Source organism: Fictibacillus sp. BK138 (genome assembly GCF_004216955.1).
Classification (GTDB): domain Bacteria; phylum Bacillota; class Bacilli; order Bacillales; family Fictibacillaceae; genus Fictibacillus.
The window spans coordinates 57,672-115,342 of sequence record NZ_SGXL01000001.1 but is presented as its reverse complement, the minus strand read 5'-3'; the positions used below and the strand labels follow the sequence as shown (position 1 = coordinate 115,342).

At 39.5% G+C, this 57,671-nt stretch carries 57 protein-coding genes, 2 pseudogenes and 2 riboswitches (2 of these 61 cut by a window edge); of the genes and pseudogenes, 27 read left to right on the top strand and 32 right to left on the bottom strand.

Features of this window, described 5'->3' with window-relative positions; genetic code table 11:
• The 5 genes from EV282_RS00580 to EV282_RS20545 form a co-directional block, all read right to left on the bottom strand.
• Positions 1 to 629, bottom strand: partial view of an aminoimidazole riboside kinase gene (locus EV282_RS00580; RefSeq protein WP_130292857.1) — the 5' portion only. It extends 325 nt beyond the left edge of the window; only the first 629 of its 954 coding nucleotides appear in the window; it begins with the start codon at positions 627 to 629; its stop codon lies off the left edge, out of view.
• Between the two features lie 321 nt (positions 630 to 950).
• The gene (locus tag EV282_RS00575; RefSeq protein WP_130292855.1) at positions 951 to 1,448 is read right to left on the bottom strand and encodes a PTS sugar transporter subunit IIA; all 498 of its coding nucleotides are present in this window, start codon (positions 1,446 to 1,448) and stop codon (positions 951 to 953) included.
• A gap of 220 nt (positions 1,449 to 1,668) precedes the next feature.
• Entirely contained in the window at positions 1,669 to 4,038 is a 2,370-nt protein-coding gene (locus EV282_RS00570; protein WP_130292854.1) for a M14 family zinc carboxypeptidase, read from the bottom strand.
• Positions 4,039 to 4,269: 231 nt separating this feature from the next.
• Positions 4,270 to 4,899, bottom strand: a complete 630-nt coding sequence (locus EV282_RS20550) for a DUF2254 family protein (RefSeq protein ID WP_278043748.1) — start codon at positions 4,897 to 4,899, stop codon at positions 4,270 to 4,272.
• A gap of 14 nt (positions 4,900 to 4,913) precedes the next feature.
• Complete coding sequence (locus EV282_RS20545) at positions 4,914 to 5,567, bottom strand: DUF2254 family protein (RefSeq protein ID WP_130292850.1); 654 nt, start codon at positions 5,565 to 5,567, stop codon at positions 4,914 to 4,916.
• Between the two features lie 127 nt (positions 5,568 to 5,694).
• Here EV282_RS20545 and EV282_RS00555 point away from each other — a divergent pair, with 127 nt between their 5' ends.
• The 4 genes from EV282_RS00555 to EV282_RS00540 all read left to right on the top strand — a co-directional run bounded on the left by EV282_RS00555 (position 5,695) and on the right by EV282_RS00540 (position 11,349).
• Positions 5,695 to 6,738 (top strand): aldo/keto reductase, encoded by a 1,044-nt coding sequence (locus EV282_RS00555; RefSeq protein ID WP_130292849.1) that lies wholly within the window; start codon positions 5,695 to 5,697, stop codon positions 6,736 to 6,738.
• A 405-nt stretch (positions 6,739 to 7,143) separates the two neighbouring features.
• Positions 7,144 to 8,808: a PTS transporter subunit IIBC gene (locus EV282_RS00550; protein ID WP_130292847.1), complete on the top strand. Its 1,665-nt coding sequence runs from the start codon at positions 7,144 to 7,146 to the stop codon at positions 8,806 to 8,808.
• 3 nt (positions 8,809 to 8,811) lie between these two features.
• Positions 8,812 to 9,615 carry an endonuclease/exonuclease/phosphatase family protein gene (locus EV282_RS00545; RefSeq protein WP_130292846.1) on the top strand — a complete coding sequence of 268 codons (804 nt, stop codon included), beginning with the start codon at positions 8,812 to 8,814 and terminating at the stop codon, positions 9,613 to 9,615.
• Between the two features lie 69 nt (positions 9,616 to 9,684).
• Positions 9,685 to 11,349 carry a glycoside hydrolase family 13 protein gene (locus EV282_RS00540; RefSeq protein ID WP_130292844.1) on the top strand — a complete coding sequence of 555 codons (1,665 nt, stop codon included), beginning with the start codon at positions 9,685 to 9,687 and terminating at the stop codon, positions 11,347 to 11,349.
• A gap of 41 nt (positions 11,350 to 11,390) precedes the next feature.
• On the opposite strand, the gene EV282_RS00535 is transcribed toward EV282_RS00540, so the two are convergent.
• The 3 genes from EV282_RS00535 to EV282_RS00525 all read right to left on the bottom strand — a co-directional run bounded on the left by EV282_RS00535 (position 11,391) and on the right by EV282_RS00525 (position 14,019).
• On the bottom strand, positions 11,391 to 11,711 hold the full coding sequence (locus EV282_RS00535; RefSeq protein WP_130292842.1) for a hypothetical protein: 321 nt from the start codon (positions 11,709 to 11,711) through the stop codon (positions 11,391 to 11,393).
• A gap of 337 nt (positions 11,712 to 12,048) precedes the next feature.
• Positions 12,049 to 12,846: an aminoglycoside adenylyltransferase domain-containing protein gene (locus EV282_RS00530; protein ID WP_165389309.1), complete on the bottom strand. Its 798-nt coding sequence runs from the start codon at positions 12,844 to 12,846 to the stop codon at positions 12,049 to 12,051.
• A gap of 69 nt (positions 12,847 to 12,915) precedes the next feature.
• Positions 12,916 to 14,019 carry a fatty acid desaturase family protein gene (locus tag EV282_RS00525; RefSeq protein ID WP_130292838.1) on the bottom strand — a complete coding sequence of 368 codons (1,104 nt, stop codon included), beginning with the start codon at positions 14,017 to 14,019 and terminating at the stop codon, positions 12,916 to 12,918.
• 317 nt (positions 14,020 to 14,336) lie between these two features.
• Between EV282_RS00525 and EV282_RS00520 the strand changes: the two genes are divergently transcribed.
• The 3 genes from EV282_RS00520 to EV282_RS00510 are packed head-to-tail and all read left to right on the top strand — an operon-like array spanning position 14,337 to position 15,759.
• Positions 14,337 to 14,768, top strand: coding sequence for a MarR family winged helix-turn-helix transcriptional regulator (locus tag EV282_RS00520; protein WP_130292837.1), 432 nt, complete (start codon positions 14,337 to 14,339; stop codon positions 14,766 to 14,768).
• Positions 14,769 to 14,814: 46 nt separating this feature from the next.
• Positions 14,815 to 15,450 (top strand): nitroreductase family protein, encoded by a 636-nt coding sequence (locus tag EV282_RS00515; RefSeq protein ID WP_130292836.1) that lies wholly within the window; start codon positions 14,815 to 14,817, stop codon positions 15,448 to 15,450.
• A 12-nt stretch (positions 15,451 to 15,462) separates the two neighbouring features.
• The gene (locus EV282_RS00510; protein WP_130292834.1) at positions 15,463 to 15,759 is read left to right on the top strand and encodes a putative quinol monooxygenase; all 297 of its coding nucleotides are present in this window, start codon (positions 15,463 to 15,465) and stop codon (positions 15,757 to 15,759) included.
• A 38-nt stretch (positions 15,760 to 15,797) separates the two neighbouring features.
• On the opposite strand, the gene EV282_RS00505 is transcribed toward EV282_RS00510, so the two are convergent.
• A complete protein-coding gene (locus EV282_RS00505) occupies positions 15,798 to 16,913 on the bottom strand; it encodes a DEAD/DEAH box helicase (RefSeq protein WP_130292833.1) in 1,116 nt (371 codons plus the stop codon).
• Positions 16,913 to 17,722, bottom strand: coding sequence for a pyrroline-5-carboxylate reductase (gene proC / locus EV282_RS00500; protein ID WP_130292831.1), 810 nt, complete (start codon positions 17,720 to 17,722; stop codon positions 16,913 to 16,915). The genes EV282_RS00505 and proC overlap by 1 nt, the downstream gene beginning before the upstream one ends.
• Positions 17,723 to 17,838: 116 nt before the next feature.
• On the opposite strand from proC, the gene EV282_RS00495 reads away from it, so the two are divergent.
• From EV282_RS00495 to ade, 6 genes are all read left to right on the top strand, one after another.
• Positions 17,839 to 18,306: a hypothetical protein gene (locus EV282_RS00495; protein ID WP_130292830.1), complete on the top strand. Its 468-nt coding sequence runs from the start codon at positions 17,839 to 17,841 to the stop codon at positions 18,304 to 18,306.
• A 19-nt stretch (positions 18,307 to 18,325) separates the two neighbouring features.
• On the top strand, positions 18,326 to 19,720 hold the full coding sequence (locus tag EV282_RS00490; RefSeq protein WP_130292828.1) for a dipeptidase: 1,395 nt from the start codon (positions 18,326 to 18,328) through the stop codon (positions 19,718 to 19,720).
• 312 nt (positions 19,721 to 20,032) lie between these two features.
• A complete protein-coding gene (locus EV282_RS00485; protein ID WP_130292827.1) occupies positions 20,033 to 20,527 on the top strand; it encodes a hypothetical protein in 495 nt (164 codons plus the stop codon).
• A 17-nt stretch (positions 20,528 to 20,544) separates the two neighbouring features.
• Positions 20,545 to 20,721 (top strand): hypothetical protein, encoded by a 177-nt coding sequence (locus EV282_RS20050; protein ID WP_165389308.1) that lies wholly within the window; start codon positions 20,545 to 20,547, stop codon positions 20,719 to 20,721.
• Entirely contained in the window at positions 20,718 to 20,915 is a 198-nt protein-coding gene (locus EV282_RS00480) for a YwbE family protein (protein ID WP_130292825.1), read from the top strand. The genes EV282_RS20050 and EV282_RS00480 overlap by 4 nt, the downstream gene beginning before the upstream one ends.
• 208 nt (positions 20,916 to 21,123) lie before the next feature.
• On the top strand, positions 21,124 to 22,860 hold the full coding sequence (ade, locus tag EV282_RS00475; protein WP_130292824.1) for an adenine deaminase: 1,737 nt from the start codon (positions 21,124 to 21,126) through the stop codon (positions 22,858 to 22,860).
• A gap of 8 nt (positions 22,861 to 22,868) precedes the next feature.
• On the opposite strand, the gene EV282_RS00470 is transcribed toward ade, so the two are convergent.
• The 5 genes from EV282_RS00470 to EV282_RS00450 form a co-directional block, all read right to left on the bottom strand.
• Positions 22,869 to 23,498, bottom strand: a complete 630-nt coding sequence (locus EV282_RS00470; protein WP_130292823.1) for a response regulator — start codon at positions 23,496 to 23,498, stop codon at positions 22,869 to 22,871.
• Complete coding sequence (locus tag EV282_RS00465) at positions 23,495 to 24,535, bottom strand: sensor histidine kinase (protein ID WP_130292821.1); 1,041 nt, start codon at positions 24,533 to 24,535, stop codon at positions 23,495 to 23,497. Before EV282_RS00465 ends, EV282_RS00470 begins: the two co-directional genes overlap by 4 nt.
• Positions 24,532 to 25,263 (bottom strand): cell wall-active antibiotics response protein LiaF, encoded by a 732-nt coding sequence (liaF, locus tag EV282_RS00460; RefSeq protein ID WP_130292819.1) that lies wholly within the window; start codon positions 25,261 to 25,263, stop codon positions 24,532 to 24,534. Before liaF ends, EV282_RS00465 begins: the two co-directional genes overlap by 4 nt.
• 91 nt (positions 25,264 to 25,354) lie before the next feature.
• A complete protein-coding gene (locus EV282_RS00455; RefSeq protein ID WP_130292817.1) occupies positions 25,355 to 25,999 on the bottom strand; it encodes a PspA/IM30 family protein in 645 nt (214 codons plus the stop codon).
• A 28-nt stretch (positions 26,000 to 26,027) separates the two neighbouring features.
• Positions 26,028 to 26,375 carry a flagellar basal body rod protein gene (locus EV282_RS00450; protein ID WP_130292815.1) on the bottom strand — a complete coding sequence of 116 codons (348 nt, stop codon included), beginning with the start codon at positions 26,373 to 26,375 and terminating at the stop codon, positions 26,028 to 26,030.
• Positions 26,376 to 26,634: 259 nt separating this feature from the next.
• Here EV282_RS00450 and EV282_RS00445 point away from each other — a divergent pair, with 259 nt between their 5' ends.
• Entirely contained in the window at positions 26,635 to 26,982 is a 348-nt protein-coding gene (locus EV282_RS00445; RefSeq protein ID WP_130292813.1) for a VOC family protein, read from the top strand.
• Positions 26,983 to 27,110: 128 nt separating this feature from the next.
• On the opposite strand, the gene EV282_RS00440 is transcribed toward EV282_RS00445, so the two are convergent.
• A complete protein-coding gene (locus EV282_RS00440) occupies positions 27,111 to 27,590 on the bottom strand; it encodes an NUDIX hydrolase (protein WP_130292811.1) in 480 nt (159 codons plus the stop codon).
• Between the two features lie 111 nt (positions 27,591 to 27,701).
• Here EV282_RS00440 and EV282_RS00435 point away from each other — a divergent pair.
• Positions 27,702 to 28,176, top strand: a pseudogene (locus EV282_RS00435) (glutathione peroxidase).
• Positions 28,177 to 28,431: 255 nt separating this feature from the next.
• Here EV282_RS00435 and EV282_RS00430 read toward each other — a convergent pair.
• Together EV282_RS00430 and EV282_RS00425 are read right to left on the bottom strand one after the other, a co-directional pair.
• Entirely contained in the window at positions 28,432 to 29,802 is a 1,371-nt protein-coding gene (locus EV282_RS00430; protein ID WP_130292807.1) for a YjiH family protein, read from the bottom strand.
• A gap of 147 nt (positions 29,803 to 29,949) precedes the next feature.
• Positions 29,950 to 30,645: a pseudouridine synthase gene (locus tag EV282_RS00425; RefSeq protein ID WP_130292805.1), complete on the bottom strand. Its 696-nt coding sequence runs from the start codon at positions 30,643 to 30,645 to the stop codon at positions 29,950 to 29,952.
• A 215-nt stretch (positions 30,646 to 30,860) separates the two neighbouring features.
• On the opposite strand from EV282_RS00425, the gene EV282_RS00420 reads away from it, so the two are divergent.
• The 3 genes from EV282_RS00420 (at position 30,861) to EV282_RS00410 (ending at position 33,735) form a co-directional block, all read left to right on the top strand.
• Entirely contained in the window at positions 30,861 to 32,012 is a 1,152-nt protein-coding gene (locus tag EV282_RS00420; RefSeq protein ID WP_130292803.1) for a GNAT family N-acetyltransferase, read from the top strand.
• Between the two features lie 139 nt (positions 32,013 to 32,151).
• A complete protein-coding gene (locus EV282_RS00415; protein WP_130292802.1) occupies positions 32,152 to 32,325 on the top strand; it encodes a YozQ family protein in 174 nt (57 codons plus the stop codon).
• A gap of 141 nt (positions 32,326 to 32,466) precedes the next feature.
• Positions 32,467 to 33,735, top strand: coding sequence for an S-adenosylmethionine decarboxylase related protein (locus tag EV282_RS00410; RefSeq protein WP_130292800.1), 1,269 nt, complete (start codon positions 32,467 to 32,469; stop codon positions 33,733 to 33,735).
• A gap of 42 nt (positions 33,736 to 33,777) precedes the next feature.
• Here EV282_RS00410 and EV282_RS00405 read toward each other — a convergent pair whose 3' ends face one another.
• The 4 genes from EV282_RS00405 to EV282_RS00390 all read right to left on the bottom strand — a co-directional run bounded on the left by EV282_RS00405 (position 33,778) and on the right by EV282_RS00390 (position 38,495).
• Positions 33,778 to 34,431: a glycosyltransferase gene (locus tag EV282_RS00405; RefSeq protein ID WP_130292799.1), complete on the bottom strand. Its 654-nt coding sequence runs from the start codon at positions 34,429 to 34,431 to the stop codon at positions 33,778 to 33,780.
• A gap of 114 nt (positions 34,432 to 34,545) precedes the next feature.
• A complete protein-coding gene (locus tag EV282_RS00400; RefSeq protein WP_130292797.1) occupies positions 34,546 to 36,591 on the bottom strand; it encodes a catalase in 2,046 nt (681 codons plus the stop codon).
• Positions 36,592 to 36,709: 118 nt separating this feature from the next.
• Positions 36,710 to 37,297: a hypothetical protein gene (locus EV282_RS00395; protein WP_130292795.1), complete on the bottom strand. Its 588-nt coding sequence runs from the start codon at positions 37,295 to 37,297 to the stop codon at positions 36,710 to 36,712.
• A 13-nt stretch (positions 37,298 to 37,310) separates the two neighbouring features.
• Positions 37,311 to 38,495, bottom strand: coding sequence for a ParM/StbA family protein (locus EV282_RS00390; RefSeq protein WP_130292793.1), 1,185 nt, complete (start codon positions 38,493 to 38,495; stop codon positions 37,311 to 37,313).
• Positions 38,496 to 38,862: 367 nt separating this feature from the next.
• Here EV282_RS00390 and EV282_RS00385 point away from each other — a divergent pair, with 367 nt between their 5' ends.
• On the top strand, positions 38,863 to 40,413 hold the full coding sequence (locus EV282_RS00385; protein ID WP_130292791.1) for a glycosyl hydrolase family 28-related protein: 1,551 nt from the start codon (positions 38,863 to 38,865) through the stop codon (positions 40,411 to 40,413).
• 41 nt (positions 40,414 to 40,454) lie between these two features.
• Here the strand turns inward: EV282_RS00385 and EV282_RS00380 are convergent, their stop codons facing one another.
• The 3 genes from EV282_RS00380 to rlmN all read right to left on the bottom strand — a co-directional run bounded on the left by EV282_RS00380 (position 40,455) and on the right by rlmN (position 44,681).
• Positions 40,455 to 40,994: a GNAT family N-acetyltransferase gene (locus EV282_RS00380; RefSeq protein ID WP_130292789.1), complete on the bottom strand. Its 540-nt coding sequence runs from the start codon at positions 40,992 to 40,994 to the stop codon at positions 40,455 to 40,457.
• 14 nt (positions 40,995 to 41,008) lie between these two features.
• A complete protein-coding gene (locus EV282_RS00375; protein WP_165389307.1) occupies positions 41,009 to 42,964 on the bottom strand; it encodes an endonuclease MutS2 in 1,956 nt (651 codons plus the stop codon).
• A gap of 637 nt (positions 42,965 to 43,601) precedes the next feature.
• Positions 43,602 to 44,681 (bottom strand): 23S rRNA (adenine(2503)-C(2))-methyltransferase RlmN, encoded by a 1,080-nt coding sequence (rlmN, locus tag EV282_RS00370; protein ID WP_130292785.1) that lies wholly within the window; start codon positions 44,679 to 44,681, stop codon positions 43,602 to 43,604.
• Positions 44,682 to 44,992: 311 nt separating this feature from the next.
• Between rlmN and EV282_RS00365 the strand changes: the two genes are divergently transcribed.
• A complete protein-coding gene (locus EV282_RS00365) occupies positions 44,993 to 46,483 on the top strand; it encodes a peptide MFS transporter (protein WP_130292783.1) in 1,491 nt (496 codons plus the stop codon).
• Between the two features lie 122 nt (positions 46,484 to 46,605).
• On the opposite strand, the gene EV282_RS00360 is transcribed toward EV282_RS00365, so the two are convergent.
• On the bottom strand, positions 46,606 to 46,986 hold the full coding sequence (locus EV282_RS00360; RefSeq protein ID WP_130292781.1) for a DUF1761 domain-containing protein: 381 nt from the start codon (positions 46,984 to 46,986) through the stop codon (positions 46,606 to 46,608).
• 15 nt (positions 46,987 to 47,001) lie between these two features.
• Positions 47,002 to 47,946 carry an AraC family transcriptional regulator gene (locus EV282_RS00355; RefSeq protein ID WP_130292779.1) on the bottom strand — a complete coding sequence of 315 codons (945 nt, stop codon included), beginning with the start codon at positions 47,944 to 47,946 and terminating at the stop codon, positions 47,002 to 47,004.
• A 530-nt stretch (positions 47,947 to 48,476) separates the two neighbouring features.
• Between EV282_RS00355 and EV282_RS00350 the strand changes: the two genes are divergently transcribed.
• Positions 48,477 to 48,971 carry a GNAT family N-acetyltransferase gene (locus EV282_RS00350; protein WP_130292777.1) on the top strand — a complete coding sequence of 165 codons (495 nt, stop codon included), beginning with the start codon at positions 48,477 to 48,479 and terminating at the stop codon, positions 48,969 to 48,971.
• 124 nt (positions 48,972 to 49,095) lie between these two features.
• Here EV282_RS00350 and EV282_RS00345 read toward each other — a convergent pair whose 3' ends face one another.
• From EV282_RS00345 to EV282_RS00335, 3 genes are all read right to left on the bottom strand, one after another.
• Positions 49,096 to 49,284: a hypothetical protein gene (locus EV282_RS00345; protein WP_130292775.1), complete on the bottom strand. Its 189-nt coding sequence runs from the start codon at positions 49,282 to 49,284 to the stop codon at positions 49,096 to 49,098.
• Between the two features lie 243 nt (positions 49,285 to 49,527).
• On the bottom strand, positions 49,528 to 50,352 hold the full coding sequence (locus EV282_RS00340; RefSeq protein WP_130292773.1) for a MetQ/NlpA family ABC transporter substrate-binding protein: 825 nt from the start codon (positions 50,350 to 50,352) through the stop codon (positions 49,528 to 49,530).
• Positions 50,353 to 50,375: 23 nt separating this feature from the next.
• A complete protein-coding gene (locus EV282_RS00335; protein ID WP_130292771.1) occupies positions 50,376 to 51,761 on the bottom strand; it encodes an LLM class flavin-dependent oxidoreductase in 1,386 nt (461 codons plus the stop codon).
• A gap of 121 nt (positions 51,762 to 51,882) precedes the next feature.
• Positions 51,883 to 51,985: riboswitch (SAM riboswitch) on the bottom strand.
• 161 nt (positions 51,986 to 52,146) lie between these two features.
• Positions 52,147 to 52,262: riboswitch (SAM riboswitch) on the top strand.
• 85 nt (positions 52,263 to 52,347) lie between these two features.
• Here EV282_RS00335 and EV282_RS20045 point away from each other — a divergent pair.
• From EV282_RS20045 to EV282_RS00315, 6 genes and pseudogenes are all read left to right on the top strand, one after another.
• Positions 52,348 to 52,485, top strand: a complete 138-nt coding sequence (locus EV282_RS20045) for a hypothetical protein (protein WP_165389306.1) — start codon at positions 52,348 to 52,350, stop codon at positions 52,483 to 52,485.
• Between the two features lie 18 nt (positions 52,486 to 52,503).
• Positions 52,504 to 52,638, top strand: a pseudogene (locus tag EV282_RS20665) (acyl-CoA dehydrogenase family protein); the annotation flags it as partial.
• 9 nt (positions 52,639 to 52,647) lie between these two features.
• Complete coding sequence (locus EV282_RS00330) at positions 52,648 to 53,520, top strand: acyl-CoA dehydrogenase family protein (protein WP_165389305.1); 873 nt, start codon at positions 52,648 to 52,650, stop codon at positions 53,518 to 53,520.
• Between the two features lie 83 nt (positions 53,521 to 53,603).
• Positions 53,604 to 54,776: an oxalate decarboxylase family bicupin gene (locus EV282_RS00325; protein ID WP_130292767.1), complete on the top strand. Its 1,173-nt coding sequence runs from the start codon at positions 53,604 to 53,606 to the stop codon at positions 54,774 to 54,776.
• 452 nt (positions 54,777 to 55,228) lie between these two features.
• Positions 55,229 to 56,086, top strand: coding sequence for a helix-turn-helix domain-containing protein (locus tag EV282_RS00320; RefSeq protein WP_130292765.1), 858 nt, complete (start codon positions 55,229 to 55,231; stop codon positions 56,084 to 56,086).
• Between the two features lie 58 nt (positions 56,087 to 56,144).
• The gene (locus EV282_RS00315) at positions 56,145 to 56,525 is read left to right on the top strand and encodes a VOC family protein (RefSeq protein WP_130296857.1); all 381 of its coding nucleotides are present in this window, start codon (positions 56,145 to 56,147) and stop codon (positions 56,523 to 56,525) included.
• Between the two features lie 44 nt (positions 56,526 to 56,569).
• Here EV282_RS00315 and EV282_RS00310 read toward each other — a convergent pair whose 3' ends face one another.
• Entirely contained in the window at positions 56,570 to 57,346 is a 777-nt protein-coding gene (locus EV282_RS00310; RefSeq protein WP_130292763.1) for a 3-hydroxybutyrate dehydrogenase, read from the bottom strand.
• An 18-nt stretch (positions 57,347 to 57,364) separates the two neighbouring features.
• Positions 57,365 to 57,671, bottom strand: the 3' end of a protein-coding gene (locus EV282_RS00305) for a GntP family permease (RefSeq protein ID WP_130292761.1). Its footprint extends 980 nt past the window's final position; only the last 307 of its 1,287 coding nucleotides appear in the window; the start codon falls outside the window, past its right edge — the gene reads right to left on this strand; its stop codon occupies positions 57,365 to 57,367.

Here is a 57,671-nt window from a genome sequence, read left to right as displayed (position 1 = left end):
ACTTTAATACCTTCCTCTACCTTTTTTAATCCTGTGATGAATTCAAGCTCCTCTTCGGAAAGCTTAACGATATCTGCATGAGGAAGCATAGAAAGAATGGTCTCACGTGCCAAAGCAGGTGTCTTCCAAAGCGAAAGCCTTAAGTTTGGGTCAAAAGAAACCCACATGCCGTTCTCTTTTGCAAGTTTAACTGCTTTTTTCGTCGCACTTTTGGATGGTTCAGCAATCAAAGAAATAGAGCCGACATGAAGAATTTTTTTATCTTTGAAAAGACTAGCCTGTATGTTCTTTTCTTCCAAGAAACGGTCTGCACTCGGGTCGATGTAAAAGTCAAAAGACCTTTCACCTTTTTCAGATAAAGTTACAAAAACAGCTCCCGTTCGAACCGCATCCGTTTTATAGACATGAAAGGCATTTACACCGTAACTTTTCAATGTATCAATCAAAAAGGCACCGAGTACATCGTCCCCGACTTTGCCTAAAAAAACAGCATCTGATCCAAGACGTGCAACACCCACTGCTACATTAGCAGGTGCACCGCCCGGTCGTTTGTAATACATCGTATTCGTTTCATCAGTAGGGATAAAATCAACAAGTGCTTCACCTAAAGAGATAATTCCTTCTTTCATCAGTTCCTCCCCCTTGTTGTTTTTTGGCTTAATTCTAAAAGGTTGTTACTCTGGACGATTTTAAAGTTCATCTTTGATTAGTTGTGCGTGCCTACCACATGAAAATCTTCTCGCAAGGCATGCGACGAGGAAGTTCACATCGGTAGCAATTACTTGTAGACGCAGGCGCAAGGGACTTCCATGGAGTGGGACAGGCGAGACTCCTAATGGTGCATAGCACCAAGGAGGCTCACCGCACACCCCGCGGAAAGCGAGCAACCTGGAGCGGAAATCAACGTCTTCCAACGGAAAAAACCAGGCAGAATAAGCCTGATTTTTTCTTTATTTCATCTTAATCTGCAGCAGAGATGTTTCACCTTTTGTTGCTTCTGAAGCAGCGCGCTTATCCAGAGATTCAACAGCATCTCCATTTGTGATAACAATCGGTGTTACCGTGCTTGCTGCTTTTTCTTTAATGAGATCCAAGTCGAAAGATAGCAGTTTATCGCCAGCTTTTACTTTATCTCCAACACTTACGTGGCCTTCAAACCCTTCACCGTTCATGTTCACCGTCTCAAGCCCCACATGGATCAAGATTTCAGCGCCAGATTCAGACTGGATACCGATCGCATGCTTCGTGTGGAAAAACTGCACAATTTCACCGTCAACAGGTGATACGACTACACCTTCTGATGGCTCGATCGCAATCCCGTCTCCCATCATCTTTTGAGAGAATGTAGGGTCTGGCACTTCTTCTATGGATACGATTTTACCTGTTAAAGGAGCAACAATCGTCTCTTCTTTTTTTACTTCTTTTTTTCCAAATAATTTATTAAACATATTACTTCACTCACCTTTCCGTCTGCTTACCTTTATAATTTACACTTGTGGGAACGCTTTAAAACATTCGACTTTTAAAAATAGTGATACAAAAGAAGACCAAAGAACAGGGAAAGTAATGTTTCAATGTTCTTCAGGTCTCTTATTTAGTAATCTCGGTAAACTTTACATATAAAAATAAGGCAGTGTTGGATTGGATGTCAATTAGAAAGGCCTCACCTTATTGATAAAGCGCATTAGATAATAGACGGAATAAATAGTCTGTATGGTCACGGAAACCCGCTTCAAGTCCGATCAGTGTCACATCTTCATCGGTCTCTTCTACGATCACTGCATGTCCTGCTGCAAGCTCATTATTCTTCCAATGTCCTGCCACAAAGAAATCTCCTGTTTTAAACGAAGCAACAGTTTTTGCTTCACCAAGCTCTGTGAACCAAACTGGCTTATACACAAAACCTAGGTCATTCTCTTTATAACCCTTGCTTAGCTCATCTTCGCCGTATGCTACTTCCACAATTCCGTTGCTGTCAGATCCGCCTGTATTCACTTTAACATCTGTCAGACCAATCATGCTGGATACCTTTGCACCGCCTGCGCCTACCGCGATAAATTTACCGCCGCCGTCTACAAAGTTCTGAACATTCTCTGCAAACTTGTCATACGCTTCTTTTGTTCCTACAACAAATGGCTTGTTCGCTTCCCTAACTTTCTCATATTGAAGCATCATTTCTGTTCCGCTGTAAATAAAGGCATCGAAGTTTAAAATGCCGTTTTCAGCCACCTCTTTTGGTGTCACTTCTGTCACAGAAAAACCAAGTCGTTCCAAGGCAAGTTTTGTGCCGGCATGTGATTGTGCTTTATTAATACCGCCGTCTTTTAAAATTGCGATTTCAATGGAAGATAGCTTTTCTTTTTCTGCGGGAATCGCTGCCGTTTCTACTTTTAACCCTGATTCCTTTACAAGAGATTTACTCATTCCCGGAATGTTCTCCAGATAAAAGTTCCCGTCTTCACCTTTATAAACCGTCGCACCAGCTTGCAGCAATTCATTAACCAGCTCTACCGCTTCCACTGAGCTATTTTCAACTTTATAAGGACCTTTCCCATTTAAAGAGCCCTGGAAATCAGCGTTCTTTACTGGTGAGGTTTTTGCGTTTATTTCAGATTTCACTTCAACGGCTTCAAAGCCCCAAAGTTCTGGCAAGCTCCAAGCGGAAATGTCATACATAGCCGGAGTATCATTCGTGATGTCCTCGCCGTTCCATAACATTGTGTTCGCGAGTCCTGCTTTCGCCTGATCCATCGGTACAATAAAAGTTCCTTTAGGATAAGTTACTCCATCTGCAGTGAAAGCCTTATTCGCTTTTTCAACAGCAATGTCGTTATCAATAAGATGGTTAACCGCCTTCTCTGTAACCGTCGGATCTTTTTCATCTACAGGAAGCACATAAGCATTCGGGAAGAACCCTTCTTCATGATAAGGGTGGTCAAAATTGATTCCTCTTTTAAAGATTTCAATCTGATCCGTCAGCATGCCCTGTTTATTTTCTGTTGAAAACTTAAGAGCTCCCATTACTGCATCATTCGCCCATTTCACGCCATCCCACGTATTTGTCGGCGCTTCAAGAGTATAGCCATAAGCTCCATGATACATCGCATACATAGGGGTGAAGATTGGTGGATAGTCGTCCCAGCCAAAGCTGTCATCACGCTGAGGAATGTATGTCCCGCTCATATCTTGATAGGTTTCACTTTCATATTCAGCTTTGTTGCCTACGATCTCAGCTTCCATCGCTTCCGCTTGATCTAACGCCCACTTTGAAAAAAGATCATACTCATAGTTAGGGTTATGCGGCGGAGTACAAGGTTCGATCAAACCGGGCTTATTTTCTATCCAGTTCACGTACCCATGAAGATCTAAGAACACCATCGGATTCCATTCTGTAATAAGATCGACGGTTTGCTTTGTTTCAGGCTGCGACTGCGTAATAAAATCACGGTTCAAGTCGATTCCCTCACCGTTAAAACGGGTGCCGTCCACACGTCCATCTGGATTTGCAGATACGTTGAAGATTAATATATTGCTAGCTAAAATTTCTTTTGTCGTTTCATCGTTCTCAAACGCAAAACGTTCGATCAACTGAAGAACAGCATCAGAGCCTATGTATTCCGTGCCATGAATGGACCCGTTAATCATAACCGGTACTTTAAAATCATCATTTTCAGCAACCCATTTTTGTGCTTTTTCAGGATTTTTGATCATTTGCTTGCGCAGTTTTTTATAATGACCATATTTTCCTTTGTCCTCAGGATTTGAGATCGTGATCGCATATAGCGCATGTCCATCTGCCGAATGTCCTGTCACCTCTAATGATACACGTTCACTTTCCTTATCGATCTTCTTAAGTATTTCATCAAACTTAGAATATTTTACGAAATCATAATGCTCAGAGTTAAATGGGCTTCCGTCTGCCTCTTCACTAACATTTACATTCTTCCATTGTTTCTGTGGTGCTTCCGCTGTAACTGCATAAGGTGTCGAAGCTAGTAAACTGACACTTAACACCCCGGCAAACCATTGTTTTTTCATTTATTCTTTCTCCCCTTCCTTTAATCCGAAAGTAATTATACTAACTTATGTATATTTATTCAATTTATATTTATCATTTTTACACATTTGTTTCTGCATACGTTTATTCAATAAACAATCATCAAAAGCCTTTGTATCTTTTTAAAATGTATAAAAATAAGAAAATATTCATAGTTCTTTATACACACAAAAAAACCTCGTTTTTCAACGAGGTTGATTGTTCCTAATTTTTTAAGCATTACCTGTCAGTTCCGCAAGTTCTCGTTTTTTTAAAGCTAGTTGTTCTAGATCAAGTTGCTGCATAACTTCTTTGTGTATACCTTGATCTATATATTTCTCAAAATCCCAAATCACTTTGTGATTCTCTGGACTTGCATGCTTTACAGCAATCAACAGTGCTTGATAAATACTTAAATTTACGGAAATGTCTTCTTTACCATAATGACGTATCTGATAAAAAGTATGGTAGATCACATCTTTGAAGGTGTGTTTAGGTACCGTTACTCTTGGTTCATTTTCTGTATCAAAAAAAACGATGTAACCATCCTTTTTTTCTCCAGCCTTAGCAAGTACACGTCCAATGTTTAATATACACTGGTTAGCCGTGTTGGGATCGTTAATTCCCGGAGATATTGCACGCAATGCAATTTCAACCAACTTTTGAGTACTAAACCCAATATCCTGAAAAACACTTCTATCTCTTCCGAATGTCAAATACGATACGAGATAATCTTTTAACTTATCATTAATCGCTATTTTATCAGAAAACACCATCATTACCGGTTGGTCATGCGTTAAAAAGTCCCCTGTCTGGCAAAGGATATCTATTTTTAATTGTTTTTCTTTAGCACATTCGGTCAACCCTTCATGATCAATTAATTCAAGATATCCATATGTTTTTGATGTAATAACGACACCATCGTAATGTGAATTAGAAAATGTAAATCTTCAATACGCATACGCTTTTGCTTTTCCATCTTGCTTAGATCATCAAGCACTTCTAGTCCTTCGTTCGTTAAACGTTCTACGAGTTTACTAACCTGTATAAAAGTACCTACATGATGGATAAAAAAGGCAAAGAATGCAAGACAGACGATAGCAAGTAAAATACAAATTGTAGCAGACACTACATAAGGTTCAGATATCGACCTTTTCATAAATAACAAAGTGATAACGGAGTAAATAAAACTTCCCATAAAAAAAGCGAGAATTCTCATCGTAATACGATCTGTCATAAAAGTCGGTAGTGTCCGTGGTGAGTATTGAGAAGAATACGTCGTTAAGACCACCATTATGATAGAGAAAGTAAAAGTAGTCATCGTTAATAAAGAAGGAGCTATTGAAACTAATATCGTTCGAGCTAGATCAACTTCCGTAAAAAGGAGGTTCATTATGAGAGAATCTCTTTTAACATCAATAGTTGAATCTATATAAATAACGATGAGTGCTAAAATGATTGAAATTACGCTATAAATACTGGGAATAATCCATATATTATGTCTGATCTTCAATAGTAATTTTAAAATCATACCTTTACTCCCTGCTTATTATTTGGTATTCTCCATTTTCCCCAAAATGTTATTAATGTAACAAAATGGATTAAAAAGCAAAAAAGGTATTATAATTGAATTAATCATGAAGTGAAAGGGTGAAAATATGAGAGGACATGCTAATAAAATAGAAACACTTCACTATTTAAATTCTTTTTCTTCTAATTCTCGCAGCACACCTTGGTTTCATGTATCTCGCATGGCAATGGGCACTCATTTAGGCGATATGAACAAAGCTGATTCAACCTTATATCAAGAATCAATAGAATTTGCTTTAAGTAATGGCATCAATTTTATCGATACAGCATTAAATTACCGGGGAATGCGTTCTGAAAGAGATATTGGAGCGGTTCTCTCCAAACTAATTAAGAATGAAAAAAAGATTAGAAGAGAAGAAATTGTTATTTCGACGAAAGCCGGAATCATTCCAGGAGATATCGATCTGCAGCTACGCCCTGAAAACTACTTAAAAGAAAAACTAATTGCCACTGGAATACTTCAAGAAAAAGACCTTCATATTATCGATAATCATAAACATGTGTTAAAGCCTTCCTATTATGAATTTGCCATTGAGCAAAGCTTGAATCATTTAAATCTCGAAACGATTGACATCCACTATATACATAACCCTGAAATCTCCAAGCACGTTTTGGAAGATGAAAAGTTTTATATGGAATTAGAAAGGTTATTCAAATTTTATGAAGATCAAGTCGAGCGTGGCACGATTCGTTTCTATGGGATGGCCGTCTGGACCGCATTTACTGAAGACCCTGTTGCACCTGGCTACATTTCACTTGAAAAAGTGATGCATACCGCACAGAAAGTGGCTGGTTCATCTCACCATTTCCGATTTATCCAAACTCCATTCAACTTTTATAACCAGAAGGCATGTACTGATCAAAATCAACAAGTTCAAGGCAAGTGGCGCACTTTATTTCAAGCAGCGGAAGAACTCGACGTGTATGTGACCACTAGCGCACCGCTTGATTGCGGGAGGCTGCGAGGGAATCAAGATCAAAATGCAGATCAGCTTATTCGTTTTGTTCTGAACACTCCTGAGATATTGTCTGCGATGATCGGGATGCGGAGGATAGAAACGGTAAAATCAAATATTCATTCATATATAGAGAGAGCAGGCTCAAAACAATGAGTCTGCTCTTGCAATTTTACGGTACGTGTTCTGATATTTATTACACGTTCGCTCAAAAAAACTCATCTACGCTCAATTTGCTCCCCTTTTCGCTCTAGATACCTCCGCTACGCTCAAACTATGTGGATCTTCGCTCAGAATCCTTATTCTTCGCTCAAAACAGTACCTCAAAACCATTTCTCCTCCTAAATACACCTATAATCCTCCACTGGAAAAACTTTTTATCTCCTTTTTCAAATTTATCGCTTGTAAATGTAACCGTTTTATCTTACAATCCATTTATGCAAACGATTGCACCTACTTGCATATACAAATTTGTAAGCGATTTATAAATAATTTTAGCAATCTAATGAATGCGATTTCAAAAACGCAGCGAAAGATATATACTTAAAGGAGGAAATCGTTTTGAAACAACGTGGAAAACTAATTTCGTTTGATTTCTGGCAAAAGCTTGGTAAGGCTCTTCTCGTAGTAGTAGCCGTTATGCCAGCTGCCGGTTTAATGATATCACTAGGTAAGGTTATTGCTATGTCAGGTGGCGACATCACTTTGGTGCAAACGATTGCCCGAGTTATGGAAGACATCGGATGGGCAATTATCACGAACCTTCACATTTTATTTGCCGTAGCCATAGGTGGTTCGTGGGCTAAAGAACGTGCTGGCGGTGCATTTGCAGCTGTCATCGCTTTTATCCTCATCAACCGTATTACTGGTGCTATCTTTGGTGTAAACAGTGCAATGATGCTTGAAGAAGGGGCAAAAGTAAAATCCCTTTTTGGCAGTGAACTGATCGTTGGCGATTACTTCACATCTGTTCTAGGAGCTCCTGCTCTTAACATGGGTGTTTTTATCGGTATCATATCCGGTTTCCTAGGTGCCGTTCTATTTAATAAATACTACAACTATAACAAGCTTCCAAATGCTTTAGCATTCTTTAACGGAAAGCGTTTTGTGCCGTTTGCCGTTATTTTATGGTCTGTTATTACGGCACTGATCCTTGCATTAGTTTGGCCGTTTATCCAAGGTCTTTTAAATGACTTTGGTAAATGGATCGCAACATCTCGTAACACGGCTCCAGTTATCGCACCATTCGTGTTCGGTACGTTAGAGCGTCTATTATTGCCGTTCGGTCTTCACCACATGTTAACGGTGCCGATCAACTATACAGAACTTGGCGGAACATACCAAATCATGACTGGTTCTGGTGCAGGTTCTTCTGTAGCCGGACAAGATCCGCTATGGCTTGCTTGGATCAATGATCTGAACAATTTCTTGCAAGCTGGAGATACAAAAGCGTATCAAGCACTATTAAACGATGTTGTACCTGCCCGCTTTAAAATGGGGCAAGTTGTACTTTCAACAGCTTCTCTAGTAGCGATCGCACTTGCGTTGTACATGAACGTTGATAAAGACAAGCGCAAGAAGTACAAGTCAATGTTCTTATCTGCAGCACTTGCTGTATTTTTAACAGGTGTTACAGAGCCGATCGAATTCATGTTCATGTTTGCAGCACCATTGCTTTATGTCGTGTACGCGATCACAACAGGTCTTGCATTCGCAGTAGCAGACCTTATCCATGTACGTGTTCACGCATTTGGTTTTATCGAATTACTAACGCGTACACCATTGCTTGTAAAAGCAGGATTAACACGAGACTTAATCAACTTTGCACTGACTTGTATCGTATTCTTTGGACTAAACTTCTCGATCTTCTATGTGCTGATCAAGAAGTTCAACCTGCCGACACCAGGCCGTGCAGGAAACTATATCGAAACAACGGAAGGTGAATCTGCTTCACCGGCTAAAAATGATGCAGCAGCAGGATCAGATAACTCTCAAGCATCTGCAATCATCGGGCTGTTAGGCGGAGCTGATAACATTGAAGACGTTGATGCGTGTATGACTCGCCTTCGTGTAACGGTAAAAGACACTGTTGGTGTTGCGACGGAAAAAGAATGGAAAGATAACGGCGCACTTGGTCTCATTATTAAAGATAAAGGTGTTCAAGCGATTTACGGACCAAAAGCGGACGTATTGAAATCTGATATTCAAGATCGTTTGGGGATGTAATCAATGAAACTTCTAACGTTAAATGTCCATGGCTGGCAAGAAGAGAACCAGATGGAAAAGTTAAAGATGCTTGCTCGCGATATCGCGAGCGAGCGTTATGATGTCATCGCACTTCAAGAGGTCATGCAGTCGATCGACGCTCCTGTTGTGAATGGCAACATAAAACAAAACAATTATGCATTGGTGTTAATTCAGCTGTTACAGGAACTTGGCGTTAATGATTATGATTTCGTTTGGGACATGGCTCACTATGGTTTTGAAACGTATGAAGAAGGTCTGGCCATTTTAAGCCGTCATCCGATTAAGTCAAACGAAAGTTTTTTTGTTACAGAGCTTCAGGACATGAACAACTGGAAAACAAGAAAAATCATTTCAGCAGTGGTTTCTTATCATGGAAAAGAACTAAACTTCTTCTCAGGCCACTTTGGCTGGTGGGACGATGAAATAGCACCATTTAAAGAACAGATTGATGCATTCTTTAAGCATGTGCCCGAAAGCGAACTATCCTTTTTAATGGGCGATTTAAACAATGATGCTAACGTGAGAGACGAAGGATTTGATTATGTAAAATCAAACGGCTTTTACGATACGTATGAATTAGCTAAAGAAAAAGATGATGGAATAACCATCAAAGGCGCAATCGCTGGCTGGAATCAAAACGGTAAAGACGACGGACGAAGAATCGATTACATCTTATGCAGCAAACCGCTCAACGTAAAAAGTTCTTATGTTCGATTTAATGGAAAAGAAACGCCGGTGGTCTCTGATCACGCTGGTGTATCCGTAACTTTAGAATTAGAAAACTAACAGACTATGGGGAGTCGTTTTTTTACGGTATCCCCTGCCCTGTTGTTAAGAGATGATGGAGGTAACATTATGGAAAAAGTTTGGTGGAAAGAAGCCGTTGGCTATCAAATTTACCCTCGCAGCTTCCAAGATTCAAACGGAGATGGAATCGGTGATTTAAAAGGGATCATCCAGCGCTTGGATTACATTAAAGATTTAGGGATTGATGTCATTTGGATCTGTCCGATGTACAAGTCTCCGAATGATGATAATGGATACGATATATCTGACTATCAGGACATTATGGAAGACTTCGGGACGATGGAAGACTTCGATGCCCTTTTAAATGAAGTGCATAAGCGTGATATGAAGTTAATCATCGATCTCGTTCTTAACCATACAAGCGATGAACATCAATGGTTCATCGAGTCCCGCTCATCAAAGGACAATCCGAAACGTGACTGGTACATCTGGAGAGACGGCAAAGACGGTAAAGAGCCAAACAACTGGGAAAGTATTTTCTCAGGTTCTGCTTGGGAATTTGACGAAAAAACAGACCAATATTACCTTCATGTTTTCTCAACAAAACAGCCTGACGTGAACTGGGAAAACCCTGAAGTGCGTGAAGCTCTTTACGATACAGTAAACTGGTGGCTTGATAAAGGTATCGACGGCTTCCGTATCGATGCGATCAGCCATATTAAAAAACGTGAAGGCTTCCCGGACATGCCGAATCCGAAAAACGAAAAGTACGTATCTTCATTCGACATGCATATGAACCAAAAAGGTATCCATACTTTCCTTCAAGAGTTCAAAGACCGCACATATGCGAATTACGATGTCATGACGGTTGGTGAAGCAAACGGGGTTAAAATCAACGAAGCAGACCTTTGGGTTGGCAAAGAACAAGGGAAGATGGATATGATCTTCCAATTCGAACACCTTGGCCTTTGGGATGCTGAAACGAATCCTGACCTTGATATTGTAGAGTTAAAGAAAGTCCTGACTCGCTGGCAGAAAGGTCTTGAAAAAGAAGGCTGGAACGCTCTGTTCATTGAGAACCATGATAAGCCTCGTGTCGTTTCCACTTGGGGCAACGACGAAGAATATTGGTATCAAAGTGCAACAAGCATGGGTGCGATGTACTTCCTTATGCAAGGAACGCCGTTTATCTATCAAGGTCAGGAGATCGGAATGACGAACGTTCAGTTTGATTCCATCGAAGACTATGATGATGTAGCGGTTAAAAACATGTACCGCATTAAGCGGGAAGAAGGCGTTTCACACGAAGACATCATGGCTGTAATCTGGGCATCTTCACGTGATAACAGCCGTACACCTATGCAGTGGAACAGCACATTGAACGCTGGATTTACAAACGGAACACCTTGGATGAAAGTGAATCCTAACTATACAGAGATTAACGTAGAAAAACAGGAACAAGAAGAGAAGTCGATCTTGAACTTCTACAAAAAGATGATTTCTTTAAAGAAAGAGAACGAGATTTTCACATATGGAACGTATGATTTATTGCTTGAAGACGACAAGCAGATCTACGCCTACACACGCACATTAGGTGAAGAGCAAGTAGTTGTCATCACGAATCTTTCTAAAAAGGAAGCAGTGTTTGAGACAGAGCTTTCGTTAAACGCTGAAAACCTCCTTCTATCAAACGAAGAAGTCGCAGCACATGGCGATATGACTAGCATTTCATTAAAGCCTTATGAAGCTCGTGTCTACCGAGTGAAGCCTTAATATAAAAAAGCGTGCTTTCCAAAAAGGGAGAGCACGCTTTTTTACAATGGCAGCTGCTTTTCAAAACGAATAAACGAATATAAACGCATGAGTACAATTAATACACAAACAACCGTTAATCCCCAAGTAACATCCGTAAACAACGGAATCCACGCTAATATAAACGCCACAAATGCTGTGAAGTTTCCCGAAAAACCGTTTATCGGCTGATTAGACACAAATAAGGTTGCAGCCCCTTTAAGGGAATTTGCATAACAGGCTCTATGATACGGCCGCACTTTAAAAAATGCCCAAACCGTAATCAAATCATCCCTTGTCTTAATCGGCATCAAACAGCTCTCACAATGCATTTCCTTCTTCAATTAGATCCCCTCAATCTTACTCTATATTTCTAGTTAAGCTTATTTCTAACAGATTGTTGCTTATGAGTTTTTGTTAAAAAGGCTTCTTTGACTAGTTGATTGGAGCGCAAGGTGCGTGTCTACCACATGAGAAGCTTCTCGCTAGGCATGCGACGAGGAAGCTTACATCTTTAGCAATTACTTGTAGACGCAGGAGCAAGGATACTTCAAGGTAGCGGGACAGGTGAGACTCCTAACGGAGCAAAGCGCAGAGGAGGCTCACCGCACGCCCCCCGGAAAGCGAGCATCCTGGAGCGGAAATCAACCACTTTCAGGACATTCATTACCCAAACAGTTATTACGCTCTTTGAAGCTGATAGGTTTCATTGCAATATATAATGACATACTCAACAAACCGTTTCATATCCTCTTTCCGGACTTCTTTTGAGTGATAGTAAGACTCGGACTCTGGATTTGTTTTTATTCTAAGCCCCTCCAGCAAAATCGGATGATACCTTGCAGGCAATAACGCCCTTGCTTTAGCAACCGCTTCTTTCTTGCTGAAGATTTTTCGATATTCCAGCGACAAATATATTCTGCATAGCGTAATGATACCAAACTCGATCCAGTCATCATAAAAGAAACACATGTCACGTTCTAATTTTTCATTCCAATATGTATTTACATTATAGTTCAATGTCTTTTGAACATCTTCCCACTTCATATCTAAATTAAGTGAAGAAATGGGTTCACCGTATACAACGACACCTTTGTTCTGAAGTGTCCACCACGTTATGTAGTTTAAATCATAATGTCCTTTATGAAGTTTCCCGTCAGCAAAGAACGGATATTCCTCTATTTCGCGATATACCTTTCCTGCTTGATCAACCGTGACATAGCAGCCATCCATCCTAACACCAAGAGGATGTGAATTGCTTCTTAAATGGACAAGCTTCAATGATTCCTCTGTTTTCTTTCCAATCCGCCCGTTAATCACTGTAACAAAATCAATATCACTCGTATCGGGATCGAATGCATCCAATGCCAAAGAACCGTACAAATAAATGCCATGAACTCGTTCAGCAGGCAGAACTTCTAATAAGAGTTCCTTGTAGAATTCTAAAAAATCTTTAATATCTCCCCGTAAATTTTTCAACATCTTTCCCCCCTGTACTTCATTATAAATGAGTTTTACAGTTAATTGGAAAAAGAAAAAGCACCCAAATTAATGGATGCTTTTAGGTGTTCCTTTTGGAGAATTCATCTCTCGTTCTGATGATTCTCCTTTTTGATAGGATATACGGTCAGGATTCAGACCATGTCCAAGCGAAGGATATACGTTGCCTGGTGCCGGATCTACGAATTGATGCTGATTGAAGTACACTCGCGGCGTTTTCCATAACGTCACTAATGCTTTCCAATGCGGCATCTCGTGATAGCGTTCAGGCCACATTTCTTTAATATGCTTTTTAACGAGCGGATAATATTTTGGACTCATACCCGGAAACAAATGATGTTCCGTATGGTAAGAGAAGTTAAAATGAAGCACGTCCACCCATTTTGGTACAGTGACCGTTAAGCTGTTTGCGAGCGGATCGTTCACATCAGTCATTGGATTCAGACGATGGTTTGTTGAAATATAGCTCATTACAATCGCATTCGCGATCAATAGCGGAAGCAATACAGCAAAGAACCATTTAACAGGACCAAGCCATACCAATAGTCCGAGCCAAGTTGCCCAAGGCAGTAATAGCTGTAGCCATACAGACGGACGTTTGCTAGGCTTAAATTCCTTAATAAAGCGCTTGAACATGAAGAGTCCATGCGTTGTAAATGAAATGGATAGAAAAGCAAAACTTACAATGGAGCGCATCCACATTGGAAGCTTGTACACTTTTTGTAAGAAAGGCTTATGTGACAGATTTTCTAATGTCGGCCACGCATCTGGGTCTTCGCCGTCCTCTTGTGTATGAACATGATGTGTTGTGTTATGCCATTTACGCCAAAGCTTTGGTCCAACACTTAACGGCCAGAATGCCACCGCTCCTAAAAAGTCACGCAGCCAAGGCTTGCGAATGACTGTTCCGTGCAAGATCTCATGTCCTAAAAAGCCCATCCCTGCGAAACTAGTACCTAGAATTACAGCAATTCCGATTCCTAACCAAGGATGCAGATTATTTAATAAACCGATAACCAAAATACCGGCGATTGCGATCAATAAGTAGACAAGTCCTCCCCATAACCGTGATGGTACCGGTTTAAAAGCCTCTTTCGGCAGCTTGGGAGCGATTTTTGCTGCATACCAGCCAAACGATTGTAGATCTTTCATTTGCTCAACTCCTCTAAATCTGACTCTTTTGAATTCTTGTACTTTATTATGGTAACAAGGTTTGTTTTATGAAGCAACCGTTTTTAATACCTGGTAATAACAGTTGGTATTATATACCCATATTTTATTTGTTGCTAACCTCAATCTCTATTATTTATTTGTTAATTTTTTTATATAAGATTAATCTTGTTTAGTATCGTTAAAAATATTCACTTTTATAATAAGTTTCATTTATTGACAATATATTATTACATTTTGTATATTAGTTGACGTATCAATAATTGACCCATCAATTATATAACGAGAGGGGGAGTCGCTTGTCTCACTCATATAGAGAAGAAGATAAAATAATACAACGATTATATGAGATTCACCGTCGAACGGCACCGAAATTTGAGAGCTGTACAGGAATCAGTCAATCCCGGCTTGAAATTCTTCATGAATTATATGAAGTACATGAGATCAGCCAACGAGAGCTGCAAAGAAAAGTCAACATTGACCACGCGGCAGTAACTCGCCATTTAAAGCAGCTTGAAGAAAAAGGTGCTGTGACTCGCAGAAAAGATCCTAAAGATCAGCGCTTTACTTACGTTTCATTAACAGAAGAAGGACGAACGAAAATCGTTCAATACCGAGAAGAAAAAGAAAGATTCATCTCAGGTGTATTGCAAGATTTCTCTAAAGAGGAAAGGAAGCTTCTTCTCGAAATGTTAACTCGTATTCAACACAATATCGAGATTTATAAATAAAACAAACTACTAACAACAATGACTAGTCATAAAGGAGAATGTTTACATGGAACAAACAAAAATAAATGATTTTCATGAAATTATTACCGGACGCCGTTCAATTCGCAATTACGACCCATCTGTAAAAATCTCAAGAGAAGAGTTGAAGGAAATTTTAACAGAAGCATCTCTTGCACCTTCATCTGTTAACTTGCAGCCTTGGCGTTTTGTAGTAATTGATACGCCAGAAGGAAAAGAAGCATTAAAGCCTCTTGCTAAATTTAATCAGAGGCAAGTTGAATCATCCGCTGCCATTATTGCTGTTTTTGCCGATAATAATAGCTTAGATTACCTCGGAACAATCTATGATAAAGCTGTTGAAGAAGGACACATGCCTCAAGAAGTAAGAGAGCAGCAAGTACCTGCGATCAGAGGTCTGTTGGAACAAATGACACGAGAGCAATTTAAAGACATGAATCTGATTGATGCTGGACTTGTTTCTATGCAGCTAATGCTAGTGGCACGTGCACATGGATATGATACAAACCCAATCGGCGGCTATGAAAAAGACAAGATCGCTGAAGCGTTTGAATTAGATAAAGAAAGATACTTCCCTGTTATGCTGATCTCTATCGGTAAAGCCGCAGACAAAGGATATCAATCCGTTCGTCTATCCGTTGAAGATACAACAGAGTGGAGATAAGGAGGGGAAAACATGATTATTATTCATGCTGCATTATCAGTCTTAAAAGAGAAAGAAGAAGATTTCATTCAAGAGGTAAAAACACTGATTGAAGCATCTCGAAAAGAAAATGGAAACATTCAATATGATCTCATGAAAGATACTGAAACAGAGTCCACATACATGATGGTGGAAGTTTGGGAAAATCAAGAAGCCGTTCAAAACCACAATACAAGTGACCATTTCATTCAGTTTGGCCAAAAAGCACAACGCTTTATGGATGCTCCACCTAATGTGAAAATCTTTACGGGACAAGAAGTTGTTCAATAAGTAATAAAGGAAGCCATTTCACTTGGCTTCCTTTTTTGCTACATAAATTCAAGTTTTAATTTCTTTAAACGCTGATCGGTTTCCCTTTCGATTATCTGAAGCAGCCTGCGATCCTTTTGTGCCACAAACGTAACCGCTAAGCCTTTCCCTCCAGCACGGCCCGTTCTTCCGATTCTATGAATGTAGCTCTCTGTATCAAGTGCGATATCATAGTTGAAAACATGTGTAACACCTTCTACGTCCAAACCGCGGGCTGCTACGTCAGTTGCCACAAGAAACTGAATCTCTCCTTCGCGGAAACGTTTCATGACGTCTTCTCTTTTCGCTTGGGAAAGGTCACCATGCAGTTCATCAGCGTTATACCCCATGTTCTGCAGAGCCTCATTTAACTTGCTTACTCTTCGCTTTGTCCGGCAAAAAATAATAGCGAGGTAAGGACGCAATAAACGAATGGTTTGAACGAGATCGTTCTGCTTGCCTCGGTCCGTCGTTTCAACCACACGCTGCCGGATTTCCTTCAGGGTAACCTGTTTCGTTTTAATATGAATGTCCCGAGGATTTTTCGTGTAAGTCTGAGCCAGCCTCTTTACTTCATCAGGCATTGTTGCTGAAAAAAGCAAGGTCTGGCGGGATTCTGGTACTTGTTCCATGATGTCCTCAATTTCTGTTAAGAAACCGATATGCAGCATCTGGTCGGCTTCATCAAGCACAAAGGTTGAGACTTCAGACAAATCGATCGTTTCACGGCGAATATGATCAAGCAGTCTGCCAGGCGTCCCTACTACTAGATGCACTTTCCCTTCCAGTTTATGCATCTGTGCGATAACATCCTGTCCCCCGTAAACGGCAAGAACGTTAATTTCATTCAGCGGCTCTGTCAGCTTTCTAACTTCCGCTGTAATCTGAATGGCTAGCTCTCTTGTCGGAGCTACAATCAAACCTTGAATGTAAGGATTCTCACTATCTATTTTTTGAAGGATCGGCAGCACAAAAGCAAGAGTTTTTCCCGTTCCTGTCTGTGCCTGTCCTACCACATCTTTTCCATCTAAAATAATGGGGATCGTCTCTTTTTGAATCGGTGTCGGTTCCCCTATTCCGTTCTGTAATAAAACATCTACAAGAGCATCTGATATGCCTAATTCTTTAAATCTCATTATTTTTTCCCCAACTCTTTAACTTTTGCTGTGCAGCTGTCCATTGCAGCTATTATGGCACCGCGGAATCGTTCCTGCTCCAACGTTGAAACCGCAGCTATTGTTGCCCCGCCTGGTGATGTTACTTGATCTTTTAACTCACCAGGGTGCTTTCCTGTCTCTAGGACCATCTGTGCTGCACCTAAGACAGCTTGAGCCGCTAAACGATACGACTGATCACGCGTGAGCCCTTGCCTTACGCCGCCATCTGCCATCGCTTCAATCATCATGTATACATAAGCTGGCGAAGAACCGCTGATCGCTGGGATCGTATCCATTTGTTCTTCTGCAACAATCTCTACTTTTCCGAAACTGCTTAATAATTTTTCGACTGTTTCCAGATCTTCATCTGTAATTTCACTGTTCACCGAAACAGCAGTCATACCCGCTCCTACAAGGGAAGGTGTATTCGGCATCGTACGCACCACTTTTACCTTTTTACCGAACGCATTCTCTACATCTGACGTCGTAATACCCGCTGCAACGGTAATGATAATAGCTTCAGGATTGATGTCTTCTTTTATTTCTTCTATCACTTCAAAATACGTATAAGGAGCAACTGCCAGGAATAAGACGTCTGCGGATACCGCTATATCACGGTTAACTGCTGAAACTTCTATTCCGAACTGTTCAGCTGCAAGCGTTCTGGATTTCTCTGTACGCATGCTTGCCATAATCTGATCCGCTCTGACTAATTCAGAATGAATCATCCCGCCTGCCATCGCCTGTGCCATTTTGCCAAATCCGATAAATCCAATTTTTTTATTCAATGTGTCTCCACTCTTTCTATTAAAACTTTTAAAAGGGTTACGCTCATTTTTACAGAATATCTTTACCGTTAGCTTTACCTTTAGTAAACCACAAATACATAAGGTGTGTGAAATGGATGGACAAGTTTACAAAAGAAGAATGGCATCGCAAACAAGCAGTGGAGAATTTTAATAAAACGTGGGATCTCATTGAAAAGAAGGATCGTACGAATGAGGAAGACCTCGAGATGATCCATACAGCACACGCTTCCCGCTTTCATTGGGGTGCTGCTGGAACCCCGTTGAACTATGCACGTGGCGAATGGCAGATTTCTAGGGTCTATTCCCTATTAAAAATGGGTGAATCAGCATTGCTTCACGGTCAGCAATCTCTGGAACTCTGTCTTCAAAATGAGATTAAAGATTTCGATCTATCATTCGCCTATGAAGCAGTCGCCCGGGCGTATATGGTCAAAGGAGAAGAAGTGAAGATGGAGGAATACTATTCACTTGCATCAAAATCGGCAGAAAACATCGCAAAAAAAGAGGATAAAGAATATTTCATTTCCGAGCTGAACTCTATTAAACTAGGAACTAAAGCGTAATACATAAGGAGGACTCTAAATGACTGAAAAGATTACGAGCTATTTAAAAGAAAACCGTGATACCCATTTAAAAGAGCTGACGGACTGGCTTGCTGTACCAAGTGTTAGCGCACTGCCTGAACATAAGGAAGACGTTCGAAAAGGTGCGGAGTGGATCGCAGACGAGCTATCTAAGATCGGTATGGATAACGTAAAGATTCACGAGACAGACGGACACCCTGTTGTTTATGCGGACTGGCTGAAAGCAGAAGGAAAACCGACTGTGCTCGTTTATGGACATTATGATGTTCAGCCTGTTGATCCACTTGAGCTTTGGGAGACGCCTCCTTATGAAGCTACGATCCGCGACAATAAACTTTATGCACGCGGTGCATCTGACGATAAAGGCCAAACGTTCATGCATTTAAAAGTTTTGCAGGCTATTTTAGAAACAGAAGGAACTCTTCCTCTTAACTTTAAGTTTTGTATCGAAGGAGAAGAAGAAATCGGCAGTCCGAGCCTTCCGAAGTTTATCGAAAACAACAAAGAACTTTTAGCAGCCGATGTGATCGTGATTTCTGATACAGGCATGCTCGATCGCGGAAAGCCAGCGATCTGCTACGGTCTGCGCGGCATGTGTGCGATGCAAGTTGACGTAACTGGACCGAACAGCGATCTTCACTCTGGTCTTTATGGCGGAGCTGTTCAGAATCCATTGCATGCGATTACCGAACTTTTGCAATCTTTCCGTGACGAAAACGGACGTATTTTAGTGGATGGTTTTTATGATAATGTTCAAGAGCTAACAGAGGAAGAAAGAGAAGCGTTCCGTGCTCTTCCGCTTACGGAAGAAGCATTGAAAAAGCAGCTTGGCGTAACAGAGCTCACTGGTGAGGAAGGCTATTCTCACATCGAACGCACATGGGCTCGTCCTACGTTAGAGCTTAACGGAATCTGGGGAGGCTTCCAGGGCGAAGGCATCAAGACGGTCATCCCTGCAGAGGCTCATGCCAAAATCAGCTGCCGCCTCGTACCAAACCAAGAGCCAGACGAGATCATTGAAAAAGTAAAGGCTCACATTGAAAAACACAAGCCTGTTGGTATTGATGTTAAGGTTACTCTTTTTGATAAAGGAGCGCCTTATGTAACACCGTTTGACCACCCAGCGATTCAAGCTGCAGCACGTTCTTATGAAAAAGTGTACGGTGTACCAACAGCCTTCACTCGCGGCGGCGGATCTATTCCAATCGTTGCAACCTTCGACCAAATGTTAAACATTCCAGTTGTTTTGATGGGCTTCGGTCTTTCAACAGAGAACTTCCATGCACCAAACGAACACTTCCATCTGGAAAACTTCGATAAAGGTATGGAGACCCTTGCTGACTATTGGTTTGAGCTGGAGAAATCCATTAAGAAAGAAGCATCAGCTCTATAAGAGTTGTTATAAAAAAGGCTGAACTTAGTTACGTTTAGCCTTTTTTTAGTGTACATTCTACTTTCGTACGTTTTCACGGTACGTGTTCTTATATTTATTACACGTTCACGCAGAAAGCAGGGAGTTTCACGCGTTCTTACATTACTTTCACGCAAAACATATGCCGTTTCACGCGGAATGAGCTTCGTACCACGCACAACAACTCCGGTTTCACGCAGTACCTCACATTCAAAGGTTAAGCACCTTTTCTTTTTGCTTATTGGGTATGATATAATCAACCAATCACAATAAAAGAAACGGAGAGTATAAAAAATGCTTTCATTTGAAGATAAAATTGCTTTAATTCAAGAGAATTTCCCAGAGCTGGACATGCATGAGGTGTCACTTGGCCGTTTGAATTTTCACTATGAGGAAAGTGTACAGGACAAGAAGATCGTCGTGTATCACCTTCACCCGAACGGCAACGGCTTTGTATATGGCGGACACCTTCCGCAAAGCGTAAAGAACGAAAAAGGCTACGTGAATATCCGGGATTATGAAGCCGATGAGCTAATCGCGCTTATTAAAGAATCTATGGAGTTCCTTTCAAAAAAACACGGATGGCAGCAGCCGAAGAAAGACCGCACAGATGATGGTGAACGCAAGGAAGAACACTGGTTTAGCCACAGTCATGAAAAAATCAGACTTGTTGGCGAGGATGGCATGTGGTTTATCTTTGATGAAGATGATGCACTAGAAGCAGCATTTGAAACGTACGCAGAAGCAGAAGGCTATTTGAAAGAAGCAGACTTTAAAAAGAGAAAATAAAATATAGAGGTGTCAAAATGGCAGAGGAGAAAAAGAAGTTAAGTTTTCAAGAAATTGCAAAACAGCGCCTTGCAGAAAAGAAAGCACAGCAATCAGGCGGGTCGCATCATAAAGGACCTGTTAAAGTAGCAAACCAGCTCAAGAACCAGCAAACGAAAAAAGCGAACAACCAAGCACGGAGAACCGGTGTATAATGCATCGCAAACGTTCTAACATCACCCCCGGACTTCCGGTTAATGTTATCTTAAAAGCCGATCAGCGTTCTGGGAAGAAAACAAAAGGAATTGTTAAAGATATCCTGACGAACTCGCCGAATCACCCGCATGGCATTAAAGTAAGACTAGAAGACGGTCAGGTTGGCCGTGTGATCGACATACTAAGTGAATAATGAAAAAGCTTGGGAGCTCCCAAGCTTTTTTGTTTCCTTATAATTGAGTCTTAAACTTAATCAATATGTAACCAAACCAAATTGAATTCGTTTTTTGTAATGAGGGACCGTTTTCCATGTGGTTCTATATAAATAAGAAACAGGATTAAATAAGAACCGGTTAACTTTAGCATACTAGTTTGTATATTCCTTTGAAGGAGACAGAATCATGAACCAAGATTCTCTAAAACGACGGATTGATGTGAGCACGAAAAGAGTTCCAGCAGACATCGTTATCAAAAATGGCAAGATCATCGATGTATTTAATCTTGAAATCATCAGTGGAGATGTCGCTATCGTTGATGGCTTTTTTGCTGGCATTGGAGAATATGAAGGCCTGGAAACGATTGATGCAACCGGCCGCTATATTTGTCCTGCTTTCATAGATGGCCATGTTCACATTGAATCATCGATGGTAACTCCTGCTGAGTTCAGTAAAGTCCTTCTCGCCCATGGAGTTACTACCGTTATTACAGATCCGCATGAGATCGGAAACGTATCAGGAAAAGATGGGATTACATTCATGCTGGAGCAGTCAGAAGGTTTGCCGTTAGATGTTCGAGTTATGCTTCCTTCCTCTGTTCCTGCAACACCTTTTGAGAATGCTGGTGCTGTTCTTACCGCTCGTGATCTTGAACCTTTTTACGAACATCCCCGTGTAAAAGGGCTGGCCGAAGTAATGGATTTTCCCGCTGTTTATAACGGTGATGAAGATATGCTTAAGAAGATAGTTTCTACGAACAGACATCATGCAATCATTGACGGACACGCAGCTGGAATCGACGCAAACGGCATTAATGTATACAGATCTGCTCTCATCACAACGGATCATGAATGCACGACTGCAGAGGAAGCACTCGATCGCATCCGCCGGGGAATGTATGTTTTAATTCGTGAAGGATCTGTAGCAAAAGATTTAAAAGCACTTATTAAAGTGGTGACACCTGCAAACGCCCGCCGTTTTTTATTCTGCACAGATGATAAACACCTTGATGATCTTGTAGCTGAAGGAAGCGTTGACCACAATGTAAGACTTGCGATTTCAGAAGGGATCTCTCCCCTTCAAGCTATTCAAATGGCAACGTTAAACGCGGCTGAATGTTATGGGCTGCATGAAAAAGGGGCTATATCACCAGGATGCAAAGCGGATTTTCTTTTGCTCGATGACATAAATGAAATTGCGATTTCAGAAGTTTTTGTAGAAGGTGTTTTAGTAGCTTCCAAAGGCTCGTTCACTGGGCAAATTGCTGCTTCTCCCTCTCCTCCAGAACCCCTGATGAAGTCAGTCAATATCCGTGAGATAAAAAGTGAAGAGCTGTCTATTAAACTTGAAGAAGGCGACCAAATTCATGTGATCGAGATTATTCCTAATCACCTTGTTACAAAAAAGAAAATCCTTCGTGCCACAGTTGAGAATGGAGAGTTTATATCATCTACTGAAGAGGACTTGCTGAAGATGGCAGTCATTGAACGCCACAATCAAACAGGAAATATTGGTCTCGGTGTAGTAAAAGGACTTTTATTAAAAAGTGGTGCGATCGCTTCAACGGTTGCCCATGATTCTCACAATCTTGTTGTAGCAGGAACGAATGACCGCGATATGCTATGTGCAATAGATGCCATTAAAGAGATGCAAGGCGGATATGTCATCGTTAAAGACGGAGAGGTACTTGCTTCAGTACCGCTTCCTATCTCAGGATTAATGGCAGACCGCCCTTTCGAAAAAGTAAACGAAGAAATCATCAGGTTAAAGAAAAATTTGAAAGAACTTGGCTTTAAAGGGGATTTTGATCCGTTCTTAACTCTTTCTTTTTTGACACTGCCCGTCATACCGGAAATTAAACTTACAGACATGGGACTTTTTGATTTTAAAACGTTTAAGCATATTTCTGTAAAAGCCAATTAGGTTTCTATCTATACGAGCGAGTGGTTAAACGCGTAGATAACAGCTTGAGTACGGTCCTGTACATCCAGCTTGCTTAAAATATTACTAACGTGTACTTTTACCGTCTTTAGAGCGATAAACAGATCATCGGCGATCTCCTGGTTGGTTTTGCCCTTTGTCATGAGCAATAAAATTTCCATCTCGCGCGCAGTCAGCTCTTCATGCGGCTCGCGCGTTTGTTTTTGCCTCATCTTGCTCATCATCTTGCCAGTTACTTCTGGTTCCAAGACAGACTTACCGTGATAGGTGTCCCGAACGGCTTGCGCAATATCACTTGCTTTCGACGTTTTTAGCATATAGCTCGAGGCACCCGCTTCAAGTGCAGGATACACTTTTTCATCATCTAAAAAGCTCGTTACCACGATAATCTTCGCCTCTGGCCACGATTGTGTAATCAAACGGGTAGCTTCGATTCCGTCCATCTCGTCCATCACAAGATCCATCAAAATGATATCCGGCTTCATTTCTAATGCCTTTTCAACGGCAATCTTCCCATTTTCAGCCTCAGCAGTTACTTCAATATCCGGCTGTGCAGAAAGATAAGCGGAAACCCCAATCCGCACCATTTCGTGATCATCCACTAACAAAACGTTTATCATGCTTTTTCCTCTCCCGCAGATAAAATTGGAACTTTAACTTCAAGACGAGTCCCTTCGCCTGGCAAACTTACAATCTTAAGCGACCCGCCGATTTCAGCAGCTCGTTCATGCATGTTCTGCAGTCCATACGAACCGGTTTTTTCTTGTTCCATCTTAAAACCAATCCCGTCATCCTCTATGCGCAGGATGATTAGATCATCGCGCTGCACAAGCAAGATCTGCGCTTTATTTGCCTGTGCATGCCTAAGAATATTAGACACAGACTCTTGTAAAATACGAAACAGGTGATCCTCTACACCTTTATCAAGCGGAATGGTTTCGATCTTCCATTTCAGTTCGATCGGAACTTTTTGCAGAAGCTCTTGCAGCAGTTCTTCCATCCCTTTTTGGAGCGATTTTCCGTTCAGTGCAGCAGGACGCAGATGCAAAAGAAGTGCCCTCATCTCAAGCTGTGTCTGGTGAATAGTTTCTTCAACGAGCTTTAACTGCTTCGATTCACGAGTCTCTGATTCGGTCCTTACTTCATTTACAGCGGACATGATCATACTTGCTGCGAAAAGCTGCTGGGAAACAGAATCATGCAGCTCTCTAGCCAAACGGTTTCTTTCTTGAGAAATGATTTCCTGAATACGTTTTTCCTGATCGACCGCCTTCTCTGTTGCCATTTTTTGTGACTGGCGAATCTTTTCTCCTAACTGCTGCTGAATCCCTTCCATACGTTTCGTAATCGCTTTTAACTCAAGGTTCGAAACTTCTTTCATATTGACTTGACGGCCGTCTTCAATCGACTTTAACGTACGGTCTATGAGATTTAATTGCTTTCGAGCAGTAATGCCAGAATTTAGTCCGAAAAATGCTCCCATGATAAAGACAAGAAATGGAACCACAAATGCTATTGGAAAGTCTAATAAATGCTCTTCCAGCAAAAAAGTCCAATCGTTTATTGGGAAAAGAGTATATACAACAGATCCTAGAAGAATGGTTACAGCAAATGCTAATGAGATACCAGAAAACATGTGGCGCAAAACGGTACTCATACCCGCTTCACCTCCAGACTCCCAGCAAATAAACTTGTCATGATTTTTACTTTTTTATCAGATTCATTGTAGTCTTTAGTTCGGTAGGATACCGCTTGATTAAACATCTTGGAATCCTGATGGTCAAAGATCACCGTACTTCCTGCAAAGACAGAATGTTTTACGGCTACTTCAATCTCATAAGGAACGTAAATCGTAATATTACCAATAAGACCTCGAACAAAAACAACAGATTCCCCTGAAGGCAAAAGTGTTTCGCTCAAATCAATGATCGTATCGCCGGCACCGCATTGAATGTTAATATCGTTCCATTCATAGACATGGTATGGGGTCTGCTGTGTACCAAACGCTATATTTTTCAACAGAGATTCTTTCATGTAAAGATCTTCAGATGAATACGTTACTTCATCATTCACTTGCGGTTTGATAACAAACGGATTCTGTTTGGATTGATAAAATTGAACAATAATGTAGACGACTAGTGCGACTAAGATTAATTTAAACGTATACATGCTTAAGATCGTAATGATGGCTATAACTACTCCAGCCCAAAACATGATTTTACCGGATCGTTTGGGCATTCTTTTCCGTCCAAAATACATAAGTCCAGCACAGATTAGAATAGTGAATACAATACCCTCGCCATTAATAGTCGCTTCTAAAAGCACCATGACACATGCAATTAAAAGCATCCAGCTGATAACATCGTTCTTCTTTTTAATCGGCATCTGCACTCACTCACTTTCTGTCTGTCTAAACGGCATAAAAAGGCGCAGGAAATATGCGCCTCTATCTTTCATAATCGTATCACATACTGAATTAAACACTAGCAGGAGTTTCTTCTTTTTTCCAATCTTTTTCTAACTTTGCGAGTTTTGCTTCCATGGAGCTCGCATAATAATCAGCGTTTACTTTCTGCTCAAGTCGGTCCATATAATTTTCAAGCTCATCAAATCTAAAAGCTGTTTTCTTCAGCACACTTGAAGGTTCAATGACTCGGTCCATCTTTCGGTGAGCTCTAGCGACATTCTCACGACCCATTAATTCCATACGTTTAATTTGCATATCCTTCAGCTTATGCTTCATTTGTTCATACTTCTGCTCAAGCTCTGAAAGATCTTTTTCCGTTTGAGCTGCTGATTCCTTAAGTTTGCTTGCACGTGTTTCATGCTGTTCTTTCTCAGTTATAGCAAACTGGTAAAGCTCTTGTTCATTCGCTTGTTGAGCTAATTCTGCCTGATGACTGCGCTTAGCTGCTTTTGCCTCTGCTTCTTGAATTTCACGTACAAATTGATCTTTTAAAAGCTGCTGGCGCTCAACAAGCTTACGCGCCTTGTTTACTTCTTGCTCGCATTGTCTTAAATATTGATTCAAGAGAGAAAGAGGATTCTTCTCTTCCTTTTGATCTAAAAGCTCGTGTACATCAGCTGTGATTGAGTTTTTAATTCTTTCTAATAAGTTCATTTTTTATTAGCTCCTTTTTGTTTGTTTTTTAGCTGTTTTTAAGTTTTGCCCATTCTTTTTCAAAGTTAGTGAATGGATCATTTTCTGTGTGCTCATCGATTGATTCTTTTTCGTTCCATTTTTTGTACACAACATACAGTACATAAATGGCAACTGCTCCTAAAATCGCAGGGATGTTTGCAACAGATACACATAGTCCAATAACGGAAAGTGCTCCCCACCAAAATTTCTTTCTGCCCGTTTCTGCAGCTACACATTTCTTATAAGCGTAGTACATAACAGCAAGACCGATCGCGAGTCCGACCATCGGACCTAAGTTAGCCATCAATACGATAGCAGCAATTCCTCCAACAACAAGCAAGCCTAATTTTTTCATAATGGCTGCCTCCTTTCGTATCTTTAGCTTACCTCGCTGCAAGATTTCTCAAAACTGACCTTGGCTGTATTTTCCAATAAGACCTGAGGCGTATAGGGGGACAGACCCGGGTCTGTCCCCCCTCCAAAATCAATAAAAAAGAAACAACCGACACATTAACAAACGCGGTCTCGGGTTGAAAAAGGAACTTAAATTTACATCTCGAATATCTAAAGGAATCGGATAGCTAAAATTTGAAAACAGACAGGAGTTAGGTACGATGATAAAAGGTGTTGGAGGAATATTTTGGAGAACTAAGAATCTTGAAGTTATAAAGAAATGGTACAGTGATGTGTTGAAGATTGACATGGAGAATTGGAATGGGACTATGATAACACCCCAATTAGGAAATGAGACTATCTTTTCTTTCTTTACCGAGGATGACAGTTATTTTCCAACTGAACAACAGGTGATGTTAAATTTTCAAGTACATGATTTAAACGAAACAATTAACCATCTTGAACATATTGGTGTACCTCTTGCTAAGAAAAAAGAGGTTAGTGAATTTGGAAAGTTTATTTGGATTGAAGATCCAGAAGGTCGGCTGATCGAGCTATGGGAGAAATAACATTTTGGATTTCCATATGTCATTGAGCTTACAGGGGCTTTAATGAATAAGTGCATACAAAAAAGACCAAAGGAACTCTGGTCTTTTTTGTTTTCCCAATATGTGCCCATTCACGAGTTATTATCTTGTTATACATTCTGCAGATCATTTACAAAAACATAATCCGACTCAAGAGAACCCGTCATTAATTTATTTTTTATTACTTCAGGATATAATTTATATGCTAAAAGATCGCCTATAGGTACCCACTTTAATACAAGTCTTTCTGCCTCTTCAACCGTAAATTCTTCCCCGTTATATAGAGATAAATGACCGTGTGTCTTTAACCCAAAGTAAAGTCCAACTTCATGGATGTTTTTCCCGTTGTATGTAAAAAAGTTTTCAATCGTACAGAGATGATTCACAGTTTCCACATCTAATGCTAATTCCTCTACCATCTCACGCTTTAAGCTAGTTCTCGCATCTTCACCCAACTTTACTCTGCCTCCTGGCAAAGACCAGTGCGTCTCTATCTTTGAACGATGAATCAAAACATGTCCGTCTTGAATCAAAACCCCTGCTACACGGTAGTTAAAAACTTGATGTTCCACATGAAACACTGCATCCATTTTTCCCATCCCCCTTTTAAGTATCCTTATTCTACCATTAAGAGCATTTTCCATGAAAGCCATTTCGAATATCGGTAAAATAAGAGAATCAAAACAAAAGGAGACTATAAAATGTCAATCTATGATTTTCCTGTTGAAACGATAAAAGGTGACCATACCAATCTAGAGTCTTATAAAGGCAAAGTCGTATTGATTGTAAATACCGCGAGTAAATGCGGATTTACGCCTCAATATCAAGGTCTTCAAGCAATCTATGAGGCTAATAAGGATAAAGGATTCACTATTCTTGGGTTCCCTTGTAACCAGTTTGGTGCACAAGAGCCCGGGTCAAGTGATGAGATACAAGAGTTTTGTGAGCTGAACTACGGAGTTAACTTCCCGATGTTTGCGAAAGTGAACGTGAACGGAGATGATGCACACCCACTTTTTAAACATTTAACAGCCGAAGCTCCTGGTATTCTAGGTTCCAAAGCGATTAAGTGGAACTTCACGAAATTCCTTGTAGATCGTGAAGGTCGTGTGGTAAAACGATATGCACCAACCGATAAACCTGAAACCAGAAAAAGATATACAAGATTTGCTTTAAGAAAACTTTGTTTGCCCTTGAAAGTGGTTGATTTCCACTCCAGACGCTCGCTTTCCGCGGGGCGTGCGGTGAGCCTCCTTGGCGCTATGCACCATTAGGAGTCTCACCTGTCCCGCTGTTCCCGCAGGAGTCTCGCATCTTGCGCTCCAATCAACTTGTCAATGAAGGAACGTAACAATATACCAAAAGCACCAATCAATTAGAAAAGAAAAAAAGCTGTTCAAAGGAAATTTCCTCTGAACAGCTTTTCTTTATTTAAAACATTAAATGTGCCATTCCTACAACGATCGGCAGGGAAATAAATGTACGCAAGAAGAAGATAATTACTAAATCCTTAAAGTTAACAGGTACTTTTGATGCTAATAGCAGTCCGCCTACTTCAGACATATAGATCAACTGTACGACTGACATTGCCGCAATCACAAAACGCGTTAACTCACTTTCAATACCCGCACCAATGATGGACGGCAGGAACATGTCCGCAAATCCAATAACAATCGTCTGAGCTGCCTCAGATGCTTGAGGAACTTGCAGAAGTTCTAGGATCGGTACAAAAGGTGCTCCAAGATAAGAGAAGAAAGGCGTGAACTCAGCAACGATCAGTGCTGAAGTCCCAATTGCCATAACAATCGGAACGACTCCCATCCACATATCTAGAACATTTTGGATGCCTTCTTTTACTAAAGGTGCTGCTTTTCTGTTTTGATGTGCACGATCTAATGCTTTTTTAAGACCAAAACTTAAAGGTGTTTCTCCGCGAGGAATCACTTCATCCGCAACATTTTCCTTTGCACCTTCATAGTACGTATCCGCTTTTCTTGAAAGTGGAGGGATGCGGGGAATAATGATCGCACATGCCAACCCAGCAAGAACTACTGTTAAATAATACGGAACGATCATATGAGCCAGATCTACCTGTGCAAGTACAACAATCGCAAAAGTAATAGATACCACCGAAAACGTCGTTCCAATAACTGCTGCTTCACGCTTCGTATAATACCCTTCCTCATACTGCTTGTTCGTTAAAAGAACACCAATCGTTCCGTCTCCAAGCCAAGACGCTAAACAATCAATTGAAGACCGTCCTGGAAGTTTAAATACGGGACGCATGATTTTCACGAGTAAAGCTCCGCAAAATTCAAGTAATCCAAAGTTAAATAATAATGGCAAGAATAATCCTGCAAACAAAAAAACGGAAAATAATACAGGAATCAGATCATAGAGCAATAACTGTCCTGTGTTTTCTGACCAAACGGCTTCCGGTCCTAGCTTAAACAATGTCATCACCGCAAAGACCAGTCCAAGAACACGAATCAACTGCCACGCGATATTGACATTAAATAATGTGTTTAAAAAGGGTTTGCTAACGATTACTTTAGGTTTTGCAAAGTAAGTGATCAACGAACCAACAACTGTTATCGCAATAATAGCAGTCATGATCTGGGGAATGAATTCACCAATGACATCTTGCAGAATCCCTGCAAGTATAGCTACTGGAATCGTAATTTCCCCTTTATAAGAAATAGGAATCATAAATAGAAAAATACCGATTAACGATGGAACGATAAACTTACTGAAGCTCTTCTGTCTCATCTGGTTGTAAGATTGCTGCTTTTGTAATTCCATGATGCTATGCCTCTCTTTCTATAATGTAAAACGCTTTCATACACTTTCCATTACCAAGTATATGGGGTTTTCCTAGTTTTCGCAAATTTATAAATAATCTAAAGACTTGTAGAATTGTATACGCAGTGCGTAGTTTCTTTCCCGTAATTACAGGAGATCTAAACCTTCTTTTAATGCAAGAAGCTCGTCAGACCTAAGTTCTCTCCACTTTCCAGCTTCCAATGCATGAAGATGTATATTCATTATGCGTATGCGTTCCAGTTTCAGTACTTCGTAACCAAGTGCTTTGCACATTCTTCTGATCTGACGGTTGAGCCCTTGGGTCAGCGTTATCCGAAACACATATTTGCTGACAAACTTTGTTCTTGCCGGTTTTGTTATTGTGTTAAGTATAGGAACACCCTCTGCCATTTTCTGAAGAAAAAGCTCCGTTACAGGCTCATTCACAGTCACTTCATACTCTTTTTCATGCCCAAAGTCAGATTGGGAGATGCGATTTGCAAGTTCCCCGTCATTTGTGAGAAGAATCAAGCCTTGTGATGCTTTATCTAATCGTCCAACCGGAAAAACGCGTTCGGGTACTTTTACACACTCTAGAATATTTCCTTTTATCTGTGGGTTAGCTGTGCATGTAATGCCAACCGGTTTATTAAAAGCGATATATAGAGAAGACTGTTTTCTAGGAATAGGCTTATGATCGATTAATACTGTATCGCCTTCATCAATTTCTGTATCTTTATTGCAAACAACACCATTCACTGTAATACGACCGTTTTCTAAAAGCCGCTTAACTTCGCGTCTGGAACAAAATCCCGTCAGACTTATATATTTATGAATTCGCATGAATGTCCTCACTTCATCGTTGCTTTATGCACAACAGTTTATAATTATAACCTCATTTGAATATATTTTCGATACTTTTTATAAATATCCAATATTTTTCTCTAATTTTTATTTCTTATTTCGTATCGAACTTGTTATCAGAATTTTACTATAAATCACTTTCCAAGAAACTTCATGAACTTGTAAAATGTAAAGGGAAAGGGAGGCTGTTCATTATGCAAATAAGAAAAATAAAAGAAGAAGAATTAGATAAAACTATCCGACTCTCTGAATACGCGTTTCAATACAAAGTAAAAAAAGAAGATCTTCCTAAACGATATGAGATGCTGAAGCGGCATGAAATATGGGGAGAATTTGAAAACGAAGAATTAATATCGAAGGTACATATTCTTTCCCTGGAAATAATCATAGAAAATTGTCGATTTGATATGGGGGGATTGGCGGGAGTAGCTACATGGCCTGAGCATCGACGAAAAGGTTCTGTAACTCGACTTCTTAATAAAGCTCTATTATCGATGAAGGAAAAAGGTCAGACAATCAGCCTGCTGCATCCTTTTAACATTCCCTTTTATCGCAAGTTCGGATGGGAACTGACGGCATCAGTAAATAAGTATACAATCGAAAAAAATGATCTATACCGTTATGAGGATATCCCAGGTCATGTATTAAGACTTCACCAAGAAGATGGAAACTCCCTTTTAAATACGGTTTATGAAAAATGGTTTACAAAATACAACCATTTATTGATACGTCCGGATTATTGGTGGGATAACCACGTTTTCACAGAGGGATACAACCGGATCGTTTATAAAGATGAAAATGGAGAGCCTCAAGGCTATTTATGCTGCAAGGCTGCAGACAAGCTGCTAGATGTTCAAGAGTATGTATATGTAACGGAAGACGCCAGACGAGCTCTATGGAACTTTATCTGTCAGCATGACTCAATGGTTGATAAAGTAAAGATCATTGCACCAGCGAATGACAAGCTTCCATTTTTATTAAATAACCCAAGGATTGATCAAGAACAATATCCTTACTTTATGGCACGAATTGTAGATGTTGAAGAATTTCTAAAACAGTATCCATTTAAAGCAATAGACTCCCCTCTCTCTATTTCGGTTATCGATGAAAAAGCAGAGTGGAATAACAGAACCTACTTCATTTCTCAAAATGGGATTGTGTCAAAACCAGCGAGCGAGAAAGGTATGCTCTGCATGGATGTACAAACATTGACTGCAGTCTTATTAGGGTCTCAGAAACCTGCCTTTCTACATGAATGCGGCAGGATTAAAGGTAAGCAGGAAGACGTGCTTCAACTTGAACAGAGCATCACAAAGCTTCCGGCAGCCTTTATTGATTTCTTTTAATACTATTCACGCCCCATCCTCAACTTAGGATGGGGCACTTTTCATATTTTGAGATGTTTCAGGCAAATACTATAGGGAATTGAAATATATAAGCCAACTTGGGCTGATTATCATGATTTATTAAGGAGGCTAAAAAGTTATGACTGATAAAAATAAACAATCCGAAAAAGTAGCTGAAGAAAACTATGAGCCTAATAAGAAAAATAAATCAGACACCGAAAAAAACTTAGAAACTGTACATCAACAAATCAATGACACTTTTAATCAAGGGACCATTGATGAAAAGGGAAAACAAGAGAAGAAAAAAGATTGATCGTACTATAAAATGACCCGCTTGATCGTAAGCGGGTCATTTTTCTTATTAGAAATATGCGTTTATACCCCGTCATCAATCCATACGTATCCTGGCTGGTGGTAATACAATAAAGTATTACACATCAGGAAGGATGTCAGGATGACCCAAAATAAGAGACAAGCCTCAATTACGATTCTTGGCAGCAGTGGTGGTGCCGCAAAAGCGATATTATCCATTTTGAACCAGGTTGTAATAGATAAAAACGACCCTCTTCATGAGGAATTAAATACATCAACCATTCATCTGATTGATATCCAACAAAAAACACTTCATTACTTTGAAAACTTATATCCAAACTTAGGCAATCAAATTTATTTATATGAACAAGATCTAAAGAATCTGACCTTATTTAGAGAACATCTGCAAAAAACTAGTTCGACGATCGTTATCGATGTTTCATGGGCTGATACGATCGATATGCTTACTTGCTGTAATGAGTTAGGTGTTTTTTATTTGAACTCTGCATTAGAGAACATTAATGTTGATGAAGATGAGACCCTCTACGGATTTCCTTTAGCTGAGCGATTCAAACGATTTGAAGAGAAAAAACACCTGTTCACGAATACAAAAGCAATTGTAAGCTCAGGAATGAATCCTGGCGTTGTTCAATGGATGGCTCACGAGCTGATTAAGAAAAATAAGAACACTCCACCGCTCGGTTGTTATATTGTTGAGCATGACACTTCATTTTTTAGCGATAAAGACCTAATAAAAAAAGACACAATCTATACTTCGTGGTCAGTTGAATGCTTTCTTGATGAAGCCATATTAAGCTATCCGATGTTTGTTTCACATCAGCTGCCTTTATATATGTATGAAGAAGTATACAGTACTGAATACACAGTGAGAATGGGGGATAAAAAGTTCCAAGGCTGCCTAATGCCTCATGAAGAAGTACTTTCCCTTGGTAAGCTTTATGATATAGAATTTGGCTTTATTTATCGTGTAAATGAACATACAACTAGATTAATAAGGGACAACCTCTACCGTGTCGATGACTTGTGGGATTGGGAACACCAGCTGCTGGACCCTGAACTGGGAGAAATAGAAGGGGAAGATCTCGTCGGCGTTCTTCTCGTATATGAAGACCATGAAGAATATATGTACAACGTGATGAATACGAAGCAAATCTATCCAAAATACAACACAAACGCCACATATTTTCAAGTAGCCTGCGGTCTTTATGGAGGATTGGCTAGCCTGCTGCTAGATCCGATCCCTAATGGTGCTCACTACGTAGATGAGCTCCTACTGGAAGCAAACAGTAAGTATGGTGAATATTTATCTTATTATATGCAGGATTTTGTTACAGGCAAAAATGAAACGTCTGATGGGTTACTTCATCAGCGGATAAAAAGAATGACTTAATGTTAAAAGCCTCTCTTCATGAAGAGAGGCTTTTTTAATGAGTTAGTTTCTAAACTGATGCGGGAACTGCTTCATAATACCGTTAGTAATTTCATCTGCAATCAGAATAATATGATTTTCACTTTTATCAAATGCTACAATTTCTCCAGTCCAGTCTTTATTTAGAAAGGCTGCAACATCATTTGTTAATAGCTGTAAATGCATGTACAGCAGATCCTTCATCTCTTGCTCTGCCCAGTTAGGGTTTGCCTTACTTAAAAATTTTGCGATGTCATCAGCGTTTCGGTACCATTCTTTATTGTATTTCTCTGCATTTACTTTATCGCCTTTACTTAACGCATCTACCAGTTGTCCTGCGATAACAATATGTTCTGTCAGTAATTTAGTTAACTGGTTGCCTGCTGCATCGCCATAGTATGGTTTGATTGAATTACCGATGTCAGCTTGGTTTTGCAATAATCTTTTTAGAACAGCATCTTTATTTGGATGTCCTGACAGAGCACTTTGCACATAGCTTCTTGTCCAGTAAACATGGTCTTTCCAAAGCCTTCTTTGAGTAGAATATAGGTTCATTGCATTCTGACTATAGCAAGGTCCCTGATCACGTTTTACTTTTGCATCGACTTGTAGCGGTGTTGAAAATACAGGGAAAGCCATTGCTAACACCATCAGTATAGATATGATTCTTTTCTTCATAAAATCTCTCCTTAATATTTTTTCCTTCATAGGTAGTTTGGATAAATCTCTTCATTTCATTCTTTTGACATAAAAAAAAGCAGCTTCAAATATGAAGCTGCAACCCTTTGATATTTATACAATTTGCCTGTTCCAATGACGATGAACTGCAACAGCATCAGTAAAGCGTTCTGCGAAATCATTCATGTTATCACTGGTTACTACCCCTGCTTCGTCCACTATTTCGGCTTCTTTCAGCAATAAAGCACCTTCGTGGGTAGCACCAATCGGCTTATAGTGCGCGTAAGCTTCGTTAATAAAGTGCAAAGCATTCTTCTTGAATTTCTTATCAGTACTGCTCCCTGCAAGATAAATTGCATCAAACAATACTGACGATGCAGTCAAGAATGTATGCATGACTTCCAATTCAGTACCATCGTTAGCTATTGGTTTACCTAACTTGTCACTAATGATTTCTGCCTGAATCCTTTTATTTTTTAGAGCTTGAAGTACGTCCGAGACTTCTTTCCCGCTTATTTCATTGCCAATAATAACTCCAACTTTGCGTGTGCTTGGGTTTTTCTTCGTATTGAGCTGACTTAAAGCAGGAGAAGATTTTGTAACTTCTGACTGTTCACCTGCAGGAGGTTCTGCTCCAATCGCTTCAGCAAATGTCGCTGCAAGTTCTAAGCTTACATTCGCAAACATATCAACAACCTGCTGCTGAACGGATTTGCTCTTAACTTTCCCCAGTTCGAAGCTGAACGCATTTTTTAAATGCTGCTTCTCTGGTTCACTCATACTGTTCCAGAAAAGTGTAGCTTGAGAAAAGTGATCTTTAAAGCTTTCACTTCTGCTCCGCACCTTTCTTCCTTCTACTTTTTCTTGATAATGAACATAGCCGCCTTCCTCTTCGGTTGCTGGTGATGGCGTGTTAGCAGCAAGGGAATTTTTGTGGTAGCTTACTTGCCCTCTATTTATTGTCTGACGACCAAAGCCATCCCTTTGATTGTTATGAAACGGACAAACAGGGCGGTTGATCGGAAGTTCATGAAAATTCGGACCTCCTAGACGAAGTAATTGTGTATCTGTATAGGAGAATAAACGCCCCTGAAGCAATGGATCATTTGAAAAATCGATACCCGGCACAACATGGCCAGGATGGAAAGCAACCTGTTCCGTTTCAGCAAAAACATTATCTACATTTCGGTTCAACGTCATCTTCCCAACGATTTTTACCGGAACATCTTCTTCAGGCCATAATTTCGTAGGATCAAGAATATCAAAATCAAACTTGAACTCATCTTCCTCTGCAATTATCTGAAGTCCTAATTCGTACTCCGGATAATCACCGTTTTCGATCGATTCCCAGAGGTCACGGCGATGAAAATCAGGATCCTTTCCTGAAATTTTTTGAGCTTCATCCCATACAAGAGAATGGGTGCCTAGTACGGGCTTCCAATGGAACTTAACAAAATGAGCTTTTCCCTCGTCGTTAACAAGACGGAACGTATGTACACCGAACCCTTCCATCATGCGAAAACTTCTTGGAATAGCACGATCAGACATTGCCCACATAACCATATGTGCAGATTCTTGATTGTTCGCAACAAAATCCCAGAACGTGTCATGAGCGCTTGCTGCTTGCGGCATCTCATTATGCGGTTCAGGTTTCAAAGCATGCACCAAATCTGGAAACTTAATAGCATCTTGAATAAAAAACACCGGGATATTATTGCCTACTAGATCATAATTCCCTTCTTCTGTATAAAATTTCGTTGCGAAGCCGCGCGCATCACGCACTGTTTCGGCAGAACCGCGTGACCCAGCAACCGTTGAAAAGCGAACAAAGGTAGGGGTTTTTTTAGATGTATCCTGCAGAAAATTGGCTTTCGTAAATTCACTCAAAGACTCATATAATTCGAATTCCCCATGAGCTGCAAAACCCCGGGCATGTACGATTCTTTCCGGAATCCGCTCATGGTCAAAATGTGTCATTTTTTCTCGGAAGTGAAAATCCTCCATTAAAGTTGGTCCACGTTCCCCAGCTTTAAGAGAATGCTCATCCTCTGAAACTTTGACACCTTGATTTGTCGTAAGCTTCTTGCCTTCGTCATCTACACGAAATTGTTCCAGTTGTTCGTCCTTGGTATTCCCGCTCATTTTACTCTTTTCGCTCATTCAACTGTTCCTCTCTGTAGGTATTTTACTTTACATTAGAACCCTTCCCTTCGTAGACAGTGAGCAAACTGATATATTCTGAAAAAAAGCGCAGCTATACGTTCAGCTGCGCTTTCGATTACTTATTCATATGTGCGAGGAAATCTCCTAGTAAATCTTCCATTTCTTTTTCAGTATCTTTCGGTTCCTCTTTTGGTTCGTCTTCGTCACGTTTAGCGTTATCCCAATCAAATTGACTTAAATCATCATCGTCAAAGTCATCAACTGTATCGAGATTAACTGGTGCATCATCATAAACATCTAAAGTTACATCATCTTCATTCTCATCTTCTTGCAGATATAACGCTTGGTCAATATCTGTAGAGTTGCTGTTTAAAGCTGCGAGTAATGAAGCGGTTCTGACAGGATTCGATATAAGCTGATACATAATATTGCCCAATAAGGCTTCAGAATGTTCATGCTTTAGCCAATCCCTTTGCATTTTATTTAGATTTTTTGGGAGCGGGATGGTGATTGTCTCTCTATCTTTTTGGATGGTTTGTCCAACACCCTGCATGACGAACTCTGAAATTCTGCTAGAAAAGTTACGTCTTTCTGTCTCTTTTAGCTTTTGAAGCTGCTTTAAGACGTGATCAGGGGTATCAGAGGGTATACGAAAAGCAATCGTTTTGCCTCTGGTTATTTCATTGGCAGCTTTTTTATCCATTTCATCACCCTACTTAAGCTTTAACGGCTTTTTTCTCTTTGTCCTCACTCTTTTGATCTTTCGTCGTTCTCTTAAGGTGATCAGAAATCAGCTTATAATAAGCATTTGCCATCATCCAGATGCTCTCTTTTTCATCCTCAAAAAAGTCGATGTTATATCCATCAAGATTGTTATTAAGTGTCTTAATATAATCCTTCAGAACTGCAGAACCACCTCCAACAAAGTAGCAGATCTCAGTCTGAGAATTTTTTTGCCACACATTGCGAAGCAGACGGTATTGCTTTTTAGCCAAATCTACTAAAATACGGTCTGTAATATCGTGAACGCTTGTACGGCTTCCGCGCACCATAATATGGTTACGGTTTGTCTTTTTCGTAATAATGTCAACAACATCACGTCGGCTGTCGAGTTCTACACCATGTTTTGAACGAATTTCTTCTCTGATTTGTTCTAATGCTTCAGAGACTCCGAGGTTAAAACCTTGTGCTTTGTCATCATCAACATTTCTATTTTTGATTACAGCGATATCTGTAGATAATCCTCCGATATCCTGGATAAGAATAGGCTTGTCAATTAAATCCTTGTTAATGATGTTCAAATCGTTATCCATCACAAGGTTAATGAACGCTGCAAATCCTTCTGGATAAACCTTTACTTCTTCAAACTTCAGATTCACTTTTAATCCTTGATACTTTGGTGTAACTAAAAACTCAACCTGGTGAACAGAGCCTAACAACTTAGAGCGGTATCCAGCGTCTTTCCCTTCTTTTACTTCGCGGAGAGGCAACCCAGTACCTAAGATGTAGCTTGTATCAAGTACATTATTGTTTTTAGTAAACGTTTTTTCATTTTCGTCTCTAACAGCGTCGAGAGCAAGTGCTGCAAAAAGCATGATCAATGTCTGATCTTCTTCAGACTTGCTGCTCCCTGGATCTAGTTCTGTAGAATTGTCACTTTTTGCTGCCAATTCTCCTACACGGTAGATTACGTTGTTTTCTTTAAGAGCAGGGGAGTGGACTTTAATATGTATTCCTTCTAAAGGATCTTTGCTGTCTAATTCTTCAATTCCAATAACAGGACGGTCTTCAATATCTCTTGCGATAACGTTTGGTATGTTCAGCTCATAATCTAATTTCCCAAATATCCCTTTTAATGAATCATTGCCTACATCAATTGCTGCAATTCTAGATTTACTCACGGGCATTCATCCTTTCTTATTTCAATTGTTATTTTGTTGCTATGTTAATAGATTAGAATGTATTAGCAAATTAAACAATGCCTATTTTTTCTTTTAACAAAAATGTAAACATGCAAACATTGTTGTAAACACATGTACTGAAACTTCAAAAACCCTTCTATATCAACATGTAAACATATTTGTAAACATGCAAACTTTATTGCAAACAATCGCAAACATTTTTGCAAACATGTAAACTGATTTGTTTACAAGTAAACGTTTTTGTAAACAACCTCTCCCCTACCCTTGTTTTTCCTTTCTGATTACAAATTTATTGAACGGGAATCATTACTATATACTGTTTATATAAAGCAGAGGTGTTATTGATTTGATTAATTTAGATAAAAAACATGATCCAAAAAAGAATGCATTTCTAATAAAAAAATATCAACATACTGAATTATCATTAAAAAAAGCGTTAAATAATACGGAAGCATTATTTAATGAAAGGAGCCATCATACGAACAGAACTGAACAGAGGCAATCCATATTTAATTGGATAAAGTTACTTACCAAAAGAACTCTTGTAAAGAATATTGGCTATAAAAAAGTATCTACGACTCAAATTCGGTGTGATTCAGAAGAATCTATTTATCCAGAATGGAAAAAGGAGTTGGACGATCAATATTTAAAACTATTAAAAGAATTAAAAGAGGAAGTAAACGTTAAAGATTATGGAGCAATTGGTGATGGGGTAGCAGATGATACAGAAGCTTTTAAGAAAGCAATAGGCAGAGGAAGAGTAATCGTACGTGTTCCAGAGGGCATCTATGTCACAAAAGGAATAAAACTGCCCTCCTGGACATGCTTAATAGGGGAAGGAAAGGGAAAGTCTGTTCTAAAATTGCATGATCAGTCGCCAAAGAGTGAATGGCTGATAACAAATAAGAATCATTTATGGGGCAACAACAACATTTTAGTAAAAGGACTGAGCCTGGATTGGAACATCGAAAGACTTGGTGCTGCCGAAAAGACAAGCGCAGGAAACAATCGTTCCAGCTGCCTTACCTTTGCTAACGTAAAATATAGCTGGATCCATGATATAGAAGCCATTAACCCTGGTCTTCATTGCTTTGATGTCTCATCTTCTGTCTATACCTACTTAGGAGATGGAACACTTTCAAGGGGAGGAAGTAAGTATATATGGCTGGATAATCTGAATGGCTATGGTTTCGGTGATGATGGAATAACGACTCATCATTCCTCATATATTTTTATTTCTAACTCCCACATGTGTGATCCAAGCGGAAGATCGCATAAAAAAGGATTTTCCAACTCTAATGGAATCGAAATAGATGATGGATCGCAGAATGTATGGCTTTTGAACAACTCAACAGCTCGGTGTTTTGGAGGTCTGGAAATTAAAGCTCACCATAATGCTTCCGCTGCATCAAACGTCCATATCATTGGCCACTTATCTATAAATGATAATCGATCATATAATTTTAGACACATCGGCCACCATAAGGATGTTGATCCTGAATCTAAAACAGCTTTTCATATCTCTGCAACAAATATAGTTGCTGTTGCACCCATTTTTACTGATTTGTATAAGGACTCAACCCCAAGAGGACTTGTCGTATCAGGGTACAATCATGTATTGATCAATCACTTCACCCTAATTGGTGATCCTTTGTATGATTATAAGAAGAACCCTGTAATTGCTATACAATATCGTGCACGCAACGTCATGCTGCAGCATGTTTCAATAAAAGACTTTACTACTGCTGGTCCTGCTATAAAAGTATATGGTGGCACCCATCGTGCGGACGAAGTAGTCATTCAAAATATCACCTGTGATAAGTACTTTTCAAACCCGATAGAAGTTGGAACAGATGTAAAAAGTGCTGTAATTGATAAAGTAAATGTCTATGCGTAAAAAAGTGCTCCTGCCAGGTGACAGGAGCCTCATTTTATTATCTATAAAATTTTTTCCAGCTGAATATCAAGTGGTTCCCTGCTCCATATTTTTTCGTTGATTTCAACAGCTTCTCTGCAACCAACCGCTTTATAAAACCCTTGTGATTCAACAGATGGATGTGCTGCAATATAAAGCTTTGCTGCACCAAGCCTCTTCGCTTCTTCACAGCATTTTTCAAAGAGCTTTTTCCCAATTCCATAACCTCGCAGCTCGGATGAGATATGAATATAGGGAAGCTCAATATATTCCATTTTTGATCCGAACAAGCAGCCCTCTAAATTTGCAAAACCAGCTAATTCTTCACCCTCAAAGGCACCGATCACCTTACCGCCTTCCATGATACAAGTACGCAAATCACAGATTACTTGAGCTTTTTTATTGTCATCCCAATCATCAATAAAATGATCAGACTTCAGTTTAAATTGGTTATCATCCACGAATAACACCTGATTGGTAACTTGATAACGCTTAAAACGTTTTAGAAAAGTGTCCTTAACTTCCCCTAGACTTAACAGCTTAAACATAATCGCCTTTTTCATGCATGTTCCCCGCTTTACAAGTTCTCTCTTTCAATCGTCATGCCATCCATATGACGCTTATTCATCAATTTATCTTTTTTTCGATTCTCTTTGGTTTCGAATACGATATCCATATCATAATTATCTGGATATAGCATCTCGCTTCGAATATGAAGTTTTAAGCGTTTTTTGTGTACGAGGTGTTTTGTTTCACCAATGAGTACAGCATACTCCCCTTGAGTATTCTCTAACTCGCAGATGATTCCTGCTGTTTTTAAACTTGATGCATATACTCGGTCACCTATTTGGTAGATCTCATCTTGTTCATTTTGTATAGGTGTTGTTTTTTCTTTAGGCTTCTTTATTGTGGACTGTGCTTTTTCTCTCAATTTCTGAAGCGTATTATTACTTGTTGTGGATAACATTTCTCCATTCGTTTTATCCACATGTGGATAAACGCTATCGGTGTTCGTAATCTCCTTAGCGCGTTTAATAACATCAGTGCCCATTCCTAATTTAAGCGCTATGGATAACGCTTGACTTTTACCTGCTTTTCCGATTATTAGACGATAAAGTGGCTGCAATGTTTCTAAATCAAATTCCATAGAACCGTTCTCGAACCCTTTTGTTACCTCTGCAAAATCTTTGATCTCGCTATAGTGAGTTGTTGCTACAATCATACTTCCTTGACTGTACAGCTTCTCCAGAATCGCTACCGCAAGCCCCATTCCTTCTGCTGGGTCTGTTCCAGCTCCAAGCTCGTCAAGAATAATTAAATCTTGAGGTCCCGCTTCCCTCAAAATAGAAATAATATTTGTTATATGTGAGGAAAAAGTACTTAATGACTGCTCAATACTTTGACCATCACCAATGTCTGCGAATACCTGGCGGAATACTGTAAACTCACTTCCTTTACCTACGGGAACATGAAGTCCAGACTGAACCATCATGCTTAAAAGTCCAACAGTCTTAATCGCAACGGTTTTCCCCCCTGTATTCGGTCCTGTTATCACAAGTGCCTGATACGTTTCTCCAAGAGTAAAATGTAATGGAACGCATTTCTCACCCAATAATGGATGTCTGCCGTTTACGATTTTAATTGTATAATTTGCATTCAGCTCAACATCTGCAGCATTTAAAAATTTGCTATATTTTGCTTTTGCAAAAATGAAGTCATAATGGACCATGCCTTCAATGTTTATACCGATTTCACGTTCAAATCCTGCTACCATACCAGTTAAAATACTTAAAATCTTAGAGATTTCAATATCCTCTTCTGCTCTGAGCATGGTGATTTCAGTCTGTAGTTTACGGATATCGTTCGGTTCCATATACACAGTGCTGCCACTCGATGAACGATCAAGAATCTGTCCATCTATATTTCTTTTAAATTTACTTTTTACCGGAATGACGTAACGCCCATCCCTCATAGAAATGATTTGATCCTGCATCATATCCCTGTAGGCGGCAGATTTTAAAATGTTATCAAGCTTTGATTTAATTCGTTCTTCCATGACTGCAATCTTTTTTCTCGTTTTGAGAAGAGATTTACTGGCATGATCATCCACTCTTCCATTTCGGATGCATTTAGAGATCTCATCCTTTAACTCTGGAAGATCAAACATAGAGTAAGCATAACTCGATACTGCAGGTGCCAGGAATTCTTTGTCTTTCATGAACTTCTGCATCCTGCTGACATTTTCAAGAAGGCTTAACACCAGTGTCAGTTGATCAGGTGACAGATTTAGTCCTTTTTTCGTGAGTTCGAGTATATGCTCCAAACCGTTTAAATTGGCTATCGGAACACTTACACTCTTTTCTAAAACAAGCCGGGCTTCACTGGTGTCCGTCATCAAGGATTGAATGATGGGGAGGCTTGCCGACGGTTCTAGCTTTTCGATCATTTGTTTCGTTACTTCATTTATGGCATAACCGCCAAGAATCTCTTTAATTTTTTTATATTCAAGCATATTTGTTGTTTGTGTATTCAATGGAACGACCTCCGAATTTTTTATAGGGTAAAACATTTTAAAAAGGTGTACTCACATGATTTGTATAAATCCCCTCCTCCTAACAGAGGCCAGGAACTTGCCAATAAAAAAAGACAGAAATGAACATGTCATTTCCGCCTCATAGATAGACTTCACCCTGAAAAAATGCATAAAAAAATCGGCTCTTAAGAAGAGTCCGGCAGCATCAAGGGTTTGAATATGATGGCTTGTATCTGACCGCTGTTCTTAACTAATGGCGGCAACAAAAAAGCATAACAAATAAACGTAACTAACGCTTAAAATTCTTTTGTGTGCCTATATCCAAATTGTTTTAGTTAAGAACGCTCACGCTCACAAACACACCATCCCTTCCATTGATACCTCCATTATATGTAATTAATTTACAAACTGTCAATAAAGATGGGGATCTATGAACAAAAAACGATACCCTATGAGTCGTAAAAGCTATTCTATAAGCCAAACTAGACCCCTTATGAGTCGAACAGAGCCTTCTATAGGTCATTCGTTTTTCTATGAGTCTAAATTAACGTTCTATGAGCCAATCTTATTCTTCTATGAGCCCTCGTTTTTACATATAAAAAGAGAACATCTCATAATAGAGACGTCCTCATCTTGATTAAAGAGTTATTGAATTGTCTTTTTCCTTTTTTATCTGCTTACTTCTTAACTGTCCGCATGCTGCATCAATATCTGTTCCGTGCTCTTGGCGGATTTTACAGTTGATTCCGTTCTTTTTAAGCGTGTCATAGAAAGCTAAAACGGATTCTTGTTCACTTCTCTGATATTGACTGTGCTCATCAACCGGATTATAAGGAATGAGGTTAATATATACTTTCTTCTTTTTATCCTGAAAAAGTGCTGCAAGTTCATTTGCTTCGTCTATATGATCATTTACATCCTTGAGCAAGATATATTCAATCGTAATACGGCGGTTTGTTTTCTCGATGTAGTAATTGATCGAGTCCATAAGCTTTTCCAAAGGATAAGCTCGATTAATCTTCATGATTTTCGTACGCAGGTCATTGTTTGGTGCATGCAAAGAAATAGCTAAGTTAACAGGAATGTTTGTATCGGCAAATTCGTAGATCTTGTTGACGATCCCGCTGGTTGAAACCGTAATGTGTCTAGATCCGATAGCAAGACCTTTTTGATCAATGATGACCTTCAAGAAGTCTATCATGTTCTCAAAGTTATCAAAGGGCTCACCGATCCCCATTACGACGATATGACTTACTTTTTCTCCGTTTCCTGCATTGTCTAAATGATGCTGAACATTCATGATCTGTTCTACAATTTCACCGCTAGACAAATCACGCGTTTTCGTTAATAAGCCGCTTGCACAAAAACTGCATCCGATGTTGCACCCTACTTGAGTGGTTACACAAACAGATAAACCGTATTTATGTCTCATCAAGACGGTTTCAATTAAGTTGCCGTCCTTAAGCTTAAACAAAAATTTTACTGTGCCATCTGAAGCTTCTTGTTTAACATGATGGGATAACGTATGAATCACAAAGTTTTCTTCCAGAAGAACAATACAATCCTTATTAACTTCTGTCATTTCAGAGAAATTTGTTACTCTCTTCCGGTAAAGGTATTCCCACACTTGTGATGCACGATATTGTTTATGTCCATGTTTTAAAAGCCATGCGGCAAGCTGTTCAAATGTTAATCCATATATGGAATTAGTAATCATAAAAAGACCTCTTTTCAAAACCTTAAACTTATTCTTCTATACTACTGAAAACTTATCATTCCCACAATGTTATCATGTCATTTCCAATACATTCATATTAAAATTTCAACTTTTAAACCATACTATGTTTTGGGTCTTTCTTAATCATTTGTCTAGCCCTTTTATGCTGTTATATAAGGCTTTTCACCTATATAGGTTGTAATTTCCATTTACGAATAAATAATAACCTGTAATAATAGATAAGCCGAAAACTTTTGACAATAATAAATATTTCAAAGTATTATATTTAATGAACTAAAGGAGGTTGTCTTATGTCAGACATAAATAGACAGAAAATTGTGGACAGTGTGCCTCAAAAAGGTTTCTTCGGACATCCTAAAGGCTTGTTTACACTTTTCTTCACAGAGTTTTGGGAGCGCTTTTCTTACTATGGAATGAGAGCAATCCTCATCTATTACATGTACTACGAAGTTTCTAAAGGTGGATTGGGAATTGAAGAATCCACAGCATTAGCAATCATGTCCATTTATGGTTCACTAGTATATATGTCTGGTGTTATCGGTGGTTGGTTAGCAGACAGAGTTTTTGGTACATCTAGAGCATTATTCTATGGTGGTATTTTAATTATGATCGGTCATATTGTCTTGTCCTTGCCAGGCGATCTGACGATGTTATTTATTTCAATGGTATTTATCGTTATTGGAACAGGTTTACTAAAGCCTAACGTATCATCCGTTGTAGGTGATATGTACGCTCCTGAAGATAATCGCCGTGATGCAGGGTTCAGTATTTTCTATATGGGTATTAACTTAGGTGCTTTCTTGTCTCCGTTAATCGTAGGTGAAGTTTCAAAAACGAGCTTCCACTTAGGTTTCGGAATTGCAGCAGTTGGTATGTTATTAGGTCTAATCGTATTTGTTGCAACAAAAAAGAAAAACTTAGGTCTTGCAGGTGCTACTGTGCCTAACCCGCTTTCTCCAGCTGAGAAGAAAAAATATTCTTTAATCGTTGGGCTAACTGCAGTAGTATTAGCTGTTATTTTAGGAATTACAATTCCTGCTGGAATCTTTACACTTGATGTATTTATTACACTTGTAGGTATTTTCGGTATTACGATTCCAACCATCTATTTTATCGTAATGTACCGCAGTCCAAAAACAACAGCTACAGAACGTTCAAGAATCTTGGCATATATTCCATTGTTTATTGCTTCTGTTATGTTCTGGGCTATTCAGGAACAAGGATCAACAATCCTTGCTGCTTATGCGGACAAGCGTACTGATCTAGAATTTGCTGGACTTACGATTTCTCCAGCTTGGTTCCAATCATTGAACCCATTATTTATTATCGTTCTTGCACCTGTATTCGCTTGGATCTGGGTGAAGCTTGGTGATCGCCAGCCTACAGTACCTAAGAAATTTGCTTTAAGTTTATTATTTGCTGGTTTATCATTCCTAGTTATTCTTCTGCCTGCTTATTTTGGCGGAGAAAACGCGTTGGTAAATCCATTATGGCTTGTTCTTAGTTACTTTATCGTCGTACTTGGTGAGCTTCTATTGTCACCAGTTGGACTTTCAGCAACAACAAAACTAGCTCCAGCTGCTTTCTCTGCTCAAACAATGAGCTTATGGTTCTTATCAAGTGCTGCTGCACAAGCAATCAACGCACAAATCGTTAAGTTCTATTCTGCAGAAACAGAAATGATGTACTTCGGTACAATCGGTGGAGTAGCAATCCTATTAAGTTTGATCCTATTCGTGATCTCTCCAAAGATTCAAGGGTTCATGAAAGGTATTCGTTAATCGTTAGTAACTTAAACCACTGGTGTAATGGAAACCATTATGCCAGTGGTTTTTTTAATATGAACGGATTAAAAAAAGACTAAAAAAAGAAACCTTTTGAAAAGGCATCTCCGCATAATCATTTAGTTCATGAAACCATGGAGCATTCCAAGCAATGTGAAAATAACGAAGTGATCCCCGATTGCTATGATGCAAGATTTTTTTGTTAACAATCCAAACAGTGAGTTCTTTATATAAACCAAAGAGATAAGCAAGCCGATCATTAACCCTGTCACTGTACCTTCTATAAAATTCTCAACTCCAGCAGCATTGATTAAAATAGATACCAAAAATGAGCTGATAAAAGCAGTAACGACAGAAAACATATATTTGAAGGGACCCTGACTACCCGCTTCTTTTTTCTTTCCTAGCAGAATGGAATAGTACATGCCCCCATAGAGCATATACAATAGACCACCAAATAGAATGGCGATTCCATTTAATTCATTGATCTCTAAAAACATAAAACTGCCCCCTTTTTATTTTGGTTCAATGGCTAGGGCAATAGCTTTTATCTTGCACTCAAGTGTTAAGGAGTTCTTATTTCGGACTATGGTAATCAGTTCAACAGGGTTACTTAAATATTTATAACCGCTTTTAGGGAGCCAATAGCTGTATAATTCAGAATAACATTCGATTAACATGTTTCTTTCACTATAATCTATAGGTTCTTCAAACTCATAAACCACATGTTTTCCGCCGTTAAAAATAAAAGTATCCTCATCATTCTCATCTTCAGACCCTTCAGAGATTGCAATATGACAATCATACCTGCTTTTTTCAGGTGGAGTTATATATGGATTATTTCTTGGAATCCCTAAAAATAGTGTATTTTCTTTAAGAAGTTCTCTCGAATCACACCAGCGAAAGACCTCTTCCCATGCTGCAGGTATTCCCTTCGTATAAGAACCTATTACTTGGTTTTTTACTGTTATACACTTTGTTAAAATACGTGTTTCAACCTTCGCTAAGTCCAGCCATTTGAATTTATTATAGCGAGTATGTTCTTTGTTCTCTTTCATCATTTTGCTTACTTCTTTAGAATTCTTGCTATTACCTTCGTACTCACGGGGAAAGCGCTCTAAATAGGCGCCCTCTCTCCATTTCTTTGGGTTCGTTTGAAAATAAGACTGAAAGGAATAAGTAAAATAGGACAAAGAAGAAAAACCGCACATTAATGCCACTTGAGTGATAGGAATATGGTGTTCATATATTAAAAGATGTGCTGCATTCTCTAAACGATTACGTTTTACATAAGCGGAGGGCGTTTCCCCAACTATACTTTTAAACATTCTTTGAAAATGAAAAGGAGAATATGTTGAGATGGCCGACAGCTTCTCAAGTGTTAGTGAATCTTCCAGATGTTCATCTATGTATTCCAGAACTTTAAAGATACGCTTTCGCTGCTCATTATTATAAATCATCAAAATACCTCTTTCCCCATCTTCATAAATCTGTTTTTAAATTATAAACCATAATACCTATCGGCAAGTAATAGAAATTGTACGCAGTATCTGTAAAAAAAATGATTGTTTGTCCAAACCTTTTAGACAAGCTTGCGTAAAATAAAAGAGAAAAGAGAGAGGTTTATGTTCTCTTTTCAAGGTTCACATATAGAAGGGGGGGTCTATAGTGTTACCGATCTTATTTCCTATTAAGAAAAGAAAGAAGCGCTGTAAGAAGCAAACGAACGGCGTAAATCCAGCGTAATTCATAACGAATTAGAAAAAGCCGGGATTTTCCCCGGCTTTTTCTGTTACATATTATAACGGCCCCTTTTATCTAAAACTAGGATATTATCCAAACCATTGTTAGGACAACCACATATAGTACAAGCAAGGGGGAAAATCATACAAACGAAAGTAATACTAAACACTTATCTTTTCATGTAAGTTATAGTTTTGAGTTTTACGCTATCCTTCCCCTTCGCAGAGTATTATAAGGGGGAATATCTTTGTATATTCGTAAATGGAATCCTAGTAAAGACAATCCTGTATTAGTTGAGATGGTCGTTAACAATTTTCAAGTAAAAAGAGAAGTCATCCAGCTAATTTTAGGAATGGCTAATGAGGTTATGGTTGTTTGTGACAGCAGCGATAGAATCGCAGGCTTTGTTAGTTACCGCTTTAGATTGGGCAACATGATTTATGTAGATTATGTGGTGCTGGATACAAAGCATCAAGGAAAAGGGATCGCCAGTTCTTTTCTTCCTGTCTTCGAGAACCATCTATTAAAACAAGGCATTCAAGTGGTTTATGGCACTGTAGATGAAGATAACACGGATGCTCTTAGAGTTTTTCAACAATGGGGCTTTGAAGTACAAGGACAGATCGGCTCAAGTATCGTTATCCAAAAAAATCTTACAGGTTCATCAAATCACCAAAACCGCGCTCGCACTTCTAATGTAAGGAAGCTAGGTTCACCTCCATCACTAGGTTTAACCATGTGATTTAATTAAATTAGCAGATCCAAGAGTATCGTTGGGTCTGCTTTTTTTTGTATACATATTAAAGCTGGCTCATTAGTTGAGCCAGCTTGTCTGTATTTAAAATATATATATGAGACTGTTTGTCCTAAAAGATTGTTGGATCTTGCAGGTTCTTATTTCTTTTTAATTTCTTAGGTGCTCTTAGGAACGTATTTTCACTGCTGAAAATTTCATCTATAGCTCTTCTGTTCCAATCATTGTTATACTCCTGATCGCTGCATATACATCCGCTTAAGTCGTATCGGAACAAGCCACAGTGCGGGCAACTACTCACTATCCATCACCCCCCATTTTTCAACATAACATATACTATGAAACCGTATAAAAAAGGTAACGGCTATTGCTAGATATATTAATAAAAATGGATGTATTGTAAAATTCGTGGGTAGTAAGTGGTTAATTTCCGCTCCAGGGTGCTCGCTTTCCGCCCGGCGGGCGGTGAGCCTCCAATCAACTTGCAATGAAATTTAAAAACAATAATCTTTTAAAAATAAAGTCAAAAAAGTTTATAGTAAACTTACTTTGAAGCAGTTTTCTTATTCATCCACTCGGGTTTATGGAATTGTTCAAATTCACTATTTATTACATTTTTAAATTCTTCAGATTCAACTGCTGCTTTAAGATCTTTTGCTAATTTAGAGTTCTTTTTCTCTTCTAAAACAACGATTCGATTAATGATTTCTTCTGGAAGCTTATCCTTCACAAGGGCATCCTCTAAGTTTAAACCTGATGAGATCGCGAAGTTTCCATTGACCGCTGCTAAATCAACCGATTCCAATGTTCGGGGAGTTTGAGCCGCCTCAACCGGCTGGAATTTAAATTTCTTCGGATTTTTTGTAACGTCTTTTTCTGATACGCGCAACGGATCTGCTTTACCATCAATCTCTATTAATCCGTTATCTCTTAAAACCGTTAGACCTCGAGACAAATTTGTAGGATCATTTGCTAGTGCGACCGTGCTCCCAGGCTTAATTTCCTCGAGCGATTTATATTTGTTGGAGTAAATACCGATCGGTGCTGTCGGAACAGTCACGACACTTGATAACTTCATATCATTCTCTTTTGAGAAAGCATCCATATATACCTTGTGCTGAAAGAGATTTGCATCAAGCGAACCGCTTTTAAGGGATATATTCGGCTGCACATAGTCATTGAATTCCTTAACTTCGACTTTGTATCCTTTTTTCTCTAAATAGGGCTTAACACCTTTTTCAAGCATATCGCTATATGGAACGGTCGCTCCGAGTGTAATCTCTTTCTTTTTTCCTTCTCCTGAAGCTCCACATCCAGCTAAAGCAATGATAGCTGTAAGCCCTATGATTAAACGAGTAATTTTTTTCATTCTCTCCTCACTCCTGAATAATATTATTTTGCTTCCGTTAAAACTCTTCTATATTTCGCTGCTGGATGGTCATCTGGCAATAATCTATCACTAAATAATTTTTCCCTCAGCGTACCTTTGTTGTACTCTTTTTTGTATAATCCTCTCTCTTGAAGAACCGGTATGACGAGTTCCACAAAAGCTTCCAGATCACCTGGGGTTACAAGGTGATTTAAATTGAATCCATCAACACCAGACTCCTCAAACTGAGCTTGAATACCGTCTGCAACTTGCTCTGGGTTCCCCACAATATAGCTACCCCTGTCAGGTGACTCAAACCGGTTAAGCACTTCTCCTACAGTGAGTTTTTTAGGCGCATCCTTTGTAAGTGTGGCAGCTTTGTAATGACCGCCTTCGGTAGATTTTGTATATTCAAACGGAAGGTCGGGATCAAGATCTTCGTATTCAGCGATATCATATCCGCTCGCCCCGTATTGTGCCTTTGCTGCATCTGAGCTCCAAGCCTTTGAATATTCATCAAATTTCCGTTCTGCTTCCTCTGTTGTTTCTCCAACGACTACGTTTAGGAACGAGAAGATTTTAATGTTTTCAGGGTGCCTGCCATGTTTTTTTGCCCGTTCTCTAATATCATCTGCGTAGAAGCGGATCCTTTTTGCTGTTGGACCTCCCACAAAAATACACTCTGCATGTTTTGCGGCAAAATCACGTCCTCTTTCTGAGGTGCCTGCCTGGTATATAACAGGAGTTCTTTGCAGGGATGGTTCACTTAAATGAGGTCCCTCCACTTTAAAATACTGTCCTTCATGGTTGATCTCATGGACTTTTTCAGGATCAACCAGCGTATCTTTACCGATATCTTCAACAACTGCACCGTCTTCCCAGCTGTTTTCCCAGAGCTTGTAAGACACTTCGAGATACTCATCAGCGATGTTATAACGCTCATCGTGTTTGATCATATCCTCCAGACCAAAGTTTTTAGCTGCATTAGGAAGATAGGATGTGACAACATTCCAGGCAATCCTTCCATTCGTTAAATGATCGAGCGTAGAAAAACGGCGTGCATTTCCAAAAGGCTGTTCATAAGTGGTACTGACCGTAACCGCAAACGATAAGTTTTTAGTTACACTAGCCATCGCAGAGATGAGCAGAGCAGGGTCATTTAGCGGAACCTGCAGTCCATCTCTGATAGAAGGAGCTTTACTCTTTTGATAAACGTCATAGACCCCTAACACATCAGCAAAAAATATCGCATCGAACTTCCCTTTTTCCAGAAGCTTGGCATAATCGATCCAATAATTTAAGTCTTTATAACGCTTATGCCTTTTATTTTCCGGGTGCTTCCAAAGCCCGTGAGAGTTGTGCATAGCACTAGTCATCTCAAATGCGTTTAACAAAATTTCTTTAGTCAAAATGATTTCCTCCGTAACCTTTAAAATTTTTTGTACCGCTCCCAAGAGAAAAACAAAAACCTCTTCATGAAATAAGAAGAGGTTAATAAAATACGTAAAATATAAAAACGCATTTGATCTCTCCTTATCTTTCAAGCTTGTAAGCTTGCTGGAATTGGCACAGTTCTAAAATAGTTGTTGCCGAGGCTTCAAAGGGCCAGTCCCTCCACCTCTCTCGATAAGAAATCGATAGTATTCAATTTATCAACAGAATATACAGGAATAAAAATAGTCTGTCAACGCACATTCTATAAATAATAAAAAAATTTTAAGTTTTCAGTTTTTCATTGACAATATCCTCTCTTGTATTTTATAGTGAGGACTATTAAAATTTATAATCTATTAATTCTTATCACGAGTCAGGGGAGGAACTGGTCCTAAGATCCTGCAGCAACCGCTTATCTTTACCAGATAGGAAAGGTGCTAAGTCCAGCAGACAAATTTGTGTCTGAGAGATGAGAGAGAGTTCTTTAACACCGTCCTCTTTCGTCATTTTGAAAGGAGGATTTTTTTATGTCCTCTGAAAAAAATTACCGGAGGGAAAATTGTGATCAAAACTTATGTAGAAACAGAGCAAAACAAAAATCAAACAAGTATCGAAAACATCATAAAAAAAGCTGAAGATCTAAAAGAAATTTTCAGCACAAGAGCGGATGCGATTGATTCAGAAGGTACTTTCCCTTAAAAGAATTTCGAAGACCTAAAAAAAGCGAACTTCCTATCTCTTACCATACCAAAAGAGTTTGGCGGCCAAGGTCTCAACCTTCTTGAATATTTACAAGTTCAAGAAATACTTGCTCAAGGCGACGCTCCTACGGCCTTATCTTTGGGATGGCACTTAGGTGTCATGCTTGAAGCGGCCGAAAACAGGCATTGGCAAGGTTCTGTATTACAAAGAGTCAGCTCGAATATTGTTCAGAAGAGAACTCTATTAAATTTGGCTCAGACAGAACGAGCTACTGGAAGCCCTTCAAGAGGCGGAACTCCCGGCACAATTGCCATAAAAGAAGAACACGGCTGGCGTTTGAACGGAATTAAAGCATTTACTTCTATGGCTGAAGCTCTCGATTGTTCCATCATTACCGCTGATCTTAATTACACCGGTAAAAAAGGGTTTATTTTAGTTGATCATAAACGAGAAGGTGTCTCTATAAAAGAAACGTGGGACAGCATATCTATGAGAGGCACCAAAAGTGATGACCTTGTCCTAAAAGATGTACTCGTTGAGGAAGAAGACCTTTTATTTGTAGAAGATGACCGTTCCTCCACAACAAGAGGCTGGTATCTTCAAGTACCTGCCGTTTATATTGGGATTGCCGCAGCTGCAAAGGATTATGCGATAAAATTCGCTTCAGAATACAGTCCGAATACCTTGCCTGGACCAATAAAAGATGTACCAGAAGTAAGAAGGAAAATTGGGAAGATTGAGCTTGAACTTTTTAATGCTCGCCAAGTGTTATATGCTGTTGCAAGGAAATGGATCGAACAGCCAGATCAGCGAATAAAGATGGCTTCAGAGCTGTCCGCTGTTAAGCATATTGCCACAAACAGTGCCAACAAGGTAGTTGATTTAGCAATGAGAATTGTCGGAGCTAGGAGTCTCTCTGCTTCAAACCCGCTGCAAAGACATTTTCGTGATGTACGTGCCGGCCTTCATAATCCTCCGACAGATGATGCAATCGTCTATAACCTTGCTGATGCGGTTTTAGGTAAACCATAAGACGAGACCATAATTTATCATGGAAACAACAACGGCTTCATATGTTATTACAATGGTAATTTCAGCTGAAAGGAGTCGTTTTCATGGATGATACATCTAGAAATCAATCCTATCAGAAGATTCCCCAGCCAATAAGGGATGATGGGGCTGGTGCAACTGATTTTGGACCTCGGGATATTATGCGTGATATAGAAAATCCTGATATGCTAGTTCCTCCTAAAACGGATGCTGGTACGATTCCAAATATGCGGTTTTCTTTTTCAGATACTCCTATGCAGTTAAATCATGGGGGCTGGTCGAGAGAAATTACGGTTAGACAGCTTCCTGTAGCAACAACACTTGCAGGCGTAAATATGCGGCTTACCCCAGGAGGCGTCAGAGAACTGCACTGGCACCAAGAAGCAGAATGGGCTTACATGATACTTGGGCGCGCCCGTATTACATCGGTTGATCAAAACGGAAGAAATTTTATTGCAGACGTAGGACCTGGCGATCTTTGGTTCTTCCCTCCAGGTATCCCCCACTCCATTCAAGGATTAGAAGAAGGCTGTGAGTTTATTCTTGTTTTTGATAACGGTGATTTTTCTGATCTGAGTACGTTATCGATCTCCGATTGGTTTGCACACACACCGAAAGAAATACTGTCTGCTAACTTTGGAGTACCAGAGAGCGCATTTGCTCATATCCCAGCAAAACAGCGCTACATTTACCAAGCTAACGTGCCAGGTCCTATTGAAACACAAGCAGTATCCGACCCCTATGGAACGGTTCCTCAGTCCTTTTCGTACCGAATGTCAAAGCAAAAACCCTTAACTTTTCCAGGCGGAACCGTCCGCATCGTAGATTCTACTAACTTTCCTGTTACAACCATTTCTGCTGCATTGGTCGAAGTAAAGCCTGGCGGAATGCGAGAACTTCATTGGCATCCAAACAATGATGAGTGGCAATACTATTTGACAGGAATGGGAAGGATGACCGTTTTTGCAGGAGATGGGGCTGCAAGAACCTTCAACGTCCGTGCTGGAGATGTGGGATATGTTCCATTTGCTTTCGGTCACTATATTCAGAACACCGGCAATCAAAGTCTATGGTTTCTCGAGATTTTCAAAAGCAAGATTTTTGCTGATGTCTCCTTAAACCAATGGATGGCATTGACACCTAAAGAACTCGTACAAACAAATCTAAATGCCAGTAAGGAACTCTTAACTTCCCTTCGTAAGGAAAAATGGCCAGTTGTAAAATATACGGATGTTTAAGAATAGCTGTTTTCGCAAACATTGTTGCTCTTGTAAGTAGTTGATTTCCGTTCCAGGTTGCTTCGCTTTCCGCGGGGCGTGCGGTGAGCCCCCTCGCCGCTTTACGCCATTGAGTGGTCTCACCTGACCGCTCGTCCCGCTGGAGTCTCGAACCTTCCACTCCAATCAACTTGTCAGCGAAGATAATGAACAAAACAAAATACTTAAAAAGCAACAATCTTTTAGAAAAGCGCCTTAAGAATTAACCCTTGTACGTGTAAAGGATATTAGAAGATTTAACCACCCTCGTAGTACTAAAAAGGAAGGTGATCCAGGTCACCTTCTTTTTATTGTTTATTGATTCTCTTTTATTAATGTTCCATGTGAAACATTACTTTTTTTGTTCCCCACATGCCTATCCATATTATGTATAATTCTATTTATCAGACAATCATTTTACAGGAGACGATGCAATGGGCAACACTAGCTCTGCAAATTATATTCTTCATGCTAAAAGCAGCCAGTTCCATTGGGAAGGAAACGGACAGCTCTCTATTAAGACCTTCACAAACGGTAAAGCTCACTATAAGACGAATAAGGGATATTATACGGTTGAAGAAAACCGATACCTCCTGCTTAATGAAGGATCCTACTCCATTACGATTGAAGACCAAATTGAGGTTGAGTCTTTCTGTCTTTTTTTCAAGCATGGATTTAGTGATCACGTTTTTCGTACGATGAACGAGTCGTCTGACCGGTTATTGTCTGACCCATTTAAAGAAACACATTCTATTGGTTTTTTTGAAAAAACGTACGCAATAAGCAGCACCATTTCTAATCAGATCCACCAATTAAAACAGCATTCATCTTTTAATGACTCTCTTTGGCAAGAACAGCAATTTCATAGCATCATGCAGTCTATTTTATTGGAACACATAAAGTCATTAAAAGACCTCGATTCACTCGATGCTTTGCGCTTCTCTACCCGAACAGAACTCTATAAAAGGATCAGCATGGCCCATGAATTTATCAGAGCGTCCTATGATCAGCAAATCACACTCGAAGAGATCTCCCGTGTGGCTTGTTTATCACCAAACCACCTCTTACGAAATTACTCAAAAATCTATAACAAAACGCCTTATCAGCAAATTTCAGAATTAAGGCTCCAAAAATCGATTTCGCTTCTAAAAGACCTTGATTACAGCATGACAGATATTACATTTGAAGTTGGGTTGAATAATCCTGTTTCCTTTAGCAAATGGTTTAAACAGCATACTGGTCTTTCCCCGCTTCAATTTCGAAAAAAAGTGATATTGGATAAGAATGAATAGAGAAAAAAGATTATGATTCTCTTAATAAATAACTGAAATGAGGAGATTTGTTATGACTATAACCAGAAAAGTAATACAAAAAGTAGGCCAAATCGGAGTACCTGTTCAAAACCTGGAACGTGCTCTTGCTTTTTATCAAGATACACTTGGGCTCGATCTTTTATTTAACACAGACCGCCTTGCCTTCTTGCAATGTGATGGGCTACGTATTTTTCTGAGTCTGCCTGAAAAAGAAGAATTCTCTCAATCCAGTTCCGTAATCTACTTCCAAGTCGAGAACCTTTCAAGTACATACAATGACTTAAAAGAAAAGGGTGTCTCCTTTATTGATGAACCTCATATTGTCGGCAAAATGGGCAACACTGAAATATGGATGGCGTTCTTTAAGGATACGGAAAACAATACACATGCGTTCATGAGTGAGATTACTGTTAAATAAAAAAAGAGTGCAGGCATCTTTTGCCTGCACTCTCTTTATTAAACTTATTGAGCCGTGTAACCGCCATCGATAACGATCGCTTGTCCTGTAACACTCTTCGCTTTTTCACTTGATAAGAACATTGCATAATCAGCGATTTCACTTACTTCCATCAAACGTTTTTGCGGAACTAGCGGATAAATAACTTCTTCAAGCACTTTATCTAAAGATACATTTCTTGTTTTCGCCAAGTCTTCTAACTGACCGCGAACAAGTGGAGTATCTACATAACCAGGGCATAGTGCGTTAACTGTAACACCCTCTGCTGCTGATTCTAGTGCTGCAACCTTAGTAAGACCGATTACACCGTGTTTTGCACTGTTATAAGCTGCTTTTCCGGCAAACCCGATCAAACCGTTGATGGACGAAATGTTAATGATGCGTCCAAAGCCTTGCTCTTTCATGATAGGCATAACATGCTTCGTTGCAATAAATGGAGCTGTAAGCATGATCTTGATCATCAATTCAAATTTGTCTGTAGGAAACTCTTCAATTGGTGATACATGCTGAAGGCCAGCATTGTTGATTAAAACATCCACACGTCCGTACTCCTTATGAGCAGTCTCGATCATGTTCTTGATGTCTTCTTCACTCGTTACGTCAGCTTTAAGGCCGATCGCTTCATACCCAAGGCTTTTAAGTTCTTCAGCTGCTTTTTTTACACCTTCATCGTTCAAATCGGTTAAAACGACTTTGCTTCCATTTTCAGCAAAAGTCTTTCCGATTTCAAAACCAATTCCGCTTGCAGATCCTGTAATTACAACAACTTTGTTTTCTACCACAATTCTCACTCCTAATTTTTAGATGATACCCATGCTCGCCATAATAATACCAACGATTACAGCGATTGTAGGGATGATTAAAGCAACAACAAACACATCTTTATACGTTTCCTTATGCGTTAACTGAGTTACAGCAAGAAGAGTCAGCAAGGCCCCGTTATGAGGAAGAATAGAAGCTCCAGATGCTATAGATGCCATTCTGTGAAACGCTTCAGGACTCATCCCGGTTGACTGAGACAACTCATAGTACGTTCCTCCAAGCGCTTCTAAAGCAATACCCATACCGCCTGATGCAGAGCCCGTAATCATTGCCAGAAGCTGAACA

Bases quoted from the DNA above. Each gene is read 5' to 3' on its own strand.
- EV282_RS00540 (WP_130292844.1), top strand. From the start codon at position 9,685: ATGGAAAAAGTTTGGTGGAAAGAAGCCGTTGGCTATCAAATTTACCCT.
- EV282_RS00465 (WP_130292821.1), bottom strand. From the start codon at position 24,535: ATGAGTACCGTTTTGCGCCACATGTTTTCTGGTATCTCATTAGCATTT.
- EV282_RS00440 (WP_130292811.1), bottom strand. From the start codon at position 27,590: ATGGATGCAGTGTTTCATGTGGAACATCAAGTTTTTAACTACCGTGTA.
- EV282_RS00400 (WP_130292797.1), bottom strand. From the start codon at position 36,591: ATGAGCGAAAAGAGTAAAATGAGCGGGAATACCAAGGACGAACAACTG.
- EV282_RS00325 (WP_130292767.1), top strand. From the start codon at position 53,604: ATGGATGATACATCTAGAAATCAATCCTATCAGAAGATTCCCCAGCCA.
- EV282_RS00425 (WP_130292805.1), bottom strand. From the start codon at position 30,645: ATGCGAATTCATAAATATATAAGTCTGACGGGATTTTGTTCCAGACGC.
- EV282_RS00330 (WP_165389305.1), top strand. From the start codon at position 52,648: ATGCTTGAAGCGGCCGAAAACAGGCATTGGCAAGGTTCTGTATTACAA.
- ade (WP_130292824.1), top strand. From the start codon at position 21,124: ATGAACCAAGATTCTCTAAAACGACGGATTGATGTGAGCACGAAAAGA.
- liaF (WP_130292819.1), bottom strand. From the start codon at position 25,263: ATGCCGATTAAAAAGAAGAACGATGTTATCAGCTGGATGCTTTTAATT.
- EV282_RS20050 (WP_165389308.1), top strand. From the start codon at position 20,545: ATGGCAGAGGAGAAAAAGAAGTTAAGTTTTCAAGAAATTGCAAAACAG.
- EV282_RS00515 (WP_130292836.1), top strand. From the start codon at position 14,815: ATGGAACAAACAAAAATAAATGATTTTCATGAAATTATTACCGGACGC.
- EV282_RS00420 (WP_130292803.1), top strand. From the start codon at position 30,861: ATGCAAATAAGAAAAATAAAAGAAGAAGAATTAGATAAAACTATCCGA.
- EV282_RS00360 (WP_130292781.1), bottom strand. From the start codon at position 46,986: ATGTTTTTAGAGATCAATGAATTAAATGGAATCGCCATTCTATTTGGT.
- EV282_RS20545 (WP_130292850.1), bottom strand. From the start codon at position 5,567: ATGATTTTAAAATTACTATTGAAGATCAGACATAATATATGGATTATT.
- EV282_RS00525 (WP_130292838.1), bottom strand. From the start codon at position 14,019: ATGAAAGATCTACAATCGTTTGGCTGGTATGCAGCAAAAATCGCTCCC.
- EV282_RS00340 (WP_130292773.1), bottom strand. From the start codon at position 50,352: ATGAAAAAAATTACTCGTTTAATCATAGGGCTTACAGCTATCATTGCT.
- EV282_RS00455 (WP_130292817.1), bottom strand. From the start codon at position 25,999: ATGAACTTATTAGAAAGAATTAAAAACTCAATCACAGCTGATGTACAC.
- EV282_RS00410 (WP_130292800.1), top strand. From the start codon at position 32,467: ATGACCCAAAATAAGAGACAAGCCTCAATTACGATTCTTGGCAGCAGT.
- EV282_RS00485 (WP_130292827.1), top strand. From the start codon at position 20,033: ATGCTTTCATTTGAAGATAAAATTGCTTTAATTCAAGAGAATTTCCCA.
- EV282_RS00575 (WP_130292855.1), bottom strand. From the start codon at position 1,448: ATGTTTAATAAATTATTTGGAAAAAAAGAAGTAAAAAAAGAAGAGACG.
- EV282_RS00505 (WP_130292833.1), bottom strand. From the start codon at position 16,913: ATGAGATTTAAAGAATTAGGCATATCAGATGCTCTTGTAGATGTTTTA.
- EV282_RS00450 (WP_130292815.1), bottom strand. From the start codon at position 26,375: ATGAAAAAATTAGGCTTGCTTGTTGTTGGAGGAATTGCTGCTATCGTA.
- EV282_RS00470 (WP_130292823.1), bottom strand. From the start codon at position 23,498: ATGATAAACGTTTTGTTAGTGGATGATCACGAAATGGTGCGGATTGGG.
- EV282_RS00495 (WP_130292830.1), top strand. From the start codon at position 17,839: ATGGACAAGTTTACAAAAGAAGAATGGCATCGCAAACAAGCAGTGGAG.
- EV282_RS00415 (WP_130292802.1), top strand. From the start codon at position 32,152: ATGACTGATAAAAATAAACAATCCGAAAAAGTAGCTGAAGAAAACTAT.
- rlmN (WP_130292785.1), bottom strand. From the start codon at position 44,681: ATGATTACTAATTCCATATATGGATTAACATTTGAACAGCTTGCCGCA.
- EV282_RS00380 (WP_130292789.1), bottom strand. From the start codon at position 40,994: ATGAAAAAGGCGATTATGTTTAAGCTGTTAAGTCTAGGGGAAGTTAAG.
- EV282_RS00570 (WP_130292854.1), bottom strand. From the start codon at position 4,038: ATGAAAAAACAATGGTTTGCCGGGGTGTTAAGTGTCAGTTTACTAGCT.
- EV282_RS00395 (WP_130292795.1), bottom strand. From the start codon at position 37,297: ATGGATAAAAAAGCTGCCAATGAAATAACCAGAGGCAAAACGATTGCT.
- EV282_RS00430 (WP_130292807.1), bottom strand. From the start codon at position 29,802: ATGGAATTACAAAAGCAGCAATCTTACAACCAGATGAGACAGAAGAGC.
- EV282_RS00445 (WP_130292813.1), top strand. From the start codon at position 26,635: ATGATAAAAGGTGTTGGAGGAATATTTTGGAGAACTAAGAATCTTGAA.
- EV282_RS00555 (WP_130292849.1), top strand. From the start codon at position 5,695: ATGAGAGGACATGCTAATAAAATAGAAACACTTCACTATTTAAATTCT.
- EV282_RS00510 (WP_130292834.1), top strand. From the start codon at position 15,463: ATGATTATTATTCATGCTGCATTATCAGTCTTAAAAGAGAAAGAAGAA.
- EV282_RS00545 (WP_130292846.1), top strand. From the start codon at position 8,812: ATGAAACTTCTAACGTTAAATGTCCATGGCTGGCAAGAAGAGAACCAG.
- EV282_RS00490 (WP_130292828.1), top strand. From the start codon at position 18,326: ATGACTGAAAAGATTACGAGCTATTTAAAAGAAAACCGTGATACCCAT.
- EV282_RS00355 (WP_130292779.1), bottom strand. From the start codon at position 47,946: ATGATTTATAATAATGAGCAGCGAAAGCGTATCTTTAAAGTTCTGGAA.
- EV282_RS00320 (WP_130292765.1), top strand. From the start codon at position 55,229: ATGGGCAACACTAGCTCTGCAAATTATATTCTTCATGCTAAAAGCAGC.
- EV282_RS00405 (WP_130292799.1), bottom strand. From the start codon at position 34,431: ATGAAGAAAAGAATCATATCTATACTGATGGTGTTAGCAATGGCTTTC.
- EV282_RS00365 (WP_130292783.1), top strand. From the start codon at position 44,993: ATGTCAGACATAAATAGACAGAAAATTGTGGACAGTGTGCCTCAAAAA.